Origin of the sequence: Nesterenkonia sp. F, from assembly GCF_000220985.1 — a bacterium.
In the GTDB taxonomy this organism is placed as follows: domain Bacteria; phylum Actinomycetota; class Actinomycetes; order Actinomycetales; family Micrococcaceae; genus Nesterenkonia.
In genome coordinates this window covers 1-57,671 of sequence record NZ_AFRW01000095.1, presented here as the reverse complement: position 1 = coordinate 57,671, position 57,671 = coordinate 1, and the positions used below count along the sequence as shown (strand labels likewise).

Genomic DNA, 57,671 nt, shown 5'->3' with positions numbered 1-57,671 from the left:
GATGAGGGAGGTCGTCTCGGCTTTCGGCGAGGAGATCCTCGACGCCGACGGCGCACTGGACCGGCCGGCGCTGGGACGTATCGTCTTCGCCGACGAGGCGGCCCGCGAGCGGCTCAACGACATCGTGCATCCCCGGGTGCGTGCCGAGTCCCGGCGCCGGCTGGAGGCGGCCGCGCCGGGGAGCATCGTCGTCGAGGACATCCCGCTGCTCGTCGAGACCGGACAGCAGGACCGCTTCGACGTCGTCGTGGTGGTCCGCGCGCCGGAGGAGGAGCGGGTGCGCCGACTCGTCGAGGACCGCGGCACCGACGAGGCCGACGCCCGTGCTCGCCTCGCCGCCCAGGCGAGCGACGCCGAGCGCGCCGCGGCCGCCGACGTCGTGCTGGACAACGACTCGACGCGCGATGCCCTCGAGGTGCAGGTCGACGAGCTGATGGACGCGCTGCGTCGACGGCTACGCCGCTGATGCCGCCGCGTCGGGCCCGCCACGGGCGATGACTCCGTGGAACGTGTGGGAATGCGGCATCTCTGCCACACCTTCCACGGACTCATCTCCCGGGGAGACGGGCGATAGGGTGGACCCATGAGCCTGGCGCCGAAGATCAACCGCACCGTCGCCCCGTTCGACGTCGTCAGCCCCTACGAGCCCAGCGGTGACCAGCCCAAGGCCATCGCCGAGCTCGCCGAGCGGATCGACGGAGGCGAGAAGGACGTCGTGCTGATGGGCGCGACGGGCACCGGCAAGTCGGCGACGGCGGCCTGGCTGATCGAGCAGGTCCAGCGGCCGACGCTGATCCTGGTGCAGAACAAGACGCTCGCCGCGCAGCTGGCCAACGAGTTCCGCGAGCTGCTGCCGCACAACGCCGTCGAGTACTTCGTCTCCTACTACGACTACTACCAGCCGGAGGCCTACGTCCCGCAGACGGACACCTTCATCGAGAAGGATTCCTCGGTCAACGAGGAGGTCGAGCGGCTGCGGCACTCGGCGACCAATGCGCTGCTCACCCGCCGGGACGTCGTCGTGGTCGCCACCGTGTCCTGCATCTACGGCCTGGGCACGCCGGAGGAGTACATCGAGCAGATGATGCCGCTGAAGGTCGGCGACGCCCTGGACCGCGACGAGCTGCTCCGCCGCTTCGTGGGCATGCAGTACACGCGCAACGACCAGGACTTCCACCGCGGCACCTTCCGCGTGCGCGGCGACACGGTGGAGATCATCCCGATGTACGAGGAGCTCGCCGTGCGGGTGGAGTTCTTCGGCGACGAGATCGAGAGCATCCAGACGCTGCATCCGCTCACCGGCACGGTGGTCCGCGACGAGGAGGAGATGTACATCTTCCCGGCGAGCCACTACGTCGCCGGCGACGAGCGGATGGCACGGGCGATCACCGCCGTCGAGGACGAGCTGCGCGAGCGGCTGGCCGAGCTGGAGTCGCAGGACAAGCTGCTCGAGGCCCAGCGGCTGCGCATGCGCACCACCTACGACCTCGAGATGATGCAGCAGATGGGCTTCTGCAACGGCATCGAGAACTACTCGCGGCACATCGACGGCCGCGACGCCGGCTCGGCGCCGCACTGTCTGCTGGACTATTTCCCGGACGACTTCCTGCTGGTCGTCGACGAGTCCCACGTGACGATCCCGCAGATCGGCGGGATGTACGAGGGCGACATGTCGCGGAAGCGCACGCTGGTCGAGCACGGCTTCCGACTGCCCTCGGCGATGGACAACCGACCGTTGAAGTGGGACGAGTTCCTCGAGCGGATCGGTCAGACCGTCTACATGTCCGCCACCCCGGGAAACTACGAGCTCGAGCTCTCCGACGGGTACGTCGAGCAGATCATCCGCCCCACCGGGCTGGTCGACCCGGAGGTGGTGGTCAAGCCCACCCAGGGGCAGATCGACGACCTGCTCGCCGAGATCCGCCGCCGCGAGCAGCAGGACGAGCGCGTGCTGGTGACCACGCTGACCAAACGTATGGCCGAGGAGCTCACCGAGTATCTGCTCGACCACGGGGTGAAGGTCGAGTACCTGCACTCCGACGTCGACACGCTGAAGCGCGTCGAGGTGCTCCGCGAGCTGCGCCGCGGCACCCACGACGTCGTCGTCGGCATCAACCTGCTGCGCGAGGGACTCGACCTGCCGGAGGTGTCGCTGGTGTCCATCCTGGACGCCGACAAGGAGGGCTTCCTCCGCTCGACCACCTCGCTGATCCAGACGATCGGCCGTGCGGCGCGCAACGTCTCCGGCCAGGTGCACATGTACGCCGACCGGGTCACCGACTCGATGCGCCGGGCGATCGACGAGACCGAGCGACGCCGCCAGATCCAGATCGCCTACAACACCGAGCACGGGATCGACCCGGCCCCGCTGCAGAAGAAGATCGCCGACATCACCGACCAGCTCGCCCGCGAGGACGCCGACACCGCCGACCTGCTGCAGGGCATGGGCGGCCTCGCCGTCGGCTTCGAGTACGGCAAGGGCCACCGCGGGCTGACCTCGCTGGAGGGCACCGGCGACGGCGCCTCGGGCACCGAGGCGACGACCGGCGACGGGTCCGCCGGATCCGACCGCTCCGCGGCGTCGACCACGCCGGCGAAGGACACCGCCGACCTCATCGAGCAGATGACCGAGCAGATGCATCAGGCCGCCGAGGACCTGAACTTCGAGCTCGCCGCCCGGCTGCGCGACGAGATCGGCGACCTGAAGAAGGAGCTGCGGCAGATGCGCGACGCCGGCCAGGCCTGATCCTCGCCCGGGACGTCATGGTGCCGGGCGGCGGCCGAGCGGCTATGATGGGCATGCGCGTGAGGGAGTATCCTGCCGCGTCGTCCACGTCAGCACGCGGGCCGAAGGCGGCCCGCCGGGGACGGCGGCTCGCGCCGACCGCCCGCCGGGGCCTGCTCCGGGACGGGCCGGCGGCATCGGGCGGAGAGACTCACGAGGCCTGCCCGTGTCCGCGAGCGACCTCGTGAAAGGACTCCGTCCATGGAATACACCGTGCCCATCTGGGGCATCACCATCGCCGTCATCGCCGGCCTGCTGCTCTTCGACTTCTTCGCCCACGTCCGCAAGGCCCACGCGCCCTCGATCCGCGAGGCCGCCGTCTGGTCGACGATCTACATCGCCCTGGCGCTGCTCTTCGGCCTGGTCTTCCTCGTCGTCGGCGATCATGCCGGAGCCACCGAGTACTACGCCGGCTACGTCACCGAGAAGGCGCTCTCGGTGGACAACCTCTTCGTCTTCCTGGTCATCATGGCCAGCTTCAACGTCCCCCGCGAGGACCAGCAGAAGGTCCTGCTCTTCGGCATCGTCTTCGCGCTGATCGCCCGCACGGCCTTCATCCTCGCCGGCGCCGGGATCATCAGCGTCTGGAGCGACGTCTTCTACCTCTTCGGCATCATCCTGCTGCTCACCGCCGGGCAGCTGCTGAAGAAGGAGCTCACCGGCGACGAGGCCGACGAGGCCGACAACATCTTCATCCGGCTGGCGAAGAAGGTCATCCCCACCACCGACCACTACGACGGCGACCGGCTGGTCACCCGCGTCGACGGCAAGAGGATGATGACGCCGATGCTGCTGGTGATGGTGGCCATCGGCGGCACCGACATCCTCTTCGCGCTGGACTCGATCCCGGCGATCTACGGGCTCACCCAGGAGCCCTACATCGTGTTCACCGCCACGGCGTTCTCGCTGATGGGACTGCGTCAGCTCTACTTCCTCATCGACGGCCTGCTGGATCGACTGATCTACCTCTCCTACGGTCTGGCCATCATCCTGGGCTTCATCGGGGTGAAGCTGATGCTCCACGCCCTGCACGAGAACAAGCTGCCCTTCATCAACGACGGCGAGAGCGTCCACGTCGCCGAGGTGCCCACGGGCCTGTCGCTGCTGGTGATCCTGGTGGTGCTCGTCATCACCGTGGTCGCCTCGCTGCTGGCGCCGAAGGGCCGGGCCCTGCGGGCCATCCAGAATGCCGAGCAGTCCTCGCGGAAGTACCTGACCCTGGTGGAGTCCGGCGGGACGCAGCAGGAGCTCGACGCCGCCCGCGAGGCCGTCGACCGGTGGCGGGCCCGCTACGAGAAGGTGCCCGAGAAGCACAAGGATGCGCTGATCGAGCACCGCGAGCGGTACCTGGCGGTGCTGGACGATGCCCACGGCGTCGAGCACCGCGAGCTGCGCCCCGAGGATCTCGGCGGAGGCCCCCCGCGCGGCTGAGCGGCCGAGGCCGGACGGCGCGACCTGCGTCGTCGGTCTCTGGCGCGGGACCTCGGAGCGGCGCGTCAGCGCGGCGCGTCGGTGCGGTGCAGCAGCTCGCGCAGCACGCGGGCGCCGTCGTCGCCGAGTCCGTCGTGGTGGAGCTCGTCGGTCTCCCACACTTGCAGATGCTGCACGCGGGAGGCCGTTTCCAGCGAGAGGTCTCGATCGACGTACACGTCGTCGGTGTACACCGCCGCGGCGGCGGGCACCTCGTTGCGCGCCAGCTGCTCCAGGTCGTAGAGCGGCGCCCAGTCGTCGATCGTCGCGACCGCCTCGGCGGTCTCGAGCAGCGGAGCGAGCACCGGGTCGCCGGCGACATGCTCACGGAAGAACATCTCGCCGAGCAGCAGCGGGGACTCGGCGTCCGAGGCGAAGTCGGTGTGCTCGGCCAGCACGCGCTCGGCGGCCCAGGCGGTGGCTCCGCGGCCGTCGGTGCGCTCGGCCGGCTGCCCGTAGATCGACTCGTGGATCAGGCCGTACAGCGGCCGGTCGGCCAGCGAGATCTCGGCGCCGACCTCGGCCAGGAAGCTGTCGGCCAGGCGGGTCCGGGCCACGTCCTCGAAGGCCTCCTCGAGCAGATAGTGCAGCGAGTCGGCGCGGGTGTTCCCGCCGAGCCGCATCCCCAGCATCTGCAGCCGCGGCACGGTCAGCGCCGAGCCGTCGGGCAGCCGCACGTCATGGGCGCGCACATGGTCGACGACGCCGTCGAGCCGCTCGCGGTCCTCGGGGAAGCGCGCGAAGTGCTCGGCGTTCCGCGCCCGCATCCGCGTGCAGGTCGCCCGGTAGACGCGGTCGGCGTGGCCGGTCAGCGGGGCGAGGCCGCCGGTGAGCAGAGCCCGATCCAGGCCCTCGGGGTGGAAGGAGAGGTAGGTCAGCGTGCAGAATCCGCCGAAGCTCTGGCCCAGCACGCTCCAGCTCTCCACGCCCAGGGCGCGTCGGATGCGCTCGGCGTCGGCGACGATGGCGTCGGCGCGGAAGCGGCGCAGGTGCTCGGCCTGCGCGGCGACCTCGCCGCGGTCGGCGATGCTGCGCCGGGTCAGCGGGGTCGAGCGGCCGGTGCCGCGCTGGTCGAGCATCAGGATCCGGAAGCGCCCGGCGGCCTCCTGCATCCAGCCGGTCAATCGTGCCGGACGCGAGCCCTTGCCGCCGGGCCCGCCCTGAAGGAACAGCAGCCAGGGCATCGACGCGACGTGCTCCTCGCCGCGGCCGACGGCCTCGGCGGAGACGAACTCGCGGGCGAAGACCTCGATATGCTCGCCCGCCGGCGTCGCGTGGTCCAGCGGCACGCGGAAGCGCCGGTCGACCAGGCGGGTGCCGTCGCGCAGGGTGCGGACCACCGGTTCGCCGAGCGGCTCGGCCGTCGGCGAGGCGTCGCGGGCGGGATGCGGGGTCATCGTCTCCTCCTGGTCGGCTCGTGGTCGTCGGCCGGCCGGCTCGGATGCTGACCGGTGCGTCTGCTCGTCGCGGCTCCGGCGACGGGGAGTCAGGACGGCGCCTGATGCAGCTCGCCGACGTGGTCGACGATCACCGCCGGCGCACCGGCCTCGTCGGAGGCCGCCAGATCGATCCAGGCGTGGATGCCCCAGTCGTGGTTCCCCTCGGCGTCGTCGAGGACCTGCACCGCCCGCCAGCGGCCGGGATGCCCGTCGGGCGACTCGTCGATGCGGATGAGCCCCGGGCCGCGGGCATGGGCGTCGACGAAGACGTCGTCGTAGACGCCGAAGAAGGCGTCCATGGCCTCGCCCCAGCGGTCGGCGGTCCAACCGCTGGTCTCGCCGTCGAGCTCCTCGAGCTCGCGCTCCTTCTCGTCGGCGAAGAGCTGGGCGCGCAGGAACATCGCGTTGCGCACCATGACCTTGAAGGCCCGCGCGTTGGCGGTCACCCGGTCGGGCTCCTCCGCGACGTCGGGGGAGAGGTCGAGGTCCTCGGCGGTGGCGTCCTCAGTCCCGTGGGCGAGCTTCTCCCACTCCTCGAGCAGCGAGTTGTCGGTCTGGCGGATGAGCTCGCCGAGCCACTCGACCAGGTCCTGGAGCGGCTCGGTGACCTTGTCCTGCGGCACCGTCCGGCGCAGCGCCTTGTAGGCGTCGGTCAGGTAGCGCAGCAGCACCCCCTCCGAGCGGGCGAGCTGGTAGTGGTTGACCATGTCGGTGAAGCTGAAGGCGCGCTCCACCATGTCGCGCACGACCGCCTTCGGAGTGAGCTCGTGGTCGCCGACCCACGGGGCGGAGGTCCGGTAGACCTCGAACTGCTGGGTGAGCAGCTCCTTCAGCGGCTGGGGATGGGACATCTCGTCGAGGATCCGCATCCGTTCGACGTACTCGACGCCGTCGGCCTTGAGCTCTGCCAGCTTCTCCGACTTCAGCTTCTTCACCTGCGCACCGGTGACCTGGTACGGCGTCTCCAGGATGGACTCGACGACGCTGATCACGTCCAGCGCATAGGACTCCGACTCCGGATCCAGCAGCTCCAGGGCGGCCACTGCGAAGGGCGCCAGCGGCTGGTTGAGCGCGAAGTCGTCCTGCAGCGCGAGCGTCAGGTCCACTGTCCGGCCGTCCTCGTCGGGCTCGTCGAGGCGCTCCAGCACCCCGGCGGTGAGCAGCTCGCGGAGGATCTCCAGCGCCCGGCGCTGGAGGATCGCCTTCCGCGCCGGGGTCTCGTCGGAGGCCAGGATCAGCCGGCGCAGCGCGCGGATCGGATCCTCCGGGCGCTGCAGCACCTGCAGGACCATCGCATAGCTGATGCGCATCCGGGAGACCATCGGCTCCGGCTGCGCGGCGACCAGCCGGTCGAAGCTCTTCTCGCTCCAGGAGACGAAACCCTCCGGAGGCTTCTTCTTCCCCGCCGAGCGCACCGCCTGGTCGACCTTCTTCTGATCGTCGCCGTGCTTGGCGCGCGCCTTGGCGAGCGCCTGCTCGTTCTCGACGACGTGGGCGGGAGCCTGCACGACCACGGTGCCCTCGTCGTCGTAGCCCGCCCGGCCGGCCCGGCCGGCGATCTGGTGGAACTCGCGGGCCTTGAGCTGCCGCGTCCGGGACCCGTCGTACTTGCTCAGCGCGCTCAGCAGCACAGTACGGATCGGCACGTTGATGCCGACGCCGAGCGTGTCGGTGCCGCAGATGACCTTCAGCAGCCCCTCCTGGGCCAGCTGCTCGACCAGTCGACGATACTTCGGCAGCATCCCGGCGTGATGGACGCCGATGCCGCTGCGCAGCAGCCGGTTGAGCACGGTGCCGTAGCCCTTGGCGAAGCGGAAGGTCTTCAGCCGCTCCTTGATGCGCTCGCGGGTCTCGGTGGAGGCCACGTTCAGCGAGGCCAGCCCGGCGGCCCGCTCGGCGGCTTCGCGCTGGGAGAAGTGCACCACGTAGACCGGCGCCTTGGCGTCGGCGACGAGCTCCTCCAGCTTCTGCTGCAGCGGCGTCGTCGAGTACTCGAAGCTCAGCGGCACCGGACGGTGGGCCGAGGCGACGGTGACGACGTCGCGGCCGGTGCGCGCGGAGATGCGGCGCTCGAAGCCGGAGGTGTCGCCCAGCGTCGCCGACATCAGCAGGAACTGCGCCTGCGGCAGCTCGATCAGCGGCACCTGCCACGCCCAGCCGCGCTGCGGCTCGGCGTAGAAGTGGAACTCGTCCATGATGACCGGCCCCACCTCGGCCTCGGCGCCGTCGCGCAGCGCCTCGTTCGCCAGGATCTCGGCCGTGCAGCAGATGATCGGTGCATGGGCGTTGACCGCCGAGTCGCCGGTGACCATGCCGACGTTCTCGGCGCCGAAGATCTCGACCAGATCGAAGAACTTCTCCGAGACGAGCGCCTTGATCGGTGCGGTGTAGACGCTGCGCTCGCCTCGCGCCAGGGCGAGGAAGTGGGCGGCCGCGGCCACCAGCGACTTCCCCGAGCCGGTGGGGGTGGCCATGATGACGTGGCCGCCCGAGGCCAGCTCGAGGACGGCGTCCTCCTGGGCGGGGTAGAGAGTGATGCCCTGGGCGGAGGTCCATTCCTGGAAGGCGGCGACGAGCTCGTCGGCGCTCGCGGCCCCCGCGGCGGGCAGATGCTGACTCAGCGACGGCCGGGCGCTCACCAGCCGCGCTCCCGCCACTCGGCCAGGTGCGGACGTTCGGCGCCGATCGTGGTGGGCTCGCCGTGGCCGGGGTGGATGATCGTGTCGTCGTCGAAGACGGCGAAGAGTCGCTCGACGACGTCGTCGAGCAGCGAGCGGAAGTCCTCCGCGGACTGGGTCTTCCCGACGCCTCCGGGGAAGAGCGAGTCTCCGGTGAAGATGTGCGTCGGGCCGTCCTCGACGGGGTAGACGAAGGCGACCGATCCGGGAGTGTGGCCGCGCAGGGCGATGACGTCGAGGCCGATGCCGTCGTACTGGACCAGCTGCCCGTGCTCGAGCCGGCGGTCGATCCGCACGTCCTCGGCCTCCTCGATCGCCGCGGCGTCCACATCCCCGGCGGCGGTCTCGACGCCGGGGTCTCCGGCGATCGCGGGCAGCGCGCGGATGTGGTCCCAGTGCCGATGCGTGGTCAGCACCGCGCGCAGCTGCGGGGCGCAGGGGGTGTCCTCGGCGGAGGCGGCGAGCATCCCGCGGACGGCCTCGGCGTCGGCGGCCGCATCGATCAGCACCTGGATCCCGGACTTCTTCGCGGTGAGCAGATACACGTTGTTGCTCATCTCGGACACGGCGAGGCGGCGGACCGTGATCGCCGGGAGGTCGTGGATCAATGTGCTGTCGGAGGCCATGCGCGACAGTCTATGGTCTGCTGTCGGTCAGATGCCATGACGCCGACCGGCCTCGGCGGCCTCGGCCGTCTCCGCGCCCGCGGCGTCCCCCGGGCCGGTCGCGGACTCGGTCGCGGACTCGGTCGCGGCGATCCGGCGCAGCGCCTCGCGCAGTCCTGCGACGTCGTCGACGACCGGCGCGGCGCCGGCCTCCTCCAACTCGCCGTCGGGAGCGCTGCCCCAGCGCACGCCGATGCAGGGCAGGTCGTTGCCGCGGGCGCCCTCGACGTCGAAGATCCGGTCCCCGACCATCGCGGTCCGCGGCGCTCCGGGGCCCAGTCCCAGGGCCTGCAGAGCCTCGCCGACGATCGCGGCCTTGCCCGGATGCGGGCGGGTCTCGTCCGGGTCCGAGCCGACGACGACGTCGAGCCGCTCGCGGAGCCCCTGCCGGGAGATCAGCCGCTCGGCCAGCGTCTGCGGCTTCGACGTCGCCACCGCGAGGGCGGTGCCGGCGGCGCGCAGCTCGTCGAGCAGCTCCGTCAGGCCGGGGAAGACTGCGGCGTCGGCCAGGCCGCGTGCGACGTAGTCGCGGCGGTAGTGGTCGATGATGCCGGCCAGGTTGGTCTCGTCGACGCCCGGGACGGAGAGCAGGCTGGAGGCCAGCGGCGGACCGACCATCGCGTCCAGGACCGGCTGTCCGGGGACGGCGACGTCGTGGGCGGCCAGCGCGGCGGCGATGCCCGAGGTGATCCCCGGGGCGGAGTCCACCAGCGTGCCGTCGAGGTCGAAGAGCACGGCGGCGGGAGCGGGGGAGAGCGGTCGGGTCATGTCTCCATGATCGCATCGGCTTCGTCGGGGTCACGCCGGTGTGATGCGGGGCCGCACGGCGTTCGAACACTTGTTCGAGTCAGCGCGGGGGCCTACACTGGGCATCGTGTCTGAGCGAGTTGCCGAGAACGAGGCCGCAGTGATCGAGTCCGTCGACGAGTTCCGCGGCCGCGGAGCCCCCGAGGAAGCCGCCGTCGACGGCGCCGGCCGCGCCGAGGCCGACCGCATCGTCGTGCAGGGTGCCCGGGAGCACAACCTCCAGGACGTCGGCATCGAGCTGCCGCGCAACGCCTTCATCGTCTTCACCGGGCTCTCCGGCTCGGGGAAGTCCTCGCTGGCCTTCGACACCATCTTCGCCGAGGGGCAGCGCCGCTACGTCGAATCCCTCTCCGCCTATGCCCGCATGTTCCTGGGGCGGGTGGACAAGCCGGACGTCGACTTCATCGAGGGGCTGTCGCCGGCGGTGTCGATCGATCAGAAGTCGACGTCGCGCAATCCCCGCTCGACCGTCGGCACGGTGACCGAGATCCACGACTATCTCCGCCTGCTCTGGGCACGCATCGGAGTGCCGCACTGTCCGGAGTGCGGAGAGCGGATCGAACGTCAGACGCCGCAGCAGATCGTCGACCAGATCCTCGCGCTGCCCGAGCGCACCCGCTTCCAGGTCCTCGCGCCGGTGGTGCGGGCGCGCAAGGGGGAGTTCAAGGACCTCTTCCGCGACCTCGCCGGACAGGGCTTCGCCCGCGCGGTCGTGGACGGCGAGCTCGTCCAGCTCAACGATCCGCCCACGCTGGAGAAGCAGTACACGCACCGGATCGACGTCGTCGTCGACCGGCTGGTCATCCGCGAGGGCATGGGGCAGCGGCTGACCGACTCCATCGAGACCGCGCTGCGCCTGGCGGAGGGTCGGGTCGTCATCGACATGGTCGACCTCGCCGAGGACGGCACGCCGGCGAAGCCCGACCGGGTGCCGGAGGAGCTCGACGGGCCCAAGCTCCGGACCTTCTCGGAGAACCTCGCCTGCCCCAACGAGCACCCGCTGCCGATCGACGAGATCGAGCCGCGCTCGTTCTCCTTCAACTCGCCGTTCGGAGCCTGCCAGGCCTGCTCCGGCATCGGCTCGAAGCTGGAGGTCGACGAGGAGCTGGTGATCCCGGACGACACGCTCTCGCTGAACCAGGGGGCGATCGCTCCCTGGAACCGCGGGCGCGCCAGCGGGCAGTACCACCTGCGCATCGTGCAGGGGCTGGCCGACGAGCTGGACTTCTCGCTGGACACGCCGTGGGGGGAGCTGCCGAAGGGCGTCCGCCGGGCGCTGCTGCGCGGGCGCAATCACAAGGTCGTGGTCCAGTATCGGAACCGCTTCGGCCGCGAGCGACGCTATTCGACCGGCTTCGAGGGCGTCATCGCCTATATCCACCGCAAGCACGAGGAGACCGAGTCGGACACGGCCCGGGAGCACTATGAGCAGTACATGCGTCAGGTGCCCTGCCCGGAGTGCGACGGCCGACGGCTCAATCCCGCCTCGCTGGCCGTGCTGGTCCAGGGATCCTCGATCGCCGACGTCGCCCGGCTGCCGATGGACGAGGTGCTGTCCTTCTTCCAGAACCTGGAGCTCTCCGCCCGCGACGCGATGATCGCCGAGCAGGTGCTCAAGGAGATCCTCGCCCGGCTGAGCTTCCTCCTCGACGTCGGCCTGGGCTATCTGAACCTCGAACGCGGCGCCGGGACGCTCTCCGGCGGCGAGGCCCAGCGGATCCGGCTGGCCACGCAGATCGGCTCCGGCCTGGTGGGCGTGCTCTACGTCCTCGACGAGCCCTCGATCGGCCTGCACCAGCGGGACAACAACCGGTTGATCCGCACGCTGACGCGGCTGCGCGATCTCGGCAACACGCTGATCGTCGTCGAGCACGACGAGGACACCATCGGCGAGGCGGACTGGGTGGTCGACATCGGACCCGGGGCGGGCGAACGCGGCGGCGTCATCGTGCACTCCGGCTCGGTGGAGGGTCTGCGTGCCAACGAGCAGTCGATCACCGGCGACTACCTGGCCGGACGCCGGGTCATCCCGGTGCCCGAGGCCCGTCGGCCGGTGGACCCTCAGCGGATGCTGCGGGTGGTGGAGGCCCATGAGAACAACCTCGACGACGTCTCCGTCGACGTGCCGCTGGGGATCTTCCTGTCGGTCACCGGCGTCTCGGGCTCCGGCAAGTCCACGCTGATCAACGAGATCCTCTACAAGGCGCTGGCCAACAAGCTCAACGGCGCCCGTCAGGTGCCCGGCCGCCACCGGCGCATCGACGGCGTCGAGCACCTGGACAAGATCATCCACGTCGACCAGAGCCCGATCGGCCGCACGCCGCGGTCGAACCCGGCGACCTACACCGGCGTCTTCGACCACATCCGCAAGCTCTTCGCGCAGGCCCCGGAGTCCAAGACGCGCGGCTACCAGCCGGGCCGCTTCTCCTTCAACATCAAGGGCGGCCGCTGCGAGGCCTGTGCCGGCGACGGGACGCTGAAGATCGAGATGAACTTCCTGCCCGACGTCTTCGTGCCCTGCGAGGTCTGCCACGGCGCGCGCTACAACCGCGAGACGCTCGAGGTCCGGTACAAGGGCAAGAACATCGCCGAGGTCCTCGACATGCCGATCGAGGAGGCCGCCGAATTCTTCTCCGCCTTCGCGCCGATCGCCCGACACCTGACCACGCTCGTCGACGTCGGGCTGGGCTATGTGCGGCTCGGCCAGGCGGCGACGACGCTCTCCGGGGGAGAGGCGCAGCGCGTCAAGCTCGCCGCCGAGCTGCAGAAGCGTTCGCGCGGGCGGAGCATCTACGTCCTCGACGAGCCGACCACGGGCCTGCACTTCGAGGACATCCGGCGGCTGCTGGGCGTGCTGCAGTCACTGGTGGAGAAGGGCAACACGGTGATCACCATCGAGCACAACCTCGACGTCATCAAGTCGGCGGACTGGCTCATCGACCTGGGGCCCGAAGGCGGCACCGGCGGCGGGCGGGTCGTCGCGGAGGGCACGCCGGAGCAGCTCGCCGCCGAATGGACGTCGACGGGGTCGCACACCGGCGCGTTCCTCGCCGACCTGCTGTGACGACGTCTCTGGGCTAGACTGATCGGCGCCGGCGCCCGACGGGTGGCCTCGACCACTCTTCGTGGGCGGCCTGGCGGCCGCGAGCCGGCGGCGACGCCCAGTGGACCCGACGACGTGAAGGACCCGTCCGTGAGCACAGACCCGTCCGCGCCCGACGAGCAGCGCGTGGTCACCCACGACGCGATCCGTCGGTCCTTCGCCGCCGTCCTGAAGCTCACCTGCCGTCCGACCATCACCGGCCTGGACCGTGTGCCGGACGAGGGCGGCTTCGTCGTCGCCAGCAACCACCTCTCATTCCTCGACTCGGTGCTCATCCAGGCGATCTTCCCGCGCCCGGTGAGCTTCTTCGCGAAGGCGGAGTACTTCACCCAGCCCGGCCTCAAGGGCCGGGCGATGAAGATGTTCTTCGAATCGGTGGGCTCCGTGCCGGTCGAACGACAGCGCAAATCGGCGTCGGTCGAGGCGCTGCACCAGCTCGGCGAGATCGCCTCGGCCGGCCACGGAGTAGGCATCTACCCGGAGGGCACGCGCAGCCGCGACGGCCGGCTGGTACCGGGGGAAGAACGGTGTCGGCTGGCTGGCGCTGGCGACCGGGCTGCCGGTGGTGCCGGTGGGTCTGCAGGGGACCGAGGCGCTGCAGGCGCCGGACTCCAACCGTGTGCGCCCGGCGAAGTTCTCGCTGTGCGTCGGCGAGCCGCTGCACTTCGACCACCTCGGACCGCGCCATGGCCTGCCCGTCCGCCGCGAGGCCACTGAGCAGGTCATGGACGCCATCGCCGCGCTGACCGGCCAGGTGCGCGTGGACAGCTACAACGCGCCGCCGCCCGAGCCGGAGGGAGATGCCGCCGGCGACGCCTCGAACCGCTCGGAGCCGCGCCGCGATGGCTGATCCGGCGTCCTACCGTCCGGCGGCCGGGGAGATTCCGACCTCGCCGGGCGTCTACCGCTTCATCGATCCGCACGGACGGGTCGTCTATGTCGGCAAGGCCAAGAACCTGCGGTCGCGGCTGAACTCCTACTTCGCGAATCCGGCCACGCTGCCGCCGAAGACCCATGCGATGGTGCACAGCGCCGCCTCGGTCGAGTGGACCGTGGTCGGCTCCGAGCTGGAGGCCATCCAGCTGGAGTACACCTGGATCAAGCAGCACACCCCGCGGTTCAACATCATGTACCGCGACGACAAGTCCTACCCCTACCTCGCGGTGACGATGAACGAGAAGTACCCGCGCGTGCAGGTCATGCGCGGGGACAAGAAGCCCGGGGTGAAGTACTTCGGCCCCTTCCACCCGGCCAAGGCGATCCGGGAGACCGTCGACACCATGCTGCGGGTCTTCCCGGTGCGCAGCTGCTCGCCCGGGGTCTTCCGTCGGGCCCAGGCCTCGGGCCGGCCCTGCCTGCTGGGCTACATCGACAAGTGCTCGGCGCCCTGCGTCGGACGGATCGGCGAAGAGGACCATCGGACGCTCGCCGAGGAGTTCTGCGAGGTGATGGCCGGGCGGCCGGGGCCGCACATGCGGCGGATCGAGGCGCAGATGAAGGAGGCCGTCGCCGAGCTGCGCTACGAGGACGCCGCGCGCCATCGGGACGACCTCGAGGCGCTGCGCCGGGTCTTCGAGCGGAATGCGGTGGTGCTCGGCGAGGACACCGAGGCCGACGTCTTCGCCTTCGCCGAGGACGAGCTGGAGGCCGCCTTCCAGGTCTTCCACATCCGCCAGGGCCGGATCCGTGGTCAGCGCGGCTGGGTCGTCGAGAAGGTCGAGGAGACCGATCCGGCCTCTCTGGTCGAGCAGCTGCTGCTTCAGGTCTACGGCTCGATGGCCGACGCCGAGCGGATTCCCCGGGAGGTGCTCGTCCCGGAGCTGCCCGCCGACCACGAGGGGCTGACCGCCTGGCTGTCCCAGCAGCGCGGTGCGCGGGTGACGGTGAAGGTGCCGCAGCGCGGCGACAAGGCCTCGCTGCTGGACACCGTCCGGGAGAACGCCGACCAGGCCCTGCGGCTCCACAAGTCCCGGAGGGCCGGGGACCTGACCAGCCGGTCGCAGGCGCTGCGGGAGCTGCAGGAGTCCCTCGGGGCGCCGGAGCCGCTGCTGCGCATCGAGTGCTACGACATCTCGCACACGTCGGGCACCAACGTCTCGGCCTCGATGGTCGTGCTCGAGGACGGCGTGCCGAGCAAGAAGGACTACCGCCGCTTCTCCATCCGCGGCGAGGCCGCCCGCGACGACACCAGTGCGATGCATGACGTCATCACCCGCCGCTTCGCCCGCCACCTGGAGGAGGAGCGCGTCACCCGGGAGCGGGCCGACCAGGCGGAGCAGGCAGTCGCCGAGGGCGTCGAGGAGATCGGTGAGGGCGCCGGGGGAGCGGAGCCGGCGGAGGACACCACTGTGGACCGCGAGTCCGCGCGCTTCGCCTACCCGCCCAGCCTCGTCGTCGTCGACGGCGGCCAGCCGCAGGTGGCCGCCGCCCGCGCCGCCCTGGACGAGCTGGGTCTGACCGACATGCCCGTGGTCGGATTGGCCAAGCGTCTGGAGGAGGTCTGGCTGCCCGACGACGACTTCCCGCTGGTGCTGCCGCGCAGCTCCGAAGCGCTCTACATGCTCCAGCGGATCCGCGACGAGGCGCATCGCTTCGCCATCGCCCACCACCGCTCCAAGCGCGCCAAGCAGATGACCGCCTCGGTGCTCGACGAGGTCGAGGGACTCGGCCCGTCGCGGCGCTCGGCAGTGGTCACGCACTTCGGATCGGTCGAGCGGCTGAAGCGGGCCGACGCCGAGGAGATCGCCCGGGTCCCGGGCATCGGGCCGCAGCTGGCCGCCCGGATCCGCGACCATCTCGCCGAGCCCTCCGCGGAGGGGGGCGGCGACGTCGCCGACGGGGATGTCGTCGAGGAGGCCGCCGCCGACCCGCCGGACCGACCGGACGACGAGGTTCGTCCGGAACGCTGACCTGGGACGGCGTCGGTCGAGTGGACCGGCGTCGGCGTCCTGGTGCGGTGCTGGACGGCGATTGTCCGCGGCGGGGCGGCCACGTAGTCTGCTGGTATGCGCGATGCACTGACCCCGGTCAAGCCCCCGGAGAGCGAGCTGCTGATCGTCACCGGCATGTCCGGGGCCGGACGCACGACTGCGGCCCATGCGTTGGAGGACCTGGGCTGGTACGTCGTCGAGGGACTTCCGCCGGAGCTGATCACCACGATGATGGATCTGGTCTCGCGGAATCCGGGGTCGGTGGAGAAGCTGGCCGTGGTGCTCGACGTCCGCTCGCGCAATCTCTTCAGCGACATGCTCTCGGCGCTCGAGCAGGTCAAGGCCGCCGGCATCACCTATCGCCTGCTCTTCCTCGACGCCTCGGACGACCTGCTGGTGCGTCGCTTCGAGCAGGGCCGGCGCCCGCATCCGCTGCAGGGCTCGGGACGCGTCCTGGACGGCATCGTCGCCGAGCGCGACCTGCTCCAGGAGGTCAAGGCCAGCGCGGAGGTGGTGGTCGACACCACCGACCTCAACGTGCACGGACTGGCCCGCGCGGTCACCGAGATCTTCTCCGCCGACGGCCCGACTCAGCTGCGGCTGAACGTGATGAGCTTCGGCTTCAAGTATGGGGTGCCCGCCGATGCGAACTTCGTCGCCGACGTGCGCTTCGTGCCCAATCCGCACTGGGTGCCGGAGCTGCGGGCGCTGACCGGCCAGGATGCCGCAGTGCGCGACTTCGTGCTCGTCGACGAGGGCGCCGGCGAGTTCGTCGACCGCTATCTGGAGGCGCTGTATCCGGTGCTCGACGGCTATCGCCGGGAGAACAAGCACTACGCGACGCTGGCGGTGGGCTGCACCGGCGGCAAGCACCGCTCGGTGGCGATCGCCGAGGAGCTCGCACGCCGGCTGGACCAGCTGCCTCACGTCACGGTCAGCACCAGCCACCGTGATCTCGGACGGGAGTGAGCATGACGCATTCGCTCACCGGACCGGTCCCGCGGCCGCCCGAGGTCGTCGGCTCTCCGGCGAACATGACCCCGCGCCACGGGACGTTCCGCGTGGCGGCGATGGGCGGCGGGCACGGGCTGTCCGCCACGCTGGCGGCGCTGCGCATCATCGCCGCCGAACATCTCACCGCCGTGGTCACCGTCGCCGACGACGGCGGCTCGTCCGGACGCATCCGGCGGGACATGGACGTGCTGCCCCCGGGGGACCTGCGGATGGCGCTGACCGCGCTGTGCGACGACACCGACTGGGGGAGGACCTGGGCGCAGGTCATGCAGCACCGTTTCAGCTCGCGCGACGGCATCGTCGGGAGTCTCGACGACCATGCCATGGGGAACCTGCTGATCGTCTCGCTCTGGGAGCTGCTCGGCGACCCGGTGGACGGACTCCGCTGGGCCGGTGCGCTGCTGGGCGCGCGCGGCCAGGTGCTGCCGATGTCGCGGCAGCCGCTGACGATGTCCGGGCAGGTCCGCCGCGACGGGACGGCCGAGCGGGTCGAGTCCCAGGTCGAGCTCGCCCGCGCCGGCCGCCTGGGGCGGCTCACGGATGTGCAGCTGCATCCGGCCGAGGCCGAGGCCTGCGCGGAGGCGATCTCGGCCATCGAGCTCAGCGACTGGATCGTCTTCGGTCCCGGGTCCTGGTACACCTCGGTGCTGCCGCATCTGCTCCTGGCGGATCTGCGTGAGGCCATCCACGGGACTGAGGCGCGGCGCTGTGTGGTGATGAATCTCTCGAGCGAGGACGAGGAGACCGCCGGACTGACTCCCGCGGACCATCTGGAGGTGCTGGTCCAGCACGCGCCGGGGCTGCGCGTCGACGCGGTCATCGCTGACCCGAGCTCGGTGGAGGGGCCCGATCGGCCGGCCTTCGAGCAGGCCGCCGCGGCGCTGGGCGCGGTCGTGCACTACCGCCACGTGCGGCGCGAGGAGGAGCGCGAGGTCCACGATCCGCTGCGCCTGGCGATCGCCTTCGACGACGTCTTCTCGCGCTGACGCGGCGCAGTCGCCGCCTTCGCAGTCGCCGCCGGCGTCGCTCCGCACGATCGTCAGGGTCTCCGATCGGGCGGTGCTCAGGAGCATCCACTACCATTGCCTCGCCCCAGGACCCCGACGCGACCCAGGAACCCGGAGGACGGACACATGGCGCTGACCGAATCGGTCAAGGACGAGCTCTCCCGACAGGAGGTCTCCACGACCTCGGAGCGCAAGGCCGAGGTCTCGGCCATGCTGCGCTTCGCCGGCGGGCTGCACATCATCTCGGGTCGCATCGTCATCGAGGCCGAGCTCGACCACGCCGCGGCCGCACGTCGGCTGCGTGCGACGATCTCCGAGGTCTACGGCCATGAGAGCGAGGTCATCGTCGTCTCCGGCAACGGGCTGAAGAAGGGGAGCCGCTACGTGGTCCGCGTCGTCCGCGAGGGCGAGGCCCTGGCCCGGCAGACGGGGCTGCTCGACGTGCGCGGCCGGCCGGTGCGCGGTCTGCCCTCGGCGATCGTCAACGGGTCGGTGGCCGACGCCGTCGCCGTCTGGCGCGGGGCCTTCCTGGCCCATGGATCGCTCACGGAGCCCGGTCGCTCCTCCTCGCTGGAGGTCACGTGCCCGGGGCCGGAGGCCGCTCTGGCGCTGGTGGGCTCGGCACGTCGGATGGGGATCACCGCCAAGGCCCGCGAGGTGCGCAGCGTCGACCGGGTGGTGATCCGCGACGGCGATTCGATCGCCCAGCTGCTCACCCGCATGGGCGCCCACCAGGCGCTGCTGGTGTGGGAGGAGCGCCGGATGCGCAAGGAGGTCCGGGCGACGGCGAACCGGCTGGCCAACTTCGACGACGCCAACCTGCGGCGCTCGGCTCAGGCCGCGGTGGCCGCCGGCGCCAGGGTGGAGCGTGCTCTGGAGATCCTCGCCGACGACGTGCCCGAGCATCTGCGCTATGCGGGGCGGCTGCGCCTGGAGCACAAGCAGGCGTCGCTGGACGAGCTCGGGCGGATGGCCGAGCCGCCGATGACCAAGGATGCCATCGCCGGGCGGATCCGTCGGCTGCTGGCCATGGCGGACAAGCGCGCCGCCGACCTGGACATCCCGGGGACGGACTCGAACGTCACCTCCGATATGCTCGACGGCTGAGGCGCGGTCGTGCGACCGTCCTGGTGACCTGGGGCGACGTCATAGTTCGTCGCAGGGACGTCATGTTTTCCTCCCATGGTGAACACTGCGGGCCATCTCCGCCGCAGACCTTCACCCGGGTCCCCGGGCGGGCATAGGATGAACGCGGTCGAGGTCGGAGACGTCCGCTCGAGCCGACCTCGAGGACCATCGTCACTAGGAGGATATTTTGGCTGAGTACACCCTTCCTGAGCTCGACTACGACTACTCCGCGCTGGAGCCCCACATCTCCGCGCGGATCATGGAGCTCCACCACTCCAAGCACCACGCCACCTACGTCAAGGGCGCCAACACCGCGCTGGAGCAGCTGGCCGAGGCTCGCGAGAAGGGCGAGTACGGCAATGTGCCGAAGCTGCTGAAGGACCTCCAGTTCAACCTGGGCGGCCACACCAACCACTCCATCTTCTGGAAGAATCTGTCCCCGGAGGGCCCGGACCGTCCGGAGGGCGAGCTGGCCGCCGCGATCGACGAGCACTTCGGCTCCTTCGAGAAGTTCCAGCAGCAGTTCACCCAGGCCGCACTGACCATCCAGGGCTCGGGCTGGGCGATCCTGGCCTACGAGCCGATCGGCGGCAACCTGCTCGTCGAGCAGTTCTACGACCAGCAGAACGGCGTCCCGGTGGCGACCACCCCGCTGCTGATGCTGGACATGTGGGAGCACGCCTTCTACCTGGACTACCAGAACGTGAAGCCGGACTACGTCAAGGCCTTCTGGAACATCGCGAACTGGGAGGACGTGGCCCGCCGCTTCGAGGCCGCCCGCTCGGGCGCCTCGCAGCTGATCACTCCGTGAGCGAGACGCTGACGGTTCAGTGAGCCGCGCGTGACCGGAGCGGCCGCGCCGCACCTGTGAGTGCGTCGACGCTCCGCAGCGCGGCCGCGCCGCGCATCGAGGGCGTCGGATCCCAGGGGATCCGGCGTCCTCGGCTCGCGCCGGGCGGGACCCGCCCGACCGGGCGGTCCGGCGGCGGACTCCGGGGTGAGATCCCGGACATGCCGCGGACCTCGGGCCGGGCATCGCCCGACGAGATGTGCGAGAATGTGAGCTGATAATCGAACACTGCGTTCTGCAGACATCCTGAGAACAAGGAAGTTGTTGGGGGTCAGCGGCCACGACCTGCGTCGGGCTGCTGGTCCCCTTCGTGCTTTCCAGGGGTCTGCGGCCACGGTGCGCAGGATCATCCGACCGGCCCGCCGGACCGGCGGACGGAGAAGTCAAGGAAGGGAACCCATGGCGACGAAGATCGCGATCAACGGTTTTGGACGCATCGGCCGCAACGTGCTGCGCGTGCTGGAGGACCAGGGCTACGACGACCTGGAGCTGGTGGCCATCAACGACCTGACCAGCCCTGCGGACCTGGTCAACCTCACCAAGTACGACTCGGTGATGGGCCGATACCCGAAGGACGTCTCGCTGGACGGCGACACCCTCGTCGCCGGAGAGCGCCGTGTGAAGCTGCTCTCCGAGAAGGACCCGGCCGACCTGCCGTGGGGCGAGCTCGACGTCGACATCGTGCTGGAGTGCACCGGCCTGTTCGCCTCCAAGGAGGCCGCGAGCAAGCACGTCGAGGCCGGAGCCAAGAAGGTCGTCATCTCCGCACCGGCCAAGGGCGTCGACGCCACGCTGGTGATGGGCATCAACGAGGACACCTTCGACGCCGCGAACCACACCGTGGTCTCCAACGCATCCTGCACCACCAACTGCCTCGCGCCGCTGGCGAAGGTCCTGCACGACGAGTTCGGCATCGTCGAGGGCCTGATGACCACGGTCCACGCCTACACCGGCGACCAGCGCCTGCACGACGCCCCGCACAAGGACGCCCGCCGCGCCCGTGCGGCCGCGAACAATCTCGTGCCGACCTCGACCGGTGCGGCCGCCGCCATCGGCGAGGTGCTGCCCGCCGTCGACGGCAAGCTGGACGGCTACGCCATCCGCGTGCCGGTCATCACCGGATCGGCCACCGACCTGACGGTCACCGTGGAGAAGGACGGCGTGACCGCCGAGCAGGTCAACGCCGCCTTCCAGAAGGCCGCCGAGGGCGAGCTGGCCGGCGTGCTGTCCTACAACGAGGACCCGATCGTCTCCTCGGACATCGTCGGCGACTCGCACGCCTCGATCTACGACGCGCCGCTGACCAAGGTCATCGGCAACCAGGTCAAGGTCGTCTCCTGGTACGACAACGAGCACGGCTACAGCTCGCGCCTGGTGGCGATGACCTCGTACATCGGCGCCCAGCTCTGAGTCGGCGCTGAGCCGGCCCGCCCCGGCTCCTCGACCCGGCGACGAGGCCCCGTCCCGACTGCGCCGCCGGCGCGGACGGGGCGGGGCCTCGCGCGTGCGACGGCGCGACGGAGCGGCGGTCGTCGACCGGCGGCGCCGAGGGCGCCGCGGACGGCCCCGCGCGCGTCCCTCCGCCACCGTGCGGACTCGCCGCGACCACGGACGAACCCCCAGCGACGATTGGTACTGTGAACTCCATGACAGCCTCCACCAACACACTCGATGCCCTGCTGGCCGACGGCGTCTCCGGCCGCCGCGTGCTGGTCCGATCGGACCTCAACGTGCCGCTGGACGGGACCACCGTCACCGACGACGGCCGCATCCGCGCCTCGCTGCCGGTCCTGGAGAAGCTCACCGCCGCCGGCGCCCGCGTCGTCGTCGCCGCCCATCTCGGCCGCCCGAAGGGGCAGGTGGACCCGCAGTTCTCCCTCGGGCCGGTCGCCGACCGGATGGCCGAGCTGACCGAGACGCCGGTGCGCCGCGCCCACGACCTGGTGGGCGAGAGCGCCCGCAGCCAGGCCGCCGACCTCGCCGACGGCGAGATCCTGGTGCTGGAGAACGTGCGCTTCGACCCGCGCGAGACCTCGAAGGACGACGCCGAGCGCGCCGCACTGGCCGGTGAGCTCGCCGGCCTGGTCGGCGAGGACGGCGCCTACGTCGGCGACGCCTTCGGCGCGGTGCATCGCCGCCACGCCTCCGTCGTGGACATCACCGGCGAGCTGCCCAGCTATCAGGGCGACCTCGTCCGCGACGAGCTCGTGGTGCTCAAGCGGCTCACCGAGGAGCCGCAGCGGCCCTACACCGTGGTCCTCGGCGGCTCGAAGGTCTCGGACAAGCTGGCGGTCATCGAGAACCTGATGAGCCGGGCGGACACGCTGCTGATCGGCGGCGGCATGGTCTTCACCTTCCTCAAGGCCCAGGGATACGGCATCGGGTCCTCGCTGGTCGAGGAGGGCCAGCTGGAGACGGTGCGGGGCTTCCTCGCCGAGGCCGAGCGCCTGGAGTGCCGGATCGTGCTGCCCACCGACGTCGTGATGGCCTCGGCCTTCGCCGCGGACGCCGAGCACGAGGTGCTGGCCGTCGACGCGCTGGAGTCCGGCGCCCACGGGGAGAAGGCCCTGGGGCTGGACATCGGTCCGGCTTCGGCCGCGGCCTTCGCCGCCGAGATCGCGGCGTCGAACACCGTGTTCTGGAACGGCCCGATGGGCGTCTTCGAGATGGAGGCCTTCGCCGCCGGCACCGCGACGGTGGCGCAGGCGCTGACGGAGGCCGAGGGCTTCACCGTCGTCGGCGGCGGCGACTCCGCGGCCGCAGTGCGCGGGCTCGGCTTCGACGAGGCCGCCTTCGGCCATATCTCCACCGGCGGCGGCGCTTCGCTGGAGTACCTGGAAGGCAAGGAGCTGCCGGGCGTCGACGCCCTGGCCGGCTGACGGAACCCCACGGAAGGAACGGCAGACCCCATGACTGCACAGAAGGACGGACAGTTCGTCCGTCGCCCGCTGATCGCGGGCAACTGGAAGATGACCATGGACCACATGCAGGCGATCGCACTGGTCCAGAAGCTGGCCTGGACGCTCGACGACGCCGGCCACGACTACGAGCGGGTCCAGGTCTCGGTCTTCCCGCCGTTCACCGATCTGCGCGGCGTCCAGACGCTGGTCGCCGGGGACAAGCTCGCGGTGGAGTACGGCGCCCAGGACCTCTCCGACCAGGACTCCGGCGCCTTCACCGGTGACATCTCCGGGCAGTTCCTGGACAAGCTGGGCTGCTCGCAGGTGCTGATCGGCCACTCCGAGCGGCGGGAGATCCACGGCGAGACCGACGCGACGGTCAACAGCAAGATCCGCGCGGCGCTGCGCCACGGACTGGCGCCCGTGCTCTGTGTCGGGGAGGGCCTCGACGTCCGCACGGCCGGCGAGCACGTCGCCCACACGCTGCAGCAGGTGGACGGCGCCCTGGAGGGCCTCTCCGCCGAGGAGCTGGGCGAGCTGGTCATCGCCTACGAGCCGGTCTGGGCCATCGGCACCGGCGAGGTCGCCGGTCCGGAGGACGCCCAGGAGATGGCCGAGGCGATCCGGAAGCACCTGTCCTCGACGTACTCGGCCGAGTTCGCCGACGGCGTCCGTCTGCTCTACGGCGGTTCGGTGAAGTCGAAGAACGTCGCCTCCATCCTGGCCGGGGCGGACGTCGACGGCGCGCTGGTCGGCGGAGCGAGTCTGGATGCCGAGGAGTTCGCCAAGATCGCCACGTTCGAGAAGCATCTGGTCACCGACTAGGATTATCCTGGTATCTGCTGACCTGCCCGCCGTCGACGAAAGGTCGCCGTGTCTCTACTGACCATCACACTCCAGGTCGCCCTGGCCGTGATCAGCCTGCTGCTGATCATGCTGATCCTGCTGCACAAGGGACGCGGCGGGGGCATGTCCGACATGTTCGGCGGCGGCGTGACGTCCTCGCTCGGGGCCTCCGGCGTCGCCGAGCGGAATCTGAACCGGCTGACGATCACGCTGGGTGTGCTCTGGGGGCTGATCATCCTCACCCTGGGGCTGCTCATCGGCGTGAACGTCGACGCCTGAGCCGCTGCCCGCCGGCGACGGTCTCGACCCCGAGACCGCCCGGACACGGCGAGGGCCCTCCCGCTCCATCCGGAGCAGGAGGGCCCTCGTCGTGTCCGGGCCGCGATCGTCGGAGAGGTCCGGATCGCTGAAGCCGGGCCGCCGGCGTCAGAGGCGTTCGGCGGCCGCGGCGTCGACGTGCCAGATCGTCTCCTCAGCGCCGCGGGCCTTCTTCGCGGGGATCTCCTCGACCGGCGTCGCCTCCTCGAAGGCGCGGCCGACCGCCTCGGCCTTGTCGGCGCCGGCGACGACGGTCCACACCCGGCGGGCGGAGTGGATCGCGTCGAAGGTCAGCGAGATCCGCGCGGGCGGCGGCTTGGGCGAGTCGTGCTCGCCGACTGTGCTCCGTCCGGTCGTCGCCAGCGCGTCGCGGCCGGGGAAGAGGCTGGCGACATGGCCGTCGGGCCCGACGCCGAGCAGCACGACGGCGAATTCCGGGAGCGCCGCGCCGGCGGCGGCATGGGAGGCCAGCTCGGCGGCGTAGCGCTCGGCGCCCTCGTCCGGGGAGCCGGTCTGCTCGGCCGCGGCCATCGGATGGACGTTCGCCTCCGGAAGCCCGTGCTCGCGGATCAGCTCCTCGAGCAGGGCCTCGTGGGCCTGCTGCGCGTTGCGCTCGGCGTCGCCGGCCGGCAGCAGCCGCTCGTCGCCCCACCAGAAGTGGACGGCCCGCCAGTCGGGGGCGGCGGAGGCGTCGCCGCGCAGCAGCTCGGAGACCGCCGCGAGCGTGCCGATGCCTGCGCCGCCCCCGGTCAGGGCGACATGTGCGACACCGTCGGCCTCGACGGTGCTGCGCAGCAGCTCGACGAGCCGTTCGGCGACGGACGCGCAGAGCGCGTCCTTGTCGGCGAAGATCTCGATCCGGGGTGCGGGAAGGTCGGTGTCGACCTGGATCATCATGCAGTCGCTCCTGTTCGACGGTCGGCGAGGGTCGGCGAGGGTCGGCGGGGTCGGCCGGACGGGCCGGCGGATTCCGGCTGCCCGCGCCGCCGGACGGGTCAGCCGGCGACCCGCGGAGACTGTTCGAGGCAGTCTGCCAGATCGGTGTCGGCCAGCCCTCGGGTGAGGACCTCGCCGAAGACCTCGTCGGCGTCGAGCCGACGGAGCTCCTCGGCCAGGCAGTCCTCCAGCGTGCGCAGCGGCAGGGGCACCCGCTGCACCGGCACGTCGGGCAGGTGCAGATCGGCGATGTCGCCATGCGGCCGGGAGAGGACGACATCGCCGTCGGGGGTGTGCAGCCGCACCGCGGAGAGCGCCTGGAAGCGTCCGACCTCGTCGCGGCGCAGGGTCACCGGAACCCGCAGGGAGCGCTGCAGCCAGGAGGCCAGCAGCGCCGCACTGGGCAGCTCCGGGGCGGTCTCGACGGTCACCTCGGTGATCGACGCAGGGTCGAGGGTGTCCAGGATGCTGGCCAGCTGGACGCGCCAGCCGGTGAGCCGAGTCCAGGCGAGGTCCGAGTCGCCGTCGGTGTAGCTCGCGGCGAGCGTGCGCAGCGCCTGCAGCGGGCGCGGATCCTTCGCCGTGTCGGTGATGCGTCGGTGGGCCAGCCGGCCGATGGAGGTCTCGCTGACCTTCGGCGGGATGTCGTCGGCCCACCAGGCGACGATCGGCGCGTCCGGCAGCAGCAGCGCCGAGACCATGGCCTCGCTGTGCTCGGCGAGTTCGCCGGAGCCGCGCAGCACGATGACCTCGGAGGCCCCGGCGTCGCCGCCGACGCGGATCTGTGCGTCCAGGTGGGTGCGGCGCCCGGCGTCGCCGGTGGCCAGCACGATGATCCGGCAGGGATGCTCGCGGGAGGCCAGATTGGCCGCCTCGATGGCCGGCTCGGCATTCTCCTCGGAGGTGAGGATCACCAGCGTCAGCACACGGGTCAGGGCGACGACGCCTCCGGCCTCGCGCAGCTGATTCAGCTGCTTGGCGACCTTGGAGGTGGTGGTGTCGGGGATGTCTACGATCACGGCTGTCTCCTAGGGTCTGCGCCTACGGCCGGCGCCAGGTGCGTCCGTCGCGGGCCAGCAGCTCATGGGCCGAGTCGGGGCCCCAGCTGCCGGGGGAGTAGGGCTCGGGCTGAGCGTCGAGGGAGGCCCAGTGCTCCTCGAACGGGTCGAGGATCTTCCAGGAGAGCTCGACCTCCTGATGCCGGGGGAACAGCGGCGGCTCGCCGAGCAGCACGTCGAGGATGAGCCGCTCGTAGGCCTCCGGACTGTCCTCGGTGAAAGCATGCCCGTAGCCGAAGTCCATCGTCACGTCGCGGACCTCCATCTGGGTGCCGGGCACCTTGGAGGCGAAGCGGATCGTGGCGCCCTCGTCGGGCTGGATGCGGATGACCACCGCATTCTGCCCGAACTCGGAGTCGTCGTGGTCGCGGAAGAGCAGATTGGGAGCCCGCTTGAAGACCACCGCGATCTCGGTGACCCGCCGACCGAGGCGCTTGCCGGCCCGGAGATAGAAGGGCACCCCGGACCAGCGGCGGGTATTGATGTCCAGCTTCAGCGCCGCGAAGGTCTCGGTCTTCGACGCAGGGTTGAAGCCCTCCTCGTCGAGGAACCCGACGACCTGCTCGCCGCCCTGCCAGCCGGAGGTGTACTGCCCGCGGGCCGAGGCGGTGTCGAGGTCCTCCGGGATCTGGACCGCGGCCAGGACCTTCTCCTTCTCGGTGCGCAGGTCGTCGGCGTCGAAGGAGATCGGCTCCTCCATCGCCGTCAGCGCCAGCAGCTGCAGCAGGTGGTTCTGGATCACGTCGCGGGCGGCGCCGACGCCGTCGTAGTAGCTGGCGCGGCCGCCGATGCCGATGTCCTCGGCCATCGTGATCTGCACGTGGTCGACATGCTGCGCGTTCCACAGCGGCTCGAAGAGCTGGTTGGCGAAGCGCAGCGCCAGCAGGTTCTGCACCGTCTCCTTGCCCAGGTAGTGGTCGATGCGGAAGACCGAGTCGGGGCGGAAGACCTGCTCGACGACGCGGTTGAGCTCCCGCGCCGAGGTCAGGTCATGGCCGAAGGGCTTCTCGATGACCACGCGGCTCCACGGTGCCTCGGTTCCGGCGGAGCCCTCCTCGGCCTCAGCCTCGGCACGGGCGTCGACGACGTCGTCGCGGGAGGCCAGACCGTGCGAGGAGAGCTTCTGGCAGACGGTCTCGAAGGAGTTCGGAGGGATCGACAGGTAGAAGGCGTGGTTGCCCTGCGTCCCGCGCGAGATGCGCAGCTCCTCGAGGGTCTCCTCGAGTCGCCGGTAGGCGTCGTCGTCGTCGAAGCCCTCCGAGGGCACGAAGCGCAGGCCCGCGGAGAGCTGCTCCCAGACGGTCTCGTCGAAGGAGGTGCGCGCCGAGGCCTCGACGTGGCCGCGGACTTCGGCGGCGAACTGCTCGTGGCTCCAGTCGCGGCGGCCGAAGCCGACCAGCGAGAAGCTCGGCGGCAGCAGGCCGCGATTGGCGAGGTCATAGAGCGCCGGCAGCAGCTTCTTGCGGGCGAGGTCGCCGGTGACGCCGAACATCACCATCGCGCTGGGGCCGGCGATGCGGCTCAGCCGACGGTCGCGGACGTCGCGCAGCGGATTGCCTCCGCCGGAGCTGGAGGCCCCGGAGCGGGCGGCGGGCTCCCGGCCGTCGGGCCGAAGCGTGGTAGTCATCGGGATCTCCTGGTCAGGACGGCGAGTGGACGGCGTCGAGGATCTGCTGCAGACCGGCGGCACGGTCGGTCAGGTGCAGCTGCACCACGGGCATGCCGTGGTCGGCGAGCACCTGGGCGTCGCCCGCCGCCTGGGCGGCGATGAGCTGCTGCAGCGTGAACGGGCGGTCGGGGACCTCCACGTCCTCGGCGGCCGTGCTGGTGATCTGCAGGAAGGCGCCCACGTGCGGGCCGCCCTTGTGGAACTGGCCGGTGGAGTGCAGGAAGCGCGGGCCCCAGCCGAAGGTCACCGGGCGGCCGGCGCGCTGCGCCAGCTCCGGCCGGATCTCCTCCAGGGAGGTCTCCGAGGTGCGGTCCAGGTAGGCCATCACGGCCAGGTAGCCGGCCTCCGGGATCCGGCCGATCAGCGTCTCGAGCACGCCGGAGACGGTCGTCGCCCCGTCGGCCAGCGCCTCGTCGCCGGAGATGCGGATCTCCACGGCACCGTCGACGACGGCGTCTGCGGCCTGCGGAGCGGGGGAGTCCAGCAGGCCGCGCGCGGCGGCCTTGGCGGACTCCACGTCGGGCTGGTCGAAGGGATTGATGCCGAGCAGCGAGCCCGCCACCGCGGCGGCGACCTCCCAGAGCACGAACTGGGCGCCCAGGCTGCCTCCGGTGCGCACCACGTGCGGCGAGGCGACGGTGTCGCCGAGGTCGCCGTCGACCGAGGCGTCGTCCTCGGCCTCGGGGTCGACGAGCTGGACGACGAGCACGTCGTCGGCGTCGCGGGCCAGCTCAGGCTCTCCGTCGGCGACGATGACCGGCAGCAGGCCGGTGCCCTCCTTTCCGGTGGACTCGGCGAGCAGCTGCTCGATCCAGGCCCCCAGGCCGACCAGCGGGGAGCCGGCGTCGACGACGACGATCTTGTCGCGCAGCGGCCGCGTGCCGCCGATGGCGGCGCCGAGCTGCAGACCCTGGTTGGCGGCGTCGTCGGCGGCGAGGACGCCGGCGGTCTCCTCGGCGTCGTCGAGCAGCCGCGCCACGTCGGCGCCGGCGAGCCCCGAGGGGACCAGGCCGAAGGCGGTGAGCGCCGAGTAGCGCCCGCCCACCGTGGGGTCGGCCTCGAAGACCGCACGCACGCCCTCGGCCGCCGACTGCTCGGCCAGCGGGGAGCCGGGGTCGGTGACGACGACGGTCCGGCGCAGCGGGTCGACGCCGGCGGCGGTCATCGCCTGCTGGACGATGCGTCGCTGCGAGTCGGTCTCCACGGTGGACCCGGACTTCGAGGAGACCACCAGCACCGTGGAGTCGATGTCCTTGGCGACCACCGCGGCGACGTGCTGCGGGTCGGTGGAGTCCAGCACGGTCAGTTCCACGCCTTCGGTGGCGCAGATGACCTCCGGGGCCAGCGAGGAGCCGCCCATGCCGGCCAGCACGACCCGGGTCACCCCCTCCTCGGCGAGCTCGGCGCGGAGCTGCTCGAGGCGCGGCAGCAGGGCGCGGGACTCGTCGAAGAGCGCCACCCAGCCGAGACGCTTCGAGGCCTCGCCCTCCGCGGCGCGGCCCCACAGGGTGTGGTCCTTCGCGACCAGGCGGGAGGCGAACTCGTGGTCGACGAGGCCGGGGACCTCGGAGTCGACGGCTCCCGCGCGGCGCCGCGCAGGGACAGGGAGAGCGAACTCATGGTGTGCATCCTTTCGAAGCGGGGCCGGTCGGTGCGGAGACGGACCGGGTCGTTCGTGGCGGGGCCGCCGCTGTCAGCGGGGCGGGGGAGAGCGGTGTCCGATCCGGGTCCGGCCTCGCGGGACCGCGCAGGTCGTGTCGGTCCGGGGCCGGCGGGCAGACCTCGGGAAAGTCATGGGGAATGCGCTTGCCTAGGATCCCCTGCCGGTGCGCGGTCCAGGCGCACCGGCAGGAGATCCTCAGCAGCGTCTCAGCTGTTGCGCCGCAGACCCTCGGTGATCGTGTCGAGCAGCCCCTCCCAGGACTTCTCGAACTTCTCGACGCCCTCGGCCTCGAGAGTGTCGACGACCTCGCGGTAGGAGATGCCCATCGCGGAGATGCCGTCGAGGACGCGGTTGGCCTCCACGTAGGTGTCGGAGAGGGTGTCGCCGTCGACGGTGCCGTGGTCGGCCAGCGCCTCCAGCGTCTTCTCCGGCATGGTGTTGACCACCCCGGCGCCGGCCAGCTCGGTCACGTAGAGGGTGTCCGAGAGGTTCGGGTCCTTGGTGCCGGTGGAGGCGAGCAGCAGACGCTGCGGGTGGCCGCCGCGGTCGGCGAGGGCCTTCCAACGCTCGGAGCTGAAGGACTCCCCGGCGATCTGGTGGGCCAGCCGCGCGTTGGCGATGGCGGCCTGGCTGCGCAGCGACGCGGCGTCCTGCTTGCCCTCCTCGGAGGCGAGCTCCAGCCGCTTGTCGACCTCGGCGTCCACGCGGGAGACGAAGAAGGACGCCACCGAGTGGATGCGGGAGATGTCGTGGCCGTTCTCCAGGGCCTTCTCCAGGCCCAGCATGAAGGCGTTGATGACCGCGCGGTAGCGCTCCAGCGAGAAGACCAGCGTGACGTTGACGCTGATGCCGTCGGCCAGCACGGTTGAGATGGCCTCCAGGCCTTCGACGGTGGCCGGGATCTTGATCATCACGTTCTCGCGGCCGATCGCCTCGTGCAGCTGACGAGCCTGGGCGATGGTGCCCTCGGTGTCGCGGGCCAGACGCGGGTCGACCTCGATGGAGACCCGGCCGTCGACGCCGTCGGTGGCGGAGTGCACGTCGGCGAAGACGTCGCAGGCCTCGCGGACGTCGTCGGTGGTGATCTCGAAGACGGCCTTCTCGGCATCGGCGCCGGCGGAGGCCAGCTCGGTGAGCTGCTGCTCGTAGGCCTCGCCGTTCTTCAGGGCGTTCTCGAAGATGGTCGGATTGGTGGTCACGCCGACCACGTTCCGCCCGGCGATCAGCGTGGGCAGCTCGCCCGTGTTGAGCCGCTCGCGGGAGAGGTCGTCCAGCCAGATCGAGACCCCGAGGTCGGAGAGGGCCTGGGTGTTCGGGTTCGCAGTGGTGGTCTCAGGATTCGCAGTCATGGAATGTCTCCTGTCGGCGGGGCGGCGTCAGAGGACGTCTCCCCGGTATGAACGCTGTGGAGTCGGTGGGCTGTTCCCGACGCCGTCCGCGACCCGGTTCGAGGCCGGAACGCGGACGGCGCGGCGGGGATCAGTGCGACGCGGCGGCGATGGACTCCTCGGCGGCCGCGGCGACGGCCTCCGAGGTGATGCCGAACTCGCGGTAGAGCGTCTTGTAGTCGGCGGAGGCGCCGAAGTGGTCCAGGCCGACGATCCGGCCGGCGTCGCCGACGAACTCGCGCCAGCCCTGCGGGTGGGCGGCCTCGACCGAGACGCGGGCCTTCACCGCGGCCGGCAGCACCTTCTCGCGGTACTCGGCGGTCTGCTCGGCGAACCACTCCTGCGACGGCATGGAGATCACCCGGGCGGCGATGCCCGTCTCGGCCAGCTGGTCGCGGGCCTCCACGGCCAGGTGGACCTCGGAGCCGGTGCCGATCAGCTGGACGTCCGGGGTGACGACGACGCCGTCGCGGACGGCCTCGGCCAGCACGTAGGCGCCCTTGGCGGCGCCCTCCACCGAGCCGAAGGCCTCGGCGGTGGCCTCGCCGGCGCCGCGCTCGAAGGTCGGGATGCCCTGGCGGGTCAGCGCCAGACCGGCCGGACGGTCGGCGCGCTTGAGGACCTCGCGCCAGGCGACGGCGACCTCGTTCGGGTCGCCCGGCCGGACCACGTCCAGGCCGGGGATGGCCCGCAGGCTGGCGAGCTGCTCGACCGGCTGGTGGGTCGGGCCGTCCTCGCCGAGGCCGATGGAGTCGTGGGTCCAGACGAAGATGGAGCCCGCGCCCATCAGCGCGGCCAGCCGGACGGCCGGACGCTGGTAGTCGCTGAAGATCAGGAAGGTGCCGGCGTAGGTGCGCAGCGGCGTCGACAGCGAGATGCCGTTGGTGATGGAGGCGGCGGCGTGCTCGCGGACGCCGAAGTGCAGGTTCCGTCCGTAGGGGTTGCCGGCGAACTTCGAGGTCGAGCGGCTCTCCGGCACGAAGGACGGCGACTCGGTGATCAGCGTGTTGTTCGAGCCGGCGAGGTCGGCCGAACCGCCCCACAGCTCCGGCAGCACCTCCCCGATGGCGTTGAGGACCTTGCCCGAGGCGGCACGGGTGGCCAGCGCGTCGCCGGCCGGGAACTCCGGCAGCGCCTCCTCCCAGTTCTCCGGCAGCTCGCCGGTCTGCAGCCGGTCGAGCAGCTTCGCGTTCTCCGGGTTGGCCTCGCGCCAGGCCTGGTAGGCGGTGTCCCACTCGCCGCGCGCCGCGGCGCCGCGGTCGGCGACCTGACGGGCGTGGGCGAGGACCTCGTCCTCGACGACGAAGTTCTGCTCCGGGTCGAAGCCGAGGATCTTCTTGACGCTCTGGACCTCGTCGCCGCCCAGCTTGGCGCCGTGGATCGCGCCGGTGTTCTGCTTGGTCGGCGCCGGCCAGCCGATGATCGTGCGCAGGGCGATCAGCGAGGGCTTGTCGGTGGCGGCCTTGGCCTCGGCGATCGCGCGGTCCAGCTCGGCGATGTCCTCGACGTAGTCGCCGGTCTTCGTCCAGTCGACGCGCTGCACGTGCCAGCCGTAGGCCGCGTAGCGGGCCTCGACGTCCTCGGTGAAGGCGATCTCGGTGTCGTCCTCGATGGAGATCCGGTTGTCGTCCCAGATCACCACGAGGTTGCCGAGCTCCTGGTGGCCGGCCAGCGAGGAGGCCTCGGAGGTCACGCCCTCCTCGAGGTCGCCGTCGGAGGCGATGACGAAGACGCTGTGGTCGAACGGCGACTCGCCGGCCGGGGCCTCGGGGTCCAGCAGGCCGCGCATGCGGCGCTGGCCGTAGGCGAAGCCGACGGAGGAGGCCAGGCCCTGGCCCAGCGGGCCGGTGGTCATCTCCACCCCGGCGGTGTGGCCGTACTCCGGGTGGCCCGGGGTCAGCGAGTCCCACTGCCGCAGTGCGGCGATGTCGTCGAGCTCGAGGCCGTAGCCGGAGAAGTAGAGCTGCAGGTACAGCGTCAGCGAGCTGTGGCCGGCCGAGAGAATGAAGCGGTCGCGGCCGATCCACTCCGGGTCCTTGGGGTCATGCTTCATGGCGCGCTGGAAGAGCAGGTAGGCGGCCGGGGCCAGCGACATGGCCGTGCCCGGGTGGCCGGCGCCGGGGCTGTTCTCCACCGCGTCGGCGGAGAGCACGCGCAGCGTGTCCACGGCTCGCCGGTCGAGATCGGTGAAGACGGCGGAGTCGTTCACGGCTGTATCGGTCACTGAAGTTCCTCCAAGGTGTCTACGGATGACGAAGAGAGGCCGCACATCGTCGTGCCGCGCCCGTCCAGAGTACCGCCGCACAGTCTATGTGTCTCGCATCATGTGGGGATTGCCGAACGCTCACGAGAGCGCATGCTCCCTGTGAGAACGGGGCCTCCGACGGGTTCCGGACCTTCTGTCCCCATCCTCCTCCTCGCCGCCGTCGCGCGCCAGGGGGAGGACGAGGGGGCGACTGCCCGGAGCGCGGGAGTCCCAGCCCCGGCGCAACGGGACGGAGGTGCTCAGATGAGCAGATCGGGCGGGTCGGGACCGTGAGGAGGATGACGTCCGACGACGGTCGCGCAGGCTCGGACGCCGGCTCAGCCCAGTCCCAGCGCCATTCGGACCAGGTCCAGCGAGCGATGGCGGATCACCAGGTCCGCCCGGTCGGCCAGCGCCGGCTTCGGACAGAAGGCGACGCCGACGCCGGCGGCGGTCACCATGTCCAGATCGTTGGCGCCGTCGCCGATCGCGACCACCGAGGCGGATGGGACGCCCGCGGCCGCCGCCCATTCGTGCAGCCGAGCCGCTTTGGCGCCACGGTCGACGACGGCGCCGGAGACCGCTCCGGTGAGCGTCTCCCCGGCCACGGCGAGGTCGTTGGCGTCGACGCCGCTCAGCCCCAGCCGGGCCGCCAGCGGCTCGAGCACCTGCAGGAAGCCGCCGGAGACTGCATGGACGGGCCAGCCGCGGCGTGTGCAGGCGGCGATGAGCTCCTCGGCGCCGCAGGTCGGGGAGACGGCCTCGACGGTGGAGGCGATGACGGAGGTCGGCAGCCCGGCCAGTGCGGCGACCCGCTCGTGCAGCGAGGCGGCGAAGTCCAGCTCACCGCGCATCGCCCGCTCGGTGACCTCCGCGACCTCCGCCTCGCGGCCCGCGTGGGCGGCGAGCAGCTCGATGACCTCCTGGTCGACGAGCGTGGAGTCGACATCCATGATCAGCATCCCCGGATCCGCCGGCCGCATCGCCTCCGGGAGCACGGTGACGGTTGCCTCCTCCGGCGCGTCGAGCTGTTCGGCGGCGTCCTCGAGCAGCGAGGCCAGCAGCTGATGCCCGTGGCCGTCGTCGGAGTCGGTCAGCGTCGTCGACCAGCGGGCCGCGCGCACCGTCGTCGGCTCTGCCGCGCCGACCGGGCGGACCGGGACGTCATGGACCTCCACGGCGTGGACGGCGCCGCGGCGGCGCATCTCCTCGGTGAGGGCGCGCAGCAGCGGGGCGGGCAGCGTCTCGGCGGCGAGCATCGCCACCGTGCCGGCGGGCATGTCGGCGGGCAGGTCGGCGGGCAGGTCGGCGGGGGAGTCGGCGGGGCGGGCGACGGAGCGGTCGGCGGAGGCCGCTGACGAGGAGGTGGAGGAGGACTCAGTCATGGTGGTCCCAGACTAGCGTCGCCGCGACGCGGCCGCCGTGCACGGCCGCACCGTTCGATAGTGTGGGGCGCATGAGTCCAGTCCTCGATCTCCAAGGCGTCAGCGTCCGCCGCGGCCGCACGCATCTGCTCGACGACGTGTCCTGGACGGTCGGCGAGGACGAGCGGTGGGTGGTGCTGGGCCCCAACGGCGCCGGCAAGACCACGCTGCTGCAGGTCGCCGCCGCCCGTCTGCACCCGACCAGCGGCTCCGTGCAGATCCTCGACGAGACGCTCGGCGCCGTCGACGTCTTCGAGCTGCGTCCGCGCATCGGCCTGTGCTCCAACGCGGTGGCCGGTTCGCTGCCGGAGCGCGAGACCGCGCTCAACGCCGTGGTCACCGCCGCATACGGGGTGACGGGCCGCTGGCGCGAGGAGTACGAGCGCCTCGACGAGCGCCGGGCCTTCGAGCTGCTCGACGCCTGGGGCGTGAGCACCGCCTTCGACCGGCCGTTCTCCTCGCTCAGCGAGGGCGAACGCAAGCGGGTGCAGATCGCTCGGGCGCTGATGACCGACCCCGAGCTGCTGCTCCTCGACGAGCCCGGCGCCGGTCTGGACCTGGCCGGCCGCGAGTGGCTGGTCCAGCGCACCTCGCGGCTGGTCGCCGCCGAGGACTCGCCGGCGGCGGTGCTGGTGACGCATCACCTCGAGGAGATCCCGCCGGGCTTCACCCATGTCCTGATGCTGCGCGACGGCCGGACCGTCGCCTCCGGGCCGATCGATGAGACGCTGACCACGGAGACGCTCTCCGAGACCTTCGACATGCCGCTCGAGCTGCACCGCCGCGACGGACGGTTCTCGGCCTTCGCCGCGTCCTGATGGAGCTGCTGGGGCTCGGCCTCGACCAGATCCTGGTCATCGCCCTGGCGGCGATCTGGGCCGGGGCGATCAACGTCGTCGTCGGCTCCGGCACGCTGGTGACCTTCCCGGTGCTGGTCGCCGTCGGCTTCCCTCCGGTGACCGCGACGATCTCCAACGCGATGGGCCTCATCGCCGGCAACGTCACCGGTACGCTGGGCTATCGCCGCGAGATCGCCCAGGTGCGCACCACGCTGCTGCGTCTGGTGCCGGCCTCGCTCGTCGGCGGCGTCGTCGGCGCGCTGCTGCTGCTCACGCTGCCGGAGGAGGTCTTCGAGACCGTCGCCCCGCTGCTCATCGTCGTCGCGCTGGGCTTCGTCCTCGGACAGCCGCGGCTGAAGCGGTGGGTCGCCGACCGGGCCGCCCGCGCCCGGGACGAGCAGCCGGCCGGCCGGCCGACGGACCCCGACCCGCGCCCCTCGGCCGCGCTGACGGCGCTGGTCTTCGGCGCCGGCGTCTACGGCGGCTACTTCGTCGCCGCCCAGGGCGTGCTGCTGGTCGGCATCCTCGGCGTCTTCCTGGCCGGCACCATGCAGCACGCCAACGCCGTGAAGAACGCCCTGGTGCTCACGGTGAACCTGACTGCGGCGGCGAGCTACCTGCTGCTGGCCTTCGATCGCATCGCCTGGCCGGTGGTGCTCATCGTCGCCGTCGGCTCGACGATCGGCGGCTTCGCCGGCGCCTGGGTGGGTCGGCGACTCAGCCCCGGGGTGCTGCGTGGGGTCATCGTCGTGCTGGGACTGGTGGCGCTGGGCGTCATGGTCCGCGACCTGGTGGTCGGATGAGCGACCTGTCCGCGACGCCGTCGGCGGACTCCCTGCCGAATCCGGTGATCCGGCTGGACGGCGTCGACCTGCGGCATGGAGCTGCAGGCGGCGATCCCCGGCTGGACGACCACCGGTCGCTGACCGACGCGCAGCTGCGCCGCCGCCGCGACGCCGAGCAGGGGATGTACCTCGCCGAGTCTCCGCTGGTCGTCCGCCGCGCCGTGGCCGCGGGACATCGGGTGCGCTCCTTCCTGCTGGCCGAGGAGCGGCTGGAGGATCTGGCCGACGTCGTCGCCGCGTGCCCCGAGGCGCCGGTGTTCCTCGGCGGCGAGGACCAGCTGCGGTCCCTGACCGGCTTCCGCATGCACCGCGGAGCGATGGCGGCGATGGAACGCCCGCGCGAGGCCGCGGCCGACGAGGTCGTCGACGGCGCCCGGACGCTGCTGGTGCTCGACGGACTGACCGACCATGTCAACCTCGGAGCGATCACCCGCACCGCCGCGGCCCTCGGCGTCGACGGCCTGCTGCTCTCGCCCGGCTGCGCCGATCCGCTCTACCGACGCAGCGTGCGGGTCTCGATGGGCGCGGTGCTGACCATGCCCTGGGCCCGGATGCCGCGCGACGCCGACGGCGGCTGGGCGACGGCCGCCGCGAGGCTCCGGGCGGTGGGGATCACGCTCGTCGCGCTCGAGCTGTCCGAGACCTCGCGGTCGCTGACCGATGCGCCGGTCGCGGCCGCCGAGCGGCTGGCGCTGGTCCTCGGCGCCGAGGGGCCGGGCGTCTCCGCCTCGGCGCTGGCGGCCGCCGACCACCACGCGTCGATCCCGATGGCGGAGGCCGCGGGCCTCGACTCGCTGAACGTCGCGGCCGCCGCGGCCGTGGCCTGCTGGGAGTTGGGCCGGCGGCCCGGTCTGGGTTAACATGTCATGTTGGTCCACCATGGGCCGAGACGATCCACGAGCTTCTGGCAAAAACCAGCGGCAGACACGAAGGACACGTGAACCTATGCAGTCTGACATCCACCCCGCCTACGCGCCGGTCATCTTCAACGACCTGGCCTCCGGCGAGAAGGTCCTGACCCGCTCCACCGCGACCTCCGAGAAGACCATGGAGTGGGAGGACGGCAACACCTACCCGGTGATCGACGTCGAGATCTCCGCCGCGTCGCACCCGTTCTACACCGGCAAGCAGCGGATCATGGACTCCGCCGGCCGTGTGGACAAGTTCAACAAGCGCTTCAAGGGCTTCGGCGGCGGCCAGTGAGCCGCTGACCGACGACGGTCCGTCGCACGAAGGGGGTCACGACTGCGGTCGGGGCCCCCTTCGTCGTGCGCGAGGGGATAACGTGCCGAGCGTAGGATGGAGCCCATGAGTGCTGTCGAGCGCGCCCACCGCGGCGAGGACGTCCCCCACGGCGAGTACAAGGTTCCCGGCGGCAAGCTGGTCGTCGTCGACGTGACCGTCGATCCGGACCAGGACACGATCGGCGACGCCTCGGTCAACGGCGACTTCTTCCTGGAGCCCGACGAAGCCCTGGGCGACATCAACCGCGCCCTGGTCGGCCTGCCGACCGACGCCTCGCGGGCGACGATCGCCGAGGCGGTCCGCTCCGGCCTGCGCCCCGAGGCCGAGCTGTTCGGCTTCGACCCGGAGGCGGTGGGCATCGCCGTGCGTCGGGCACTGGGCCACGCCACCCGCTGGGAAGACCACCGATGGGAGGTCATGCCGGCGCAGAAGCTGCCCATCGCGCTGCACGTGGCCCTCGACCAGGTGCTCACCGAGGAGGTGGCCGCGGGGCGCCGCCCGCCGCTGATGCGGCTCTGGGACTGGAACGAGCGGGCCGTGGTGATCGGCTCCTTCCAGTCGCTGGCCAACGAAGTCGACGCCGATGCCGCCGCCGCGCACGACACCACCGTCGTCCGGCGCATCTCCGGCGGCGGGGCGATGTTCATGGAGCCGGGCAACTGCGTGACCTACTCGCTGTCGCTGCCGACGTCGCTGGTCGACGGGATGAGCTTCGCCGACTCCTATCCGTTCCTCGACGCCTGGATGATGGAGGCCCTGCGGGAGGTCGGCGTGGAGGCGCAGTATCAGCCGCTCAACGACGTCGTCTCCCCGCAGGGCAAGATCGGCGGGGCGGCGCAGAAGCGGCTGGCCGGCGGGGCGATGCTGCACCATGTGACGATGAGCTATGACATGGACGCCGAGCGGATGATGCAGGTGCTGCGCATCGGGCGCGAGAAGATCTCCGACAAGGGGATCCGCTCGGCGGTCAAGCGCGTGGACCCGCTGCGCAGCCAGACGGGCATGGCCCGCGAGGACATCCTGGACACCTTCGTGCAGGTCTTCGCCCGGCGCCACGGCGCCGAGGTCGCCGAGATCCGCGAGCATGAGATGGCCCGGGCCCGGCAGCTGGTGGAGGAGAAGTTCGGCGCCGAGGCATGGACAGCGCGCGTGCCCTGAACCGGTCTGCGGGATCGGGCGCCGCATGCGCCGAGGAAGGCCTGGTGAGCCGGGGCGCGGATTGGTGGTCGGCGGTCCGGTCGTGCTAGAGTTTTCTGGTGCCGCCGACGAGGTCGGCGGTGATCAGCACCTGCGCGGGTGGCGGAATAGGTAGACGCGCTAGCTTGAGGTGCTAGTCCTCGTCTTAGAGGGTACGGGTTCAAGTCCCGTCTCGCGCACGAACGGCAGAAGCCCCGGATCGATCCCCGCGGATCGGTCCGGGGCTTCTTTCGTGCGCCCGGACGTCCGGGGTCGCCGTTCGTGGGTTAGCGGGGGTCAGCGGCCGGGCCCGGCACATTGCTCGGGGGCGGCCGGGTCGGCCGAGGACGAGGCCGTCTGCACCCACGGCGTCGCTCCGGCGGCGCGGGCCGCGGAGCCGGCCCGGTCGTCGGCAGAGCCCAGCACGCCGGAAATCCCTGTCGATATACACCGGTCATGACACGTACCATCGGCCCCATGGGTCCTGCGGCGATGAGCCCCGGCGGGCACCCACCACGTCATGACCTCCTGCTCCGCGCGCAGAGGTCTCGGAGCACGCCTGGCGGGAGACCAGCTGATGGTCACGGCAGCCGAAGCCCCACAACTCATGGAAGGACGAACTCGTGGACATTCTGACAACAGGCGGCGCGATCGCGATCGTGATCACCCTGGTCGTGGCGGCCGTGCTCGCCGGGATCGTCGGGCTGATCATCATGCGTGCCTGGACGAAGGTCGCCCGTGCGGACGAGGCCCTGGTGGTCACCGGCAAGTCCTCGAAATCCGACGCCCCGGAGACGCGGCCCAAACAGGTCATCGTCAACGGACGGGCGATCGTCAACCCGATCCGGCAGCGGCACGAGATCATCTCGCTGCGCTCCCGACAGGTCTCGATGACCGTCACCGCGCAGAGCCATGACAATGTGACCATCAACGCCGAGGCCGTGGCGCTGGTGAAGATCGGCAGCGCGGTCGACGACGTCAAGGCGGCCTCCGAGCGCTTCGCCTCCCAGGATGAGGCGGTGGTCGAATACACCCAGGACCAGCTCGAAGGCGCACTGCGCGGCCTGATGGCCCAGCAGACGGTCATCCAGCTGATGCGGGATCGGCAGAAGTTCTCCGACGAGATCTCTCGATCGATCTCCCCGGAGCTTCGGACCCAGGGCCTTCTGCTGGACTCCTTCCAGATCCGCGAGATCACCGACGATTCGGGGTACATCTCCTCCCTGGGTGCTCCGGAGATCGAGGCCAAGCGCCAGGCGGCGGAGATCGCCGCGACCAACGCCGAGCGGGCCATCGCCAAAGAGCGGATCGCGAACAGCGAGCAGAACCTCATCGAGGAGACCGAGTACGACTCGAACCAGGCCGCCGCGACGTCTCGTGTGGGGCAGGCACGAGCCGAGGCGGAGCAGGCAGAAGCTCTGGCCGGCGAGAAGGCTCGCCAGCAGGTGCTCGGCCAGCAGGCGGAGAACCGTCAGTCCGAGCTGGACGCCGAGGTCAAGCGTGTCGCCGATGCTGATCTCTACAAGCAGCAGAAGCATGCCGACGCCGAAGCCTATGAGCGCACCAAGGCCGCAGAGGCGGAAGCCCTGGTCGCCGAGTCGGAGGCCCGTGCGCGGTTGCAGCGCTCCGAGGCTGAGGCCACCGCGATCCGCGAGCAGGGTGAGGCCAAGGCCGCGGCGATCCGCGCAGAGGCGGAAGCACTGCGCGAGAACCAGGAAGCCGTCTTGGCCCGCGAGGCGCTGGCAGTGCTGCCCCAGCTGATGGACTCCTTCGCCGCCGGCTATGCCAACATCGGCTCGATGACACTGATCGGCGGGTCCGGCGAGTCAGGGGCCTCCGAACACTTCGACGGAGAATCCTCCGTGGCCCTGGCCGGAGTCTTCAAGCGCGTCGAGGCCGCCACCGGCATCGATCTGGGGTCGATCCTGCAGGCGAAGGTCCAGGGAGAGGCCGTCGGGACGGCGATCTCCGAGTCCGGACAGGGCCGCTCCGGAGGATCGCCCGGGCCGGCGGCCGAGTCCTCCGCACCCGATGTCGGCGACCAGGCTCACCAGGAGTCCAGCACCCCGGCACCGGCGTCCGATGCCTGAACGTCCTGCCCGGTCTCCCCTGTCGGCGGAAGGACCCCGAGGGCAGACCCCGCGGTAGGCTGGTCACCGGCGAGACCACCCCACCGTCTGCAGGAGGCGCTGATGACCCCCACCGATGCCGACACCGTCGATCCCGCGGCGCAGGCCGAGGCCGACGTCGTCGACTTCTGTCGCGACCTGATCCGCATGGACACGCAGAACTGGGGCAACGGTGAGGCCTCCGGCGAGCGCGAGGCCGCCGAGTACTGCGCGGGGATCCTGCAGCAGGCCGGCCTCGAGCCCGAGCTCGTCGAGACCGCGCCCGGACGCACCTCCGTGGTGGCGCGGCTGGCCGGCACCGATCCGGAGGCGGGCGCGCTGGTGGTCCACGGCCACCTCGACGTGGTCCCCGCCCAGGCGGCCGACTGGCAGGTCGACCCGTTCTCCGCGGAGATCGTGGACGGCATGATCTGGGGCCGCGGTGCGGTGGACATGAAGGACATGGACGCGATGATCCTCGCCGCCGTGCTGCGCATGAGCCGGGAGGGGCGCCGTCCCCGGCGTGACCTCATCATCGCCTTCTTCGCCGATGAGGAGGACAACGGGCGCCGGGGCGCGGGCCGGATCGTCGCCGACCGCCCCGAGCTCTTCGACGGCGCGACCGAGGCGATCAGCGAGGTCGGCGGGTTCTCCGCCGACATCGCCGGTCAGCGGGCCTACCTGATCCAGACCGGGGAGAAGGGCCTGCACTGGACGAAGATGATCGCCGAGGGGACCGCCGGACACGGATCGGCCGTGCAGCGCGACAACCCGGTGGTCACCCTGGGGGAGGCCGTCGCCGCGATCGGCGCGCACCGCTGGCCGATCGAGTACACCAAGACCACTCGGGCGCTGATGGAGCAGCTCTCCGAGCTCACCGGGATCCCCTTCGACGAGGAGGACCCCGCGCCGCTGCTGGAGGCCACCGGGTCCACGGCGAAGTTCATCGCCGCGACCCTGCAGAACACCTCCAATCCGACGGCGCTCGACGCCGGCTATAAGCACAACGTGGTCCCGGGCTCCGCCGAAGCGTTGGTCGACGCGCGCACGCTGCCGGAGCAGGACGCGAAGGTCGCCGCCACACTGGCCGAGCTGGCCGGGGACAAGGTGCGCTTCGAGCTGCAGAACGGCGGCCCCTCGCTGGAGGTGCCCTTCTCCGGAGCGCTGGTCGAGTCCATGGTCTCCAGCCTGCGGGTCGAGGACCCCGAAGCCGTGGTGCTGCCGTACATGCTCGGCGGCGGCACGGACAACAAGCATCTGGCCTCGCTCGGCATCGCCGGCTACGGCTTCGCCCCGCTGCGTCTGCCGGCCGAACTGGACTTCACCGGCATGTTCCACGGCGTCGATGAGCGGGTGCCGGTGGATGCGCTGCAGTTCGGCGTCCGCGTGCTGCACCGTTTCCTGGAGGCGCAGTGACGGGCGGTCCGGGGGTCGGCGCCGACGGACGCACCCACGACGGGGACCGGCTCGCCGCCGTGCTGGACGAGGAGCTGCTGGACCGCATCCGTGCCCGTGCCGGCGACTACGATGCGCGCAACGCCTTCTGCCACGAGGACGTCGAGGAGCTCGCCGCCGCCGGCCTGCTGCGCGGTCTGGTGCCCGTCGAGCACGGCGGCCTGGGCTGGGACCTGCCGACGACGGCGGCCGCTCAGCGGCTGCTGGCCGCCCACGCTCCCGCCACCGCGCTGGCGGTGAACATGCACCAGGTCTGGGTCGCCGTCGCCCGGCGGATGGTCGCCGGCGGGCACTCCGAATTCACCCAGGTGCTCGACGAGGCCGCCGCCGGCGAGATCTTCGCCTTCGGCATCTCCGAACCGGGCAACGACACGGTGCTCTTCGACTCCACCACCGATGTGCGCACCGGTGCCGACGGCTCGGCGTCGTTCACCGGGCTGAAGATCTTCACCTCGCTCACCCCGGTCTGGACTCGGCTGGGGCTGCTCGGTCGCGACGTCGACGGCGGCGAGACCCCGCTGGTGGTCGGATTCCTGCCGCGATCGGCCCACGGCTGGTCGCCGACGGGGGAATGGGACGCGCTGGGCATGCGCGCCTCGGGCTCCTTCGCCACTGCGCTGGACGCCGCGACGGTGCCCGCCGAGCGGGTGGTGCGCCGGCTGCCCGCCGGCCCGAATCGGGACCCGCTGGTCTTCGCGATCTTCTCCAGCTTCCTCGGGCTGCTGTCCGCGGTCTACACCGGACTCGGCGACAGGGCGCTGCAGCTCGGCGCCGAGCATGCCGCCGCACGCACCGCGCTGTCCACCGGGCGTGCGCTCTCGCAGGACCCCGACGTGCGCTATCGGCTGGCCGAGGCGCAGCTGGAGCAGCTCGCCCTCGACGCCCAGCTGCGCGCGACGCTGACGGATCTGGAGTCCGGCGTCGACCACGGCGAGACCTGGTTCCCGCGCCTGGTGTCGCTGCGCACGCGGGCCACGCGCATCGCCCGAGCCGGCGTCGACGCCGCGCTGCAGGTCAGCGGGGGAGGGCAGTATGTCCGGACGAGCGAGCTGTCCCGGCTGCATCGGGACGTGCTGGCCGGCATCCACCATCCCTCCGACGACGAGTCGGCCCACCGCACGCTGGCCGCCCAGCTGCTCGGCCCGCTGGAGGACTGACCCGGCCGGAGGCCCGGACGCTCAGAGCGTGCGCCGGACCTTCATGATGCGCCGGCGCAGCCAGTACTTGCGGACTCCGCCGGAGTAGATCCGACTGCGGCGCAGCTCCCAGCGCCCCTGCTCGGCGTGGTCGACGACCCGGCGTCGGACCTCGGCGAGGGACTCGCGCGGCTCGCAGCGGATCACCAGGTACTCCCAGGCGGAGCCCGCCCCGGAGTCGTCGGTGTGGTGCGCCGCCACGGCGGAGGCGGATCCGGAGAAGTGCTCGGACATCGTCACGCTCGCTCTCTGCTGCGGTCCTTCCGGCAGGGCCGGCCGGCGCGGTCGGGCCCTCGGGGCCACACCCTAGCGCACGACGGGCGGCGGCCGGCACCGTCGGGCGCGGTCTCCGCGGCGCGCCGTCGATGTGTCGTGCCTCATCGTGTCCGGCCGAGGATTCCTCCGTCGACGTCTTACCGTCGGGCCGCGGCGTTGGTACCGTGAAGCCATGAACATCGATCCCCGCGTCGCACTGAGCACGCTGACGAACGCCCTCGAGGAGCACCTTTCTGCCTCCCTCAACCGTCGCGGCGAGGAGGACCCTGCAGTCGAGTCGGCCTTCTACGGCGTCGCCGACGCCTTCGAAGCCTATGAGGACGCCCTGTTCGCGGCCACCGGTGAAGTCACTCCGCTCGACCTCTACGAGGAGGAGGGCGACGACGAGGACGACTTCGACGACGAAGAGGACGAAGAGGACGAAGAGGACGAAGAGGACGAAGAGGACGAAGAGGACGAAGAGGACGAAGAGGACGAAGACGAGGGCGACTTCGACGAGGAGGCCGAGGAGGACGAGCCCGCCTCGGCCCGCGGCCTCTGATCCCACGGCACGGTCCGGCACCGGCGCGACGTCCTGTCCGGAGCGCAGAGCGCCGTCGGTGACCGGAGAGGAGGTGCGGTCGGCGAGGGGTGGGCGATGTCACTGACGGCGTCCACGGCACACAGCGTCAGGTTCACCATGTGGGCGGACTGATGGAATACGCTCACGGTGTGCAATGGATTGAAGCGATCATCCTGGGGCTGGTCCAAGGTCTGACGGAGTTCCTCCCGGTCTCCTCCTCGGCGCATCTGCGCATCGTGGGGGAGTTCCTGCCCGGAGGCACCGACCCGGGAGCGGCCTTCACCGCCATCACTCAGCTCGGCACCGAGGCGGCGGTGGTCACGTTCTTCTGGCGTGACATCGTGCGCATCGTCGGCGCCTGGTGCCTGGCGATCGCGGGGAAGCGCCCCCATCGGGATCCCGATGTGCGCATGGGATGGCTGATCATCGTCGGCTCGGTGCCCATCGTGGTGCTGGGACTGCTCTTCGAGGACCAGATCGAGAGCGTCTTTCGTTCGCTCTGGCTGGTCGCCGCCATGCTCATCATCTTCGGATTCATCCTGTCCGTCGCGGACCTGAAGAGCCGGCAGCGCAAGCCGCTGGACCAGCTGACCGTCCGCGACGGCATCCTCTTCGGGCTCGCGCAGTCGCTGGCGCTGGTGCCCGGCGTCTCGCGCTCGGGCGGCACGATCACCGCCGGTCTGCTGATGGGCTACACCCGCGAGGCCGCGGCCCGGTACTCCTTCCTGCTGGCCATCCCGGCCGTCTTCGGCTCGGGCTTCTATATGCTCATCCAGTCCGTCGGCGAGGCCTCCGGGCCCTATTCGCTGCCTCAGACGGCGCTGGCGACGGTGGTCGGCTTCCTGGTCGCCTATGTGATCATCGGCTGGTTCCTGAAGTTCATCTCGAGCCACTCCTACACCCTGTTCGTGGTCTATCGGATCCTGGTGGGGCTGGCGGTCTTCGTGCTGCTCGGCCTGGGCCTGATCAGCGCATGATCCGGCCCGGGCCGGCCTGAGCGCGGAAATACCGGCGGACGTCGGACTGTTGGCCAGTGGTCGGACGCCCCCTGCCCCACAACGCCCCCGCGCCGCGCGCGACGGGGAGGAAAGGACCGACTGCGTGGAATCGTGGACCTCCCCGACTGTGCCGAGAATCCCCGCGCTGCCGCCGACGCTGCGGCTGCATGACACGGCGACCGCCCGACTGGTCGAGGTCGAGGCCCGCGACGGCGTGGGCTCGCTCTACGTCTGCGGGATCACCCCCTACGACGCCACGCATCTGGGGCATGCGAACACCTATGTGAACTTCGACCTGCTGGTGCGCTACTGGCGCGCCTGCGGGCTCGAGGTGCAGTACGTGCAGAACGTCACCGACGTCGACGACCCGCTCTTCGAGCGCGCGGCCGCCACCGGCGTCGACTGGCGCGAGCTGGGGGAGGAGCAGACCGAGCTCTTCCGTCGCGACATGGCCGCCCTGGGCGTCATCGCTCCGGACGTCTTCCGCGGTGCGGTCGAGTCGGTGCCCGAGGTCGTCGCCGACGTCCAGCGGCTCGTCGAGGCCGGGATCGGGTACCGGGTGCCGGTGCCGGAGGAGGAGCGCGTCGACGCCGCAGACGGCGACGACGTCTACTTCGACATCGCCGCCGCCGAGGCCGCCACGGACTGGAGGCTGGGCTCGATCGGCGCCTACGACCGCGCCGCGATGGAGGAGCTCTTCCCCGAGCGCGGCGGCGATCCGCAGCGTCCGGGCAAGCGCGATGCGCTGGATCCGCTGCTGTGGAGCGCGCGGCGCGCGGGCGAGCCCTGGTGGGAGGGCGGCACGCTCGGTCCCGGCCGACCGGGCTGGCACATCGAGTGTTCGGTGATCTCCCGGCGTCACCTGCCGGCCCCGTTCACCGTGCAGGGCGGCGGCTCCGACCTGCGCTTCCCGCACCACGAGTTCTCCGCCGCGCATGCCACGGCCGCCGACGGAGTGCCGCTGGCCGAGACCTACGTGCACACCGGCATGGTCGGGCTGCGCGGCGAGAAGATGTCGAAGTCCCAGGGGAACCTGGTGCTGGTCTCCGCGCTGCGCGAGGCCGGCGTCGATCCGCAGGCCGTCCGGGTGCTGCTGCTCAGCCACCACCATCGCTCCGACTGGAGCTTCACCGACGAGGAGCTCGCCGCCTCGGGGGAGCGGCTGACGCGCTGGAAGGAGGCCCTGGCCCGGGCGCCGCGCACCGGCGAGGCCGGCGAGGAGCCCGAGGATCTTCAGCACGCGCTGCACTCGACGCTCTCCCAGGACCTCAACGCTCCGGCGGCGCTCGAGCAGCTGGACCTCTGGGCGGCCGGTCAGCTGGCCGCCGGCACCGACGCCGCACGCGTCGCCGACGTCGTGCAGGCGCTGCTCGGCATCGACCTGCGTGCCTGATCGGACCCGGCCGGCGGCCGTGGGTCCGAGGGATCGGCCGCGGTGGATCAGCCGCGGCCGCCGGAGCCGAATCCGCCCTCCGGCGGGCGCCGACGGCGCAGGTAGCGCTCGAACTCCCGGGCGATGGCCTCGCCGCTGGCCTCGGGGAGGTCCGAGGCGTCGGTGGCCTCTTCGAGACGCTTGACGTACTCGGCGATCTCCTCGTCCTCCTGAGCGAGGTCGTCGACGCCGCGCTCCCAGGCCGCGGCGTCCTCGGCGACGTCCTCCACGTCGAGCGCGAGCCCGAGCAGGTCCTCGAGCTCGCGCATCAGCGCCAGCTGCGCCTTCGGCGACGGCGCCTGGCCCACATAGTGCGGCACCGCCGACCACAGCGAGACCGCGGGGATCCCGGCCTGGAAAGCGGTGTGCGAGAGCACCCCGACGATGCCGGTGGGGCCCTCGTAGGTCGGCTCGTCGACGTCGAGCAGGTTCTGCAGCTGCTCGTCCTCGGTGGACAGCGCCGCGGGGATCGGGCGCGTGTGCGGGACATCGGCCAGCAGCGAGCCCACCAGCACGATCGCGTCGACGTGATGCTCGGCCGCCCGGGTCAGCAGATCCGCGGTGAAGCCCTGCCAGCGGAAGCTGGGCTCGACGCCGTGGACCAGCAGCAGATCCATCTCGGCCCGCCGGGGACGGGCCCGGAAGATCCGCGTCGAGGGCCAGATGATCTCCCGGTGGGAGCCGGTGCGGCGGACCTTCGGGCGGGTGAACTGGTAGTCGTAGTAGTCCTCGTCCTCCAGTCGCTCGACGAGCTCGGCGTCGGCGGCGGAGCCGATCGAGCGCACTGCCGCCGTCGCCGCGCCTCCGGCGTCGTTCCACCCTTCGAAGGCCAGCACCATCACCGTCGGGCGCGCGGTCGTGCCGTCGCCCACCTCGCGCAGATGCGCGGCGAAGCGGGCGGCGCGGCCGGGCTCCTCGGCCGGCCGGTCCTGCGGCTGCGTCGTCTCGTCCACGCTCCTCACACTAGCCCCGGGGCCTGCGCGGGGGAAGCACCCAGGTCAGCGTCGCCTCCGGCTGTGATCTGCTCGACGGCGCGACGCGGCGCGACCTCCTAGACTGGTCTCCATGGTCTCGAGCGCCCCCGTCCCGTCCTCCGCCGTCCGTCCCTCCCTCGCCGATGCGTCGGCGTCGGACCGTCCGGAGCAGCGTCTGCAGGCGGTGTTCTGGGACATGGACGGCACGCTGGTCGACACCGAGCCGCATTGGATCGAAGCCGAGTACGAGCTCGTCGCCTCCTACGGCGGCACGTGGTCCCAGGAGCAGGCCCATGCCCTGGTCGGCCAGGCGCTGACCCACAGCGCGGCCGTCCTCCAGGAGGCCGGGGTGCGGATGACCGCTCGCGAGATCATCGACTGGATGATCACCCGGGTCGCCGCCCGGGCTCGGGAGAACATGCCGTGGCGGCCCGGCGCGCGCGAGCTGCTGGCCGATCTGCACGCCGCCGGGGTGCGCTGCGCGCTGGTGACCATGTCGGAGTCGCTGCTGGCCGAGACGGTCGTCGCCGCCCTGCCGACCGGGCACCTCGAGTTCGTCGTCTCCGGGGACATGGTCACCGCCGGCAAGCCCGATCCGGAGGCCTACCACCAGGCGGTCGAGCGGATGGCCGCCGACCATGCCGACGTCGCCGGCGAGCCGCTGGACCCGGCGCGCTGTCTGGCCGTGGAGGACTCGGTGCCCGGCACCGCCGCGGCGGCCGCCTCCGGTCTGCCCACGCTGGCGGTCCCGCACTTCAGCCCGCTGCCCCAGGACGACCGCTGGCATCTGCGCGAGAGCCTGGAGGGGCTCGACGTGGGCGCCCTGGCACGGATGGTCGGCGACGGCGCTCCCTCCTCGCGCACCCGGTCCGTCGACGCGGTCCCGGACGCCCCGGCGGCCGGCTGATGGCGCGTCGGCGCGGAGGAGCCGCGGCGCGGGTCCGCATCGCCGGCATCCCGCTGCGACTGCGCGCCTCGTGGCTGATCGTCGCCGCGGCCATCGTGCTGCTCTTCGGTCCGCAGGTCGCCCGGATCTTCCCCGAGCTCGGCGCCGGAGCCTACGCGGTGGCGCTGGCCTATGCGGGGCTGCTGCTGGTCTCGGTGCTGGCCCATGAGCTGGCTCACGCGTTGAGCGCGCGGGCCTTCGGCTGGCCGTCGACCGAGATCGAGCTCAACCTGTGGGGCGGGCACACCGAGTTCCTCGCCGCCGACTCCACGCCCACGAAGTCGCTGGCAGTCTCGCTCGCCGGGCCGGCGGCGAACCTCGTGATCGCCGGGATCGGCTGGTGGCTGATCGAGACGTTCACCCCGGTCGGAGTCCTCGGCATGCTCGCCTCGGTGACGGTGCTGATGAACTTCCTGGTCGGGGTGTTCAACCTGCTGCCCGGTTTGCCGCTGGACGGCGGCCGACTCGTCGAATCGACGGTCTGGGCGGTCACGGGCAGCCAGCGGCGCGGAGCGCTGGCGGCCGGCTGGGCCGGACGCGTCGTCGTCGCCGGACTCGTCGTCGCCGCCGTGTGGCTGCTGATCGGCGACGGCGGCACGAACCTGGTGGTCGTGGTCGTCGCCGCGATGGTGAGCTTCTTCCTGTGGCAGGGCGCCTCGGACACCGTCGCAGCGGCCCGCGCCGGTCTGCGGCGAGAGCGTCGCGAGGGTCGGGGACGATAGGCTCGCAGTGCCGCCCGGCAGGATCGGCCGCCTCCGTCGGCGGCCCGGCCCCGCCTGATGACCGACCCCTCGAGGAGGACGATCCCCCGTGACCACCACCCAGCCCGACGGCCAGAGCACCGGACCCGTCGGCGCACGGATGCGCACCGGCCCGCTGCGCGCCGGCCAGCGCGTCCAGCTGACCGATCGCAAGGGCAGGCCGAGCACCATCACGCTGCAGCGCGGCGGCGAGTGGCACACGCATCAGGGCGTGCTGCGGCATGACACGCTCATCGGCCGGCCCGAGGGGATCGTGGTGGCCAACGAGGCCGGGCACGAATACCAGGTGCTGCGTCCGCTGCTGAACGACTTCGTGCTCTCCATGCCGCGCGGTGCGACGGTGGTCTATCCCAAGGACTCCGCCCAGATCGTCCAGGTCGCCGACGTCTTCCCGGGTGCGACCGTCGTCGAGGCCGGAGTCGGCTCGGGGGCACTGTCGCTCTCGCTGCTGCGCGCGGTCGGCGACCAGGGCGTGCTGCACTCCTATGAGCGGCGTGAGGACTTCGCCGAGATCGCCCGCGGCAACGTCGAGGCCTTCTTCGGCGAGGAGCATCCCGGCTGGGAGGTCCACGTCGGCGACATGCAGGAGAAGGTCCTCGAGGTGGAGGAGCCCGGGTCGGTGGACCGGGTCGTGCTGGACATGCTCGCCCCCTGGGAGTGCCTGGACGCGGTCAAGCAGGTCATGGCTCCGGGCGGGGTGTGGGTCAGCTACGTGGCCACGGTGACCCAGCTCTCCCGGCTGGCGGAGGCGATCCGCGCCTCCGAGGGCTTCACCGAGCCCGAGGCGCACGAGACCATGGTGCGCACCTGGCATCTCGACGGGCTGGCGGTGCGGCCGGACCACCGGATGATCGCCCACACCGGCTTCCTGCTGGCGGTCCGCCGGCTGGCCGACGACCAGACGCCGCTGCAGCTGAAGAAGCGGGAGAAGCAGTCCGAGGTCAGCTCGGAGGATCTGGCGGCCTGGCTGCCCGACGACGTCCAGCAGCCCTGGGACGAGCAGGCGTTCAAGAAGCGTCCGGTCACCGGGAAGAAGGCCCGCAAGGCCGCCGCCCACGCGCAGAAGCTGGCCGAGGCCGCCCGCGGGGCGGTCGACGGCGACGACGCCGGCGAGGCCTCGGTCGCCGAGGAGGAGCGAGAGGAGCAGCAGTGAGCGAGGACCAGCAGCAGGCCGACGCCGAGCAGCTGCACAGTCGGCTCGAGCAGGCGCACCGCCAGCTCGACGCCATGCGCCGCCGGGCGCGCGAGCTCGAGGACCAGGCGCGCACCGCCGGGCGGCAGAACACCCAGCTCGCCGAGACGCTGCAGGCCGCGCGCGGACGCATCGAGGAGCTGCGCGAGGCGCTGCACGCCGACGGGCAGGCGCCGTTCTCCTTCGCCACCGTCATCGCCTATCGTCCGCGGCACGAGGTCGTCGAGGGGCGCGAGATCGAGGCGACCGCCGGGCCCGGCGTCGACGTGCTCCACGCCGGACGTCGGATGCGGGTGAGCCTCTCGCCGCTGCTGGACCCCGAGGAGCTCGAGCCCGGCGCGGAGGTGCTGCTGAACGAGCACCTGGCCGTCGTCGCGGTGCTCGAGCCGGAGACCACCGGAGAGATCGCGCGGGTCAAGGAAGTGCTGCCCGACGACCGCCTGGTGATCCTCTCCCGCGGCGAGGATGAGCGGCTCGTCCGCCTGTCGCCGGCGGCGAGCCGCCGCGCCGAGCAGCCGGTCCGCGTCGGCGACGCGGTCACCGTGGACCTGCGCACCGGCACCGCCACCGAGATCGTCCCGCTCTCCGAGGTCGAGGACGTCGTGCTGGAGGAGACCCCCGACGTCAGCTATGCCGACATCGGCGGACTGGGCGAGCAGATCACCCAGATCCGCGACGCCGTCGAGCTGCCCTTCCAGCATGCCGACCTCTTCCGCGAGCACGGGCTCTCCGCGCCGAAGGGCATCCTGCTCTACGGGCCGCCCGGCTGCGGCAAGACGATGATCGCCAAGGCGGTCGCGTCCTCGTTGGCCGAGGAGGGGCCCGGCGCCGACGGCGGGGTGCGCTCGCCGTTCTTCCTGAACATCAAGGGCCCGGAGCTGCTGAACAAGTATGTCGGCGAGACCGAGCGCCATATCCGGGTGATCTTCTCCCGCGCCCGGGAGCGCGCCGACGCCGGCCATCCGGTGGTGGTCTTCTTCGACGAGATGGAGGCGCTGTTCCGCACCCGCGGCTCCGGAGTCTCCTCCGACGTGGAGACGACGATCGTGCCGCAGCTGCTGGCCGAGATCGACGGCGTCGAGACGCTGGACAACGTCATCGTGATCGGCGCGTCGAACCGTGAAGACATGATCGACCCGGCGATCCTGCGCCCGGGGCGGCTGGACGTCAAGATCCGGGTGCGGCGCCCCACCGTCGACGGCGCCCGCGAGATCATGCGCATCCACCTGGGCGCCGGGGTGCCGCTGCGCGCCGATCAGGTGGCCGAGCGCGGTGGTCGCGACGAGGCGGTCCAGCAGCTGGTGGAGGCCGTGGTCGCGCGGCTCTTCCCGGCCGACGGTCGCGCGTGGCTGCGCCTGCGTCATGCCGACGGGGGCATCACGGACCTGGCTGCCGCGGAGTTCGTCTCGGGTGCGGTGCTGGGCAGCATCGTCGACCGGGCGAAGAAGGCCGCGATCAAGGAACACCTCGGTGCCGGACGCGATCCGGAGACCAAGGGCGTGACGGCCGAGCATCTGCGCGTCGCCGTCGACGACGAGCTGGCCGACCAGCAGGATCTGCTCAGCACCGCGGACCCGCAGGAGTGGGCCCGGGTGCTCGGCTCGGCTCCGACGCCGGTGGTCGCCGTCGAGCGGCTGGCCGAGAACGGCGGACGGACGAGCGAGCGCGGCACGGCGCGGAACGGAGGACGGACATGAGCGTGCGACGACTGATCGGCATGGAGACCGAGTACGGGATCCATGCGCCGAGCAATCCTCGGGCCAGCCATGTGGCCCTGTCCATCGAGCTGGTCAACGCCTATGCCGCCGCCGTCACGGAGGCCGGAGGTCAGGTCGCCGGTGCCGAATGGGACTATCAGTCCGAGTCGCCGCTGGTGGACGCGCGCGGCTGGGTGCTCCCGCGCTCAGCGGCTCATCCGAGCCAGCTGACCGACAGCTCTGAGGCAGCCGAGTCCGGTGTCTCGTCGGTCGGCGACGGCGAGGAGATCGCGGGCGTCGGGCCCCTGGCCGGGGTCAGCGGCCCGGACCCCAGCCCGGCCGACGTCGCCGAAGGTGCCGGGGGAGCGGCCGCCGGCCGCGCCGACGTCGAGTTCCAGCAGGCCGGCGCCGCCGGCTGGCGCGGCGACTTCTTCCGGATGCGCGAGGGCCAGCCGCATCTGCTGACCAACCTGGTGCTGTCCAACGGGGCGCGGCTCTACGTCGACCACGCCCATCCGGAGTACTCGGCTCCGGAGACCGTCGGGGCCAAACGCGCGGTGCTGCACGACGTCGCCGGCGACCTGGTGGTCCGTCGCGCCGCGGAGCGGCTGGCCGCCGAGGAGGGAAGTCCGCAGGTGCTGCTCTACAAGAACAACACCGACGGCAAGTCGGCCTCCTACGGGGCGCACGAGAACTATCTGGTGCCTCGCGAGCTGTCCTTCGACGATCTCGTCGCCGGGCTGATCCCGTTCTTCGTCACTCGGCAGATCCTCTGCGGCGCGGGACGCGTGGGGATCGGCGCCGAGCACCCGGAGCCTGGGTATCAGATCTCGCAGCGCGCGGACTTCTTCTTCGAGGAGGTCGGGCTGGAGACCACGATCCGGCGCCCGCTGATCAACACTCGCGACGAGCCGCACGCCGACGCCGGCCGGCACCGTCGGCTGCATGTGATCATCGGCGACGCGAACATGAGCGAGTACTCCTCCTGGATGCGGGTGGGCACCACGGCGCTCGTCCTCGACCTCATCGAGTCGGGCCGCGCCCCGCAGCTGCGGCTGTGGGATCCGGTCGGCGCGCTGAAGGCGATCTCCCACGACCCGACGCTGCAGACGGCGGTGCGCACCAACCGCGGCGAGATGACGGCCCTGCAGATCCAGAGGCTGTATCTGCGCGCCGCCGTCTCCCGGGCCGCCGAGAAGTCCGGCCCCAAGGCCGCCCGCCATGCGCCCGACACCGAGACCGCCGAGGTGCTGGAGGCCTGGGAGCAGCTGCTCGACGACCTCGCGGAGGACGTCGACTCCGCGGCCGATCGCGTCGACTGGGTGGCCAAACGGCAGCTGCTGGAGTCCTACCGCCGGCGAGACGGGCTGGACTGGGACGCGCCGGTGCTGGCGATGGTGGACCTGCAGTACCACGACATCCGGCCGGAGAAGGGGCTGCACCACCGGCTCGTGCGCGCCGGCCGGATGCGCCGGCTGTTCACCGACGACGCAGTGCGCTGGTCGGCCGGCCATGCCCCGGAGGAGACCCGGGCCTGGCTGCGCGGCCAGCTCGTCGCCGAGCATCCTGAGCTGCTCGCCGGGGCCAGCTGGGACCAGATCCTGCTGCGTCCGGATCCGGCGTCGCCGCCCGAGCGGCTCAGCATGCCCGAGCCCACCACCGGCGCGCGTGCCGAGGCCGAGCCGGTGCTGCTCGCGGCGAAGGATCCGCGCGCGATGATCAGCGGGCTGCGCCGCATGCTGGAGCAGGTCTCCTGGCACGACGGCGGTCCGGGCTCGGCGCCGTCGAGCGGCCCGGGCTCTTCGACCGCCGCCTCGCGGCGGACGACGTAGACTCGCAGGACGGCCCCTCGACGGGTCCGTCGGCGGACCAGACACTGGCAGAACGACACTTCGGCAGAAGGTGATCTCCATGGCTCCACACACCCAGGGCGGCGCCGAGCGCCGCCCGCAGGATGCCCGGCAGGAAGAGACGGTCGACGGCGGGCCCGGTGCGGGCGACGCCGGCGCGGCCGGCGGCAGCGCCCAGGCCCGACAGCAGGCCGAGGAGCTCGACGGGCTGCTCGACGAGATCGACTCGGTGCTGGAGTCCAACGCCGAGGAGTTCGTCCGCGGCTTCGTGCAGAAGGGCGGACAGTAGCCGGATGGATCGTCGCGTCGTCGGCGTCGAGACCGAGTTCGGCCTGGCCCACCACGGTGGGGAGCGGCGCGGCCTGCCTCCCGAGGAGGCCGCCCGCTATCTCTTCCGGCCGGTGCTGGACTGGGGGCGCAGCTCCAACGTGTTCATCCCGAACGGCTCCCGGCTGTACCTCGACGTGGGTTCGCACCCCGAGTATGCCACCGCCGAATGCGACCGGCTGACCGACCTGATCGCCTCCGACAGGGCCGGGGAGCTGATCATGCACGACCTCGCCGTCCGGGCGGAGCAGGCGATGGCCGCCGACGGCTATGCGGGCACGCTGTATCTGCTGAAGAACAACATCGACTCGCAGGGCAACTCCTACGGCTCCCACGAGAACTACCTGATCCCGCGCACCACGCATTTCCGGCGGCTGTCGACGATCCTGCTGCCGTTCCTGGTCACCCGCCAGCTGCTGGCCGGGGCCGGACGCATCGTGCCTGCGGCCGACGGCCGCGGCGCGCACTGGGCCTTCTCCCAGCGCGCCGACCACATGTGGGAGGGGATCTCCTCGGCCACCACCCGCGCGCGGCCGATCATCAACACGCGCGACGAGCCGCACGCCGACGCCGGCGTGCATCGGCGGCTGCATGTCATCGTGGGCGACTCGAACATGTCCGAGACCACGCAGCTGCTGCGCTTCGGGTCCACCGACCTGGTGCTGCGGATGATCGAGGCCGGCGTCCCGCTGGGGGACTTCGAGCTCGAGGACCCGATCGTCGCCATCCGCACGATCAGCCATGACCTCACCGGCACCGCGGCCGTGCCGACCCGCGACGGGAGGCGGGTCACCGCCGTCGACGTGCAGGCGGCGCTGCTGGACCGGGCCCGCCGTTTCGTCGCCGAGCACGGCGCCCATCACGAGCACGTCGACGCCGTGCTCGAACTCTGGGAGCGCACGCTGCAGGCCGTCTCCTCGGGCGACCACGCGCTGATCGAGACCGACGTCGACTGGGCGATCAAGAAGCGGACGGTGGAGGATGTCGCCGCCCGCGGCGGTCTGGAGCTGGACGCTCCGCGGCTGACCCAGGTCGACATGGCCTACCACGACGTCCACCCCGAGCGGGGGCTCTTCCGCGTGCTCGAGCGCCGCGGGCGGGCGACGCGGCTGGTCGACGACGACGCCGTCCGCCGCGCGACGGTGGCGCCGCCGGCGACCACGCGGGCGAGCCTGCGCGGTCGTTTCCTGTCCACGGCGCGGGCCTTCGGCGTCGAGCACCAGGTGGACTGGGTCCAGCACAAGCTCGTGGACCGTCCGCTGGAGGCGCTGATGCTCAAGGACCCCCTCGCCGTGGAGGAGCCGCGCATGGAGGCGCTGCTCGACAAGCTCGGCGACCGAGCCGCCCGGCTGCAGGAGCTTGACCTCGAGCAGCGCGCCGCGCAGCCGGGGCCGCTGGCGCTGAGCGAGCGCTATCGCGTCCGCGGCGCGCCGCCGCCGGATCCGCCGTTGATCTGAGCCGGCGCCGCGCCGGAGCGTCCGTGTGCGGCGAGTCCAGATTCCGCAGGTACAGTGCTCCCCGGCGGGGAACGTCTCCCGAGGCCCCGCCGCGATCCGCATCCGCGTCCCCGTCGTCCCGACTCTGGAGGTCGTCCCTCGTGAGCAGAAAGCATCTCGCCCTGTCCCTGCCCGCCGTCCTGCTGCTCGCGGGCTGCGGCGGAGGCGACGGCGTCGGCGACTCGTCGGCCCTGGAGGGCCTCGACGTGCACATGACCGAGGAGGGCGCCCCGGAGGTCGTCGTCAAGGATGCGATCGAGACCGAGGAGCGGTCCTCGCTCGTCCTCGACGCCGGCGACGGTGCTGAGGTCGAGGGCGATCACCTCATCGAGTTCTCCCAGGCCTCCGTGGATCCCAGCTCCGGGTCGGTCCAGCAGGAGAACTTCTCCTCCGGTGCGCCGGGCATGCTGTACCTGCCCGAGCTGAAGGCCGGCGACGAGTTCTCCTACGAGTCGCTGACCGAGACCGGGTTGAAGGTCGGCGGTGAGATCGCTCTGTACGTGCCTGCCGAGGCACAGAGCGGCGGGCAGGAGCAGATGATGCAGCAGCCCACCGACCAGCTGTCGGTGCTGCGCGTGGAGGACACGTTCCCGGATCATGCCGTCGGCGAGGAGGTCGAGCAGTCCGGCGACCTGCCGGCCGTCGAGTCGGCTGAGGGCGAGGCGCCGGAGCTGGTCGAGGCGCCCGGCGAGGATGCCGAGGTGCCGGAGGCCACGCAGAGCGAGGTGCTCATCCAGGGCGACGGCGAGGAGATCGCCGATGACCAGGTGATGCTCGCCCGCTACACCGGCTGGACGTGGTCCGACGGCGAGATCTTCGACTCGAGCTGGCCCGGGGTCTCGGCGTCGTCGGAGGAGTCCGAGGGAGACGCCGACGGTGAATCCGACGGCGAGTCGGCCTCCGCCTCGGAGGACTCCGAGGAGGAGACGCCGGAGCGGCCCTACCAGTTCACCTTCGACCAGACGATCCCCGGGTGGAAGGAGGCGCTGACCGGCAAGCACGTCGGCGACCGGGTGCTCATGGTCGTGCCGGCCTCGGAGGCCTACGGCGAGGAGGGCGAGAGCGAGCTCGCCGGCGAGACCCTGATCTTCGTCGTCGACCTCGTGGCCGCGGTGCCGCAGGAGGATCTCCAGCAGGGCCAGCAGGGCCAGCAGGGCCAGCAGGGCCAGTAGCTCCGGCTCCTCCGTGTGCGACGGAGTGGTGTGACACGATCGTCCGGTGCGGTTCGTCGGCACGCGGCGCTCGGATAGGCTGTCCGACGTGACGCAGGACCGGTCCGGCTGAGGGGCCGCCGGTCGACACCGCCCGTGAATCGAGAGGAAGCCCGGACCATGTCCTTCGGCCAGCGCAGCTACGATCGCACCCGACCCGAGGTCGACTTCCCCGGTGAGACTCCGCCGGAGGACCTGGTGATCGAGGAGCTCATCTCGGGCGGCGGGACGGCCGTGGAGCCCGGCGATCAGGTCTCCTGCCACTACGTCGGCGTCTCCTGGTCCACCGGGGAGGAGTTCGACGCCTCCTGGAACCGCGGCAGGCCCCTGGACTTCACCGCCGGGATCGGTCAGGTCATCCAGGGATGGGACCAGGGCCTGATCGGCATGCAGGAGGGGGCGCGGCGGCGCTTCGAGATTCCGCCGCACCTGGCCTACGGGGAGCAGGGCGCCGGGCCGGCCATCGGACCGAACGAGACGCTGATCTTCGTCGTCGACCTGGTCGGCGTGCGCCGAGCGGGGTGAGCGACTGTGGCCGGCTACCAGTACCGCGGAGGATCGCGCTCCGCCGCGCAGCAGGCCACCAGTCCTCTCGGCGACGCCGCTGACCTGGCCCGCGGCGAGGAGGCGGACTTCTCCGCCGCGCACGATGAGCAGCACGAGCAGGACGTCAGCGCCGAGCGCGCCGTGAGCCGGGCGCTCTCGCTGGCGGCGACCATCGCGGACCAAGGAACCGTCGGCCTGACCAAGTGGCAGATCAAG

Annotated in this window: 46 protein-coding genes, 1 tRNA gene and 2 pseudogenes (1 of these 49 running past the window's edge); 36 read left to right on the top strand and 13 right to left on the bottom strand. The window is 71.4% G+C overall.

Annotated elements, in window-relative coordinates; all coding sequences use genetic code 11:
• From coaE to GU5_RS0108050, 3 genes are all read left to right on the top strand, one after another.
• Positions 1-466, top strand: partial view of a dephospho-CoA kinase gene (gene coaE / locus GU5_RS0108060; protein ID WP_010525074.1) — the 3' portion only. It extends 74 nt beyond the left edge of the window; only the last 466 of its 540 coding nucleotides appear in the window; the start codon falls outside the window, past its left edge; the stop codon is at positions 464-466.
• A 117-nt stretch (positions 467-583) separates the two neighbouring features.
• Positions 584-2,746 (top strand): excinuclease ABC subunit UvrB, encoded by a 2,163-nt coding sequence (gene uvrB, locus GU5_RS0108055; protein ID WP_010525073.1) that lies wholly within the window; start codon positions 584-586, stop codon positions 2,744-2,746.
• 240 nt (positions 2,747-2,986) lie between these two features.
• Positions 2,987-4,216, top strand: a complete 1,230-nt coding sequence (locus tag GU5_RS0108050; protein WP_010525072.1) for a TerC family protein — start codon at positions 2,987-2,989, stop codon at positions 4,214-4,216.
• Between the two features lie 65 nt (positions 4,217-4,281).
• On the opposite strand, the gene GU5_RS0108045 is transcribed toward GU5_RS0108050, so the two are convergent.
• The 4 genes from GU5_RS0108045 to GU5_RS14730 all read right to left on the bottom strand — a co-directional run bounded on the left by GU5_RS0108045 (position 4,282) and on the right by GU5_RS14730 (position 9,805).
• On the bottom strand, positions 4,282-5,652 hold the full coding sequence (locus GU5_RS0108045) for an alpha/beta fold hydrolase (RefSeq protein ID WP_010525071.1): 1,371 nt from the start codon (positions 5,650-5,652) through the stop codon (positions 4,282-4,284).
• An 89-nt stretch (positions 5,653-5,741) separates the two neighbouring features.
• Entirely contained in the window at positions 5,742-8,333 is a 2,592-nt protein-coding gene (locus tag GU5_RS0108040; protein ID WP_369750467.1) for a DEAD/DEAH box helicase, read from the bottom strand.
• Positions 8,330-8,998 carry an MBL fold metallo-hydrolase gene (locus GU5_RS0108035; protein ID WP_010525069.1) on the bottom strand — a complete coding sequence of 223 codons (669 nt, stop codon included), beginning with the start codon at positions 8,996-8,998 and terminating at the stop codon, positions 8,330-8,332. Before GU5_RS0108035 ends, GU5_RS0108040 begins: the two co-directional genes overlap by 4 nt.
• Before the next feature lie 27 nt (positions 8,999-9,025).
• Positions 9,026-9,805, bottom strand: coding sequence for an HAD hydrolase-like protein (locus GU5_RS14730; RefSeq protein WP_010525068.1), 780 nt, complete (start codon positions 9,803-9,805; stop codon positions 9,026-9,028).
• A 232-nt stretch (positions 9,806-10,037) separates the two neighbouring features.
• Between GU5_RS14730 and uvrA the strand changes: the two genes are divergently transcribed.
• From uvrA to secG, 11 genes and pseudogenes are all read left to right on the top strand, one after another.
• Positions 10,038-12,908: an excinuclease ABC subunit UvrA gene (uvrA, locus tag GU5_RS0108025; RefSeq protein WP_369750468.1), complete on the top strand. Its 2,871-nt coding sequence runs from the start codon at positions 10,038-10,040 to the stop codon at positions 12,906-12,908.
• A gap of 165 nt (positions 12,909-13,073) precedes the next feature.
• A pseudogene (locus GU5_RS15935) lies at positions 13,074-13,797 on the top strand (lysophospholipid acyltransferase family protein).
• Positions 13,790-15,856, top strand: a complete 2,067-nt coding sequence (gene uvrC / locus GU5_RS0108015) for an excinuclease ABC subunit UvrC (protein WP_010525066.1) — start codon at positions 13,790-13,792, stop codon at positions 15,854-15,856. Before GU5_RS15935 ends, uvrC begins: the two are co-directional and overlap by 8 nt.
• Before the next feature lie 96 nt (positions 15,857-15,952).
• Positions 15,953-16,846: an RNase adapter RapZ gene (gene rapZ, locus GU5_RS0108010; protein ID WP_010525065.1), complete on the top strand. Its 894-nt coding sequence runs from the start codon at positions 15,953-15,955 to the stop codon at positions 16,844-16,846.
• Between the two features lie 2 nt (positions 16,847-16,848).
• Positions 16,849-17,877: a uridine diphosphate-N-acetylglucosamine-binding protein YvcK gene (gene yvcK / locus GU5_RS0108005; protein ID WP_010525064.1), complete on the top strand. Its 1,029-nt coding sequence runs from the start codon at positions 16,849-16,851 to the stop codon at positions 17,875-17,877.
• Positions 17,878-18,024: 147 nt separating this feature from the next.
• On the top strand, positions 18,025-19,005 hold the full coding sequence (gene whiA / locus GU5_RS0108000; RefSeq protein WP_010525063.1) for a DNA-binding protein WhiA: 981 nt from the start codon (positions 18,025-18,027) through the stop codon (positions 19,003-19,005).
• A 208-nt stretch (positions 19,006-19,213) separates the two neighbouring features.
• On the top strand, positions 19,214-19,837 hold the full coding sequence (locus GU5_RS0107995) for a superoxide dismutase (protein ID WP_010525062.1): 624 nt from the start codon (positions 19,214-19,216) through the stop codon (positions 19,835-19,837).
• 438 nt (positions 19,838-20,275) lie between these two features.
• Positions 20,276-21,286 (top strand): type I glyceraldehyde-3-phosphate dehydrogenase, encoded by a 1,011-nt coding sequence (gap, locus tag GU5_RS0107990; RefSeq protein WP_010525061.1) that lies wholly within the window; start codon positions 20,276-20,278, stop codon positions 21,284-21,286.
• A gap of 236 nt (positions 21,287-21,522) precedes the next feature.
• A complete protein-coding gene (gene pgk / locus GU5_RS0107985) occupies positions 21,523-22,755 on the top strand; it encodes a phosphoglycerate kinase (protein ID WP_029514131.1) in 1,233 nt (410 codons plus the stop codon).
• Between the two features lie 30 nt (positions 22,756-22,785).
• Complete coding sequence (gene tpiA, locus GU5_RS0107980) at positions 22,786-23,601, top strand: triose-phosphate isomerase (RefSeq protein ID WP_010525059.1); 816 nt, start codon at positions 22,786-22,788, stop codon at positions 23,599-23,601.
• Between the two features lie 48 nt (positions 23,602-23,649).
• Entirely contained in the window at positions 23,650-23,901 is a 252-nt protein-coding gene (gene secG, locus GU5_RS0107975; protein ID WP_010525058.1) for a preprotein translocase subunit SecG, read from the top strand.
• Positions 23,902-24,048: 147 nt separating this feature from the next.
• Here secG and pgl read toward each other — a convergent pair whose 3' ends face one another.
• The 7 genes and pseudogenes from pgl to serB form a co-directional block, all read right to left on the bottom strand.
• The gene (gene pgl, locus GU5_RS0107970; RefSeq protein WP_010525057.1) at positions 24,049-24,837 is read right to left on the bottom strand and encodes a 6-phosphogluconolactonase; all 789 of its coding nucleotides are present in this window, start codon (positions 24,835-24,837) and stop codon (positions 24,049-24,051) included.
• Positions 24,838-24,935: 98 nt separating this feature from the next.
• Entirely contained in the window at positions 24,936-25,895 is a 960-nt protein-coding gene (locus GU5_RS0107965; RefSeq protein ID WP_010525056.1) for a glucose-6-phosphate dehydrogenase assembly protein OpcA, read from the bottom strand.
• 22 nt (positions 25,896-25,917) lie between these two features.
• Positions 25,918-27,561, bottom strand: a complete 1,644-nt coding sequence (zwf, locus tag GU5_RS0107960; RefSeq protein WP_010525055.1) for a glucose-6-phosphate dehydrogenase — start codon at positions 27,559-27,561, stop codon at positions 25,918-25,920.
• 13 nt (positions 27,562-27,574) lie between these two features.
• Positions 27,575-29,223 (bottom strand): annotated as a pseudogene (locus GU5_RS15930) (glucose-6-phosphate isomerase).
• A gap of 249 nt (positions 29,224-29,472) precedes the next feature.
• Entirely contained in the window at positions 29,473-30,615 is a 1,143-nt protein-coding gene (tal, locus tag GU5_RS0107950) for a transaldolase (protein ID WP_010525053.1), read from the bottom strand.
• A gap of 130 nt (positions 30,616-30,745) precedes the next feature.
• Positions 30,746-32,878, bottom strand: a complete 2,133-nt coding sequence (gene tkt, locus GU5_RS0107945) for a transketolase (RefSeq protein WP_192807253.1) — start codon at positions 32,876-32,878, stop codon at positions 30,746-30,748.
• Between the two features lie 359 nt (positions 32,879-33,237).
• Positions 33,238-34,284 (bottom strand): phosphoserine phosphatase SerB, encoded by a 1,047-nt coding sequence (serB, locus tag GU5_RS14715; RefSeq protein ID WP_010525051.1) that lies wholly within the window; start codon positions 34,282-34,284, stop codon positions 33,238-33,240.
• Between the two features lie 71 nt (positions 34,285-34,355).
• On the opposite strand from serB, the gene GU5_RS0107935 reads away from it, so the two are divergent.
• The 9 genes from GU5_RS0107935 (at position 34,356) to GU5_RS0107895 (ending at position 43,148) form a co-directional block, all read left to right on the top strand.
• The gene (locus GU5_RS0107935; protein ID WP_010525050.1) at positions 34,356-35,141 is read left to right on the top strand and encodes an ABC transporter ATP-binding protein; all 786 of its coding nucleotides are present in this window, start codon (positions 34,356-34,358) and stop codon (positions 35,139-35,141) included.
• On the top strand, positions 35,141-35,965 hold the full coding sequence (locus GU5_RS0107930; protein WP_010525049.1) for a sulfite exporter TauE/SafE family protein: 825 nt from the start codon (positions 35,141-35,143) through the stop codon (positions 35,963-35,965). Before GU5_RS0107935 ends, GU5_RS0107930 begins: the two co-directional genes overlap by 1 nt.
• Positions 35,962-36,867, top strand: a complete 906-nt coding sequence (locus GU5_RS0107925; RefSeq protein WP_010525048.1) for an RNA methyltransferase — start codon at positions 35,962-35,964, stop codon at positions 36,865-36,867. Before GU5_RS0107930 ends, GU5_RS0107925 begins: the two co-directional genes overlap by 4 nt.
• Positions 36,868-36,952: 85 nt before the next feature.
• Positions 36,953-37,210 (top strand): type B 50S ribosomal protein L31, encoded by a 258-nt coding sequence (locus GU5_RS0107920; protein ID WP_010525047.1) that lies wholly within the window; start codon positions 36,953-36,955, stop codon positions 37,208-37,210.
• Positions 37,211-37,315: 105 nt separating this feature from the next.
• A complete protein-coding gene (locus tag GU5_RS0107915) occupies positions 37,316-38,410 on the top strand; it encodes a biotin/lipoate A/B protein ligase family protein (RefSeq protein WP_010525046.1) in 1,095 nt (364 codons plus the stop codon).
• 132 nt (positions 38,411-38,542) lie between these two features.
• Positions 38,543-38,628, top strand: a tRNA-Leu gene (locus GU5_RS0107910).
• A 423-nt stretch (positions 38,629-39,051) separates the two neighbouring features.
• Positions 39,052-40,518, top strand: coding sequence for an SPFH domain-containing protein (locus GU5_RS0107905; protein ID WP_010525045.1), 1,467 nt, complete (start codon positions 39,052-39,054; stop codon positions 40,516-40,518).
• 102 nt (positions 40,519-40,620) lie between these two features.
• Positions 40,621-41,952, top strand: coding sequence for a M20/M25/M40 family metallo-hydrolase (locus GU5_RS0107900; protein ID WP_010525044.1), 1,332 nt, complete (start codon positions 40,621-40,623; stop codon positions 41,950-41,952).
• On the top strand, positions 41,949-43,148 hold the full coding sequence (locus tag GU5_RS0107895) for an acyl-CoA dehydrogenase family protein (RefSeq protein ID WP_010525043.1): 1,200 nt from the start codon (positions 41,949-41,951) through the stop codon (positions 43,146-43,148). The genes GU5_RS0107900 and GU5_RS0107895 overlap by 4 nt, the downstream gene beginning before the upstream one ends.
• Before the next feature lie 21 nt (positions 43,149-43,169).
• Here GU5_RS0107895 and GU5_RS0107890 read toward each other — a convergent pair whose 3' ends face one another.
• Complete coding sequence (locus GU5_RS0107890; RefSeq protein WP_010525042.1) at positions 43,170-43,427, bottom strand: DUF5703 family protein; 258 nt, start codon at positions 43,425-43,427, stop codon at positions 43,170-43,172.
• 208 nt (positions 43,428-43,635) lie between these two features.
• On the opposite strand from GU5_RS0107890, the gene GU5_RS0107885 reads away from it, so the two are divergent.
• From GU5_RS0107885 to mshC, 3 genes are all read left to right on the top strand, one after another.
• Complete coding sequence (locus GU5_RS0107885; protein WP_010525041.1) at positions 43,636-44,004, top strand: hypothetical protein; 369 nt, start codon at positions 43,636-43,638, stop codon at positions 44,002-44,004.
• Between the two features lie 152 nt (positions 44,005-44,156).
• A complete protein-coding gene (locus tag GU5_RS0107880) occupies positions 44,157-45,002 on the top strand; it encodes an undecaprenyl-diphosphate phosphatase (RefSeq protein ID WP_139084378.1) in 846 nt (281 codons plus the stop codon).
• Between the two features lie 124 nt (positions 45,003-45,126).
• Complete coding sequence (gene mshC / locus GU5_RS0107875; protein WP_010525039.1) at positions 45,127-46,416, top strand: cysteine--1-D-myo-inosityl 2-amino-2-deoxy-alpha-D-glucopyranoside ligase; 1,290 nt, start codon at positions 45,127-45,129, stop codon at positions 46,414-46,416.
• A gap of 47 nt (positions 46,417-46,463) precedes the next feature.
• Here the strand turns inward: mshC and GU5_RS0107870 are convergent, their stop codons facing one another.
• Positions 46,464-47,417, bottom strand: coding sequence for a PAC2 family protein (locus tag GU5_RS0107870; RefSeq protein WP_083830401.1), 954 nt, complete (start codon positions 47,415-47,417; stop codon positions 46,464-46,466).
• A 103-nt stretch (positions 47,418-47,520) separates the two neighbouring features.
• On the opposite strand from GU5_RS0107870, the gene GU5_RS0107865 reads away from it, so the two are divergent.
• The 10 genes from GU5_RS0107865 to GU5_RS14705 all read left to right on the top strand — a co-directional run.
• Positions 47,521-48,336: an HAD family phosphatase gene (locus GU5_RS0107865; RefSeq protein ID WP_010525037.1), complete on the top strand. Its 816-nt coding sequence runs from the start codon at positions 47,521-47,523 to the stop codon at positions 48,334-48,336.
• Entirely contained in the window at positions 48,336-49,097 is a 762-nt protein-coding gene (locus tag GU5_RS14710; protein WP_010525036.1) for a site-2 protease family protein, read from the top strand. Before GU5_RS0107865 ends, GU5_RS14710 begins: the two co-directional genes overlap by 1 nt.
• A gap of 139 nt (positions 49,098-49,236) precedes the next feature.
• Positions 49,237-50,289 carry a tRNA (adenine-N1)-methyltransferase gene (locus GU5_RS0107855; protein ID WP_033228022.1) on the top strand — a complete coding sequence of 351 codons (1,053 nt, stop codon included), beginning with the start codon at positions 49,237-49,239 and terminating at the stop codon, positions 50,287-50,289.
• Complete coding sequence (gene arc / locus GU5_RS0107850; RefSeq protein ID WP_010525034.1) at positions 50,286-52,025, top strand: proteasome ATPase; 1,740 nt, start codon at positions 50,286-50,288, stop codon at positions 52,023-52,025. The genes GU5_RS0107855 and arc overlap by 4 nt, the downstream gene beginning before the upstream one ends.
• Positions 52,022-53,857 carry a depupylase/deamidase Dop gene (gene dop / locus GU5_RS0107845; RefSeq protein WP_010525033.1) on the top strand — a complete coding sequence of 612 codons (1,836 nt, stop codon included), beginning with the start codon at positions 52,022-52,024 and terminating at the stop codon, positions 53,855-53,857. The genes arc and dop overlap by 4 nt, the downstream gene beginning before the upstream one ends.
• 70 nt (positions 53,858-53,927) lie before the next feature.
• Positions 53,928-54,164, top strand: coding sequence for a ubiquitin-like protein Pup (locus GU5_RS0107840; RefSeq protein WP_010525032.1), 237 nt, complete (start codon positions 53,928-53,930; stop codon positions 54,162-54,164).
• 4 nt (positions 54,165-54,168) lie between these two features.
• Complete coding sequence (gene pafA, locus GU5_RS0107835) at positions 54,169-55,659, top strand: Pup--protein ligase (RefSeq protein ID WP_010525031.1); 1,491 nt, start codon at positions 54,169-54,171, stop codon at positions 55,657-55,659.
• A 140-nt stretch (positions 55,660-55,799) separates the two neighbouring features.
• On the top strand, positions 55,800-56,870 hold the full coding sequence (locus tag GU5_RS0107830; protein WP_010525030.1) for an FKBP-type peptidyl-prolyl cis-trans isomerase: 1,071 nt from the start codon (positions 55,800-55,802) through the stop codon (positions 56,868-56,870).
• Between the two features lie 159 nt (positions 56,871-57,029).
• Positions 57,030-57,434, top strand: a complete 405-nt coding sequence (locus GU5_RS0107825; RefSeq protein WP_010525029.1) for an FKBP-type peptidyl-prolyl cis-trans isomerase — start codon at positions 57,030-57,032, stop codon at positions 57,432-57,434.
• Between the two features lie 6 nt (positions 57,435-57,440).
• Positions 57,441-57,671: hypothetical protein (locus tag GU5_RS14705; RefSeq protein WP_010525028.1), on the top strand; the 231-nt coding region annotated here is incomplete at its 3' end.

What these genes read in the sequence shown, in the direction of transcription:
- uvrB (WP_010525073.1), top strand. Translation starts at nt 584, where the DNA reads ATGAGCCTGGCGCCGAAGATCAACCGCACCGTCGCCCCGTTCGACGTC.
- GU5_RS0108050 (WP_010525072.1), top strand. Translation starts at nt 2,987, where the DNA reads ATGGAATACACCGTGCCCATCTGGGGCATCACCATCGCCGTCATCGCC.
- GU5_RS0108045 (WP_010525071.1), bottom strand. Translation starts at nt 5,652, where the DNA reads ATGACCCCGCATCCCGCCCGCGACGCCTCGCCGACGGCCGAGCCGCTC.
- GU5_RS0108035 (WP_010525069.1), bottom strand. Translation starts at nt 8,998, where the DNA reads ATGGCCTCCGACAGCACATTGATCCACGACCTCCCGGCGATCACGGTC.
- GU5_RS14730 (WP_010525068.1), bottom strand. Translation starts at nt 9,805, where the DNA reads ATGACCCGACCGCTCTCCCCCGCTCCCGCCGCCGTGCTCTTCGACCTC.
- uvrC (WP_010525066.1), top strand. Translation starts at nt 13,790, where the DNA reads ATGGCTGATCCGGCGTCCTACCGTCCGGCGGCCGGGGAGATTCCGACC.
- rapZ (WP_010525065.1), top strand. Translation starts at nt 15,953, where the DNA reads ATGCGCGATGCACTGACCCCGGTCAAGCCCCCGGAGAGCGAGCTGCTG.
- yvcK (WP_010525064.1), top strand. Translation starts at nt 16,849, where the DNA reads ATGACGCATTCGCTCACCGGACCGGTCCCGCGGCCGCCCGAGGTCGTC.
- whiA (WP_010525063.1), top strand. Translation starts at nt 18,025, where the DNA reads ATGGCGCTGACCGAATCGGTCAAGGACGAGCTCTCCCGACAGGAGGTC.
- gap (WP_010525061.1), top strand. Translation starts at nt 20,276, where the DNA reads ATGGCGACGAAGATCGCGATCAACGGTTTTGGACGCATCGGCCGCAAC.
- pgk (WP_029514131.1), top strand. Translation starts at nt 21,523, where the DNA reads ATGACAGCCTCCACCAACACACTCGATGCCCTGCTGGCCGACGGCGTC.
- tpiA (WP_010525059.1), top strand. Translation starts at nt 22,786, where the DNA reads ATGACTGCACAGAAGGACGGACAGTTCGTCCGTCGCCCGCTGATCGCG.
- pgl (WP_010525057.1), bottom strand. Translation starts at nt 24,837, where the DNA reads ATGATGATCCAGGTCGACACCGACCTTCCCGCACCCCGGATCGAGATC.
- zwf (WP_010525055.1), bottom strand. Translation starts at nt 27,561, where the DNA reads ATGACTACCACGCTTCGGCCCGACGGCCGGGAGCCCGCCGCCCGCTCC.
- tal (WP_010525053.1), bottom strand. Translation starts at nt 30,615, where the DNA reads ATGACTGCGAATCCTGAGACCACCACTGCGAACCCGAACACCCAGGCC.
- serB (WP_010525051.1), bottom strand. Translation starts at nt 34,284, where the DNA reads ATGACTGAGTCCTCCTCCACCTCCTCGTCAGCGGCCTCCGCCGACCGC.
- GU5_RS0107935 (WP_010525050.1), top strand. Translation starts at nt 34,356, where the DNA reads ATGAGTCCAGTCCTCGATCTCCAAGGCGTCAGCGTCCGCCGCGGCCGC.
- GU5_RS0107930 (WP_010525049.1), top strand. Translation starts at nt 35,141, where the DNA reads ATGGAGCTGCTGGGGCTCGGCCTCGACCAGATCCTGGTCATCGCCCTG.
- GU5_RS0107925 (WP_010525048.1), top strand. Translation starts at nt 35,962, where the DNA reads ATGAGCGACCTGTCCGCGACGCCGTCGGCGGACTCCCTGCCGAATCCG.
- GU5_RS0107920 (WP_010525047.1), top strand. Translation starts at nt 36,953, where the DNA reads ATGCAGTCTGACATCCACCCCGCCTACGCGCCGGTCATCTTCAACGAC.
- GU5_RS0107915 (WP_010525046.1), top strand. Translation starts at nt 37,316, where the DNA reads ATGAGTGCTGTCGAGCGCGCCCACCGCGGCGAGGACGTCCCCCACGGC.
- GU5_RS0107900 (WP_010525044.1), top strand. Translation starts at nt 40,621, where the DNA reads ATGACCCCCACCGATGCCGACACCGTCGATCCCGCGGCGCAGGCCGAG.
- GU5_RS0107885 (WP_010525041.1), top strand. Translation starts at nt 43,636, where the DNA reads ATGAACATCGATCCCCGCGTCGCACTGAGCACGCTGACGAACGCCCTC.
- GU5_RS0107880 (WP_139084378.1), top strand. Translation starts at nt 44,157, where the DNA reads ATGGAATACGCTCACGGTGTGCAATGGATTGAAGCGATCATCCTGGGG.
- GU5_RS0107865 (WP_010525037.1), top strand. Translation starts at nt 47,521, where the DNA reads ATGGTCTCGAGCGCCCCCGTCCCGTCCTCCGCCGTCCGTCCCTCCCTC.
- GU5_RS14710 (WP_010525036.1), top strand. Translation starts at nt 48,336, where the DNA reads ATGGCGCGTCGGCGCGGAGGAGCCGCGGCGCGGGTCCGCATCGCCGGC.
- GU5_RS0107855 (WP_033228022.1), top strand. Translation starts at nt 49,237, where the DNA reads ATGCGCACCGGCCCGCTGCGCGCCGGCCAGCGCGTCCAGCTGACCGAT.
- dop (WP_010525033.1), top strand. Translation starts at nt 52,022, where the DNA reads ATGAGCGTGCGACGACTGATCGGCATGGAGACCGAGTACGGGATCCAT.
- pafA (WP_010525031.1), top strand. Translation starts at nt 54,169, where the DNA reads ATGGATCGTCGCGTCGTCGGCGTCGAGACCGAGTTCGGCCTGGCCCAC.
- GU5_RS0107825 (WP_010525029.1), top strand. Translation starts at nt 57,030, where the DNA reads ATGTCCTTCGGCCAGCGCAGCTACGATCGCACCCGACCCGAGGTCGAC.